Below are 57,069 nucleotides of genomic sequence, written 5' to 3'. Positions count from 1 at the left end.
GGCGATGAGCTGCTCGGCCCAGTCGCCGAAGCCCGGCAGCGCGTCGCCCACGCCGGCAATGACCAGCTTGTCGCGCCCGGCGGTGGCCATGGCCGCGCCCAGATGCAGGGCCAGGTTGTCCTCGTCGTCGGTTGCCAGCACGTCGTGCAGCAGGCCGGCTTCCTCGATCAGCGCCTCGATGTCGGCGCCGGCCAGGCCCGAAGGCACCAGGCCGAAGGCAGTCAGCGCGGAGTAGCGCCCGCCCACGTTCGGGTCGGCGTTGAAGACCGCGCGCACACCCTCGGGGTTGTCCATCGGGGAACCCGGGTCGGTGACCAGCACCAGGCGGGTTGCCGGGTCGATGCCGGCGGCCTGGAAGGCGGCGGTGAAGGCGCGGCGCTGCGAGTCTGTCTCCACGGTGGAGCCGGACTTCGAGGCCACGACCACCACGGTGCGCTCCAGGTCAGCTGCGAGGATCGGGCGCAGCATGGCCGGGTCGGTGGTGTCGCAGATGACCAGGTCCACCTCGTCGTGCGCGGCGATGACCTCGGGGGCCAGCGAGGAGCCGCCCATGCCGCACAGCACGATGCGGGTCAGGCCCTCGGACTGCAGCTGCTCGCGCAGCTGGAGGATGGCCGGGAGCAGCTGCTCGGCGGCCTCGAAGGGGTTGACCCAGCCCAGGCGGATGGCGGATTCGGCTTCCGCGGCCGGGCCCCAGATGGTGGGGTCCTGCGCCGCGATGCGGCTGCCGATGCGGGCCTCGATCAGCTGCGGAAGCAGCTCGTCGACTGACTTCAGGGCGTCGCCGGAGGTGACCAGACCCAGTTCCATCTACTTTGCTCCCTTCAGGGCCACCGACATGTCCTCGAGCAGCTCGTTCCAGGCGTCCTCGAACTTCTTCACGCCCTCGACCTCCAGCAGGTCCACGATCTCGTTGTAGTCGATGCCCAGGGCCGCGAGCTTGTCCAGCACGCGGTTGGCGGCGTCGTAGGTGCCGGCGATCGCGTTGCCGCGCACCTCGGCCTCGGCCGCGGTGGCGTCCAGGGTCTTCTCCGGCATGGTGTTCACGGTCTGCGGCGCCACCAGCTCGGTGACGTACAGGGTGGATGGGTAGGCGGGGTCCTTCACGCCGGTGGAGGCCCACAGCGGGCGCTGCACGTTGGCGCCGGCGTTGGCCAGCACCTCGTAGCGGGCCGAGGTGAAGGATTCCTCGAAGACCTGGTAGGCCAGGCGGGCATTGGCCACGCCGGCCTGGCCGCGGACCGCCGCGGCGGCCTCGGTGCCCAGGGCGTCCAGGCGCTTGTCGATCTCGGTGTCCACGCGGGAGACGAAGAAGGAGGCGACCGAGTGGATCTTGGACAGATCCAGGCCCTTGGCGTGGGCCTTCTCCAGGCCGATCAGGTAGGCGTTGATGACCTCGCGGTAGCGTTCCAGCGAGAAGATCAGGGTGACGTTCACGCTGATGCCCTCGGCGATGGTCTCGCTGATGGCTTCCAGACCCTGAACGGTGGCGGGGATCTTGATCAGCACGTTCTCGCGGTCCACGCGCTCGTACAGGGCCTTGGCCTGCGCGATGGTCGGTGCGGTCTCGTGGGCCAGGCGCGGGTCCACCTCGATGGACACGCGGCCGTCGAAGCCCTTGCTCGACTCGTAGACGCCTTTGAACAGGTCGCAGGCGGCGGCGACGTCGTCGCTGGTGATTTCGGTGATCGCGTCTTCCACCGAGTGGTGGCGCTGCGCGGCGATGGCATCGCCGTAGACCTCGGCGTTGGACAGCGCGGCGGCGAAGATCGCGGGGTTGGTGGTCACGCCGACGACGTTCTTCTCTTCGATCAGCGCAGCCAGCGATCCGCTGGTGAGTCGTTCGCGGGACAGGTCATCGAGCCAGATGGATACTCCGGCGTCGGACAGTGCCTGGGTGTTGGGGTTGCTCATGATGTGTGCTTGAGTTCCTTAGTTGGAGGCGTTCTGGACGGAGGTTTCGGCGGCGGCCACCACGGCTGCGGTGGTGATGCCGAACTCCGAGTAGAGCTTCTTGTAGTCGGCGGAGGCGCCGAAGTGGTCCAGCGAGACGATTTCGCCATGGGCGCCGACCAGCTCGCGCCAGCCCTGGGCCACGCCGGCCTCAACCGAGACGCGGGCGGCGACGGCTGCGGGCAGCACCGATTCGCGGTAGGCGGCATCCTGCTTGGCGAACCATTCGTGGCTCGGCAGCGAGACGACGCGAGCGGCAATGTTCTTGGCTGCCAGCTCCCCGCGGGCCTCCACTGCCAGCTCGACCTCGGAGCCGGTGGCGATCAGAATGACGTCGGGGGTGACCTCGGCGCCGTCGCGCACCGCTTCGGCCAGCACGTAGCCGCCCTTCAGGGTGCCTTCGGCGGAGCGGAAGCCGGCTGCCGAACGGTCGTAGATCGGCAGGTTCTGGCGGGAAAGTACGATGCCGGACGGGGTGCCGGTCAGCTCCAGCATGCCGCGCCAGGCGTAGGCGACCTCGTTGGCGTCCGCCGGGCGGATCACGTCGAAGTTCGGGATGGCGCGCAGGCTGGCCAGCTGCTCCACCGGCTGGTGGGTTGGGCCGTCTTCGCCGAGGCCGATCGAGTCGTGGGTCCATACGAAGATCGACGGGACGCCCATCAGCGCGGCCAGGCGGATGGCCGGGCGCTGGTAGTCCGAGAAGATCAGGAAGGTGCCGGAGAACGCGCGGGTGGGGCTGGAGAGCACGATGCCGTTGACGATCGAGGCTGCGGCGTGCTCGCGGATGCCGAAGTGCAGCACGCGGCCGTACGGGCTGGCCGACCAGGAGTCGGTCGAGCGGCGTTCGGGCGCGAAGGACTTGGCGGTGTCGATGGTGGTGTTGTTCGAGCCGGCCAGGTCGGCCGAGCCGCCCCACAGCTCGGGCAGCTCATCGGCGATCGCGTTGATGACCTTGCCGGAGGCGGCGCGGGTGGCCATGGTGGAGCCGGGTTCGAAGACCGGCAGCTTCTCGGTCCACCCCTCGGGCAGCTGGCCGGATTCCAGGCGGGCCAGCAGCGCGGCGCTTTCCGGGTTGGCTGCCTTCCATGCGTCGAAGTCCTTGTTCCAGGCTTCGTGGGCGGCGGCGCCGCGGACGACGGTCTGGCGTGCGTGGGCCAGCACCTCGTCTTCGATGGCGAAGGTCTTCCCGGTGTCGAAGCCCAGGGCCTTCTTCAGGCCCGCGACTTCTTCGCCACCGAGCTTGGATCCGTGGATTCCGCCGGTGTTCTGCTTGGTCGGCGATGGCCAGCCGATGATGGTGCGCAGCGAGATGATCGACGGGCGGCCGGTCTCTGCCTTGGCGGCGCGGATGGCTGCATCCAGGGCGGCGACGTCTTCGACGTATTCGCCGGTTTCGGTCCAGTCCACGCGCTGGGTGTGCCAGCCGTAGGCGGCGTAGCGGCCCAGGACGTCTTCGGTGAAGGCGATGTCGGTGTCGTCTTCGATGGAGATCTTGTTGTCGTCGTAGATGACGACGAGGTTGCCCAGTTCCTGGTGGCCTGCCAGCGAGGAGGCTTCGGAGGTGACGCCTTCCTGGAGGTCGCCGTCCGAGGCAATGACGTAGATGGTGTGGTCGAACGGGCTGGTGCCGGCCGGTGCGTCGGGATCCAGCAGGCCGCGCATGCGGCGCTGGGAGTAGGCGAAGCCCACGGCGGAGGCAAGGCCCTGGCCCAGCGGGCCGGTGGTGATCTCGACGCCGGCGGTGTGGCCGAACTCCGGGTGGCCGGGGGTCTTGGCGCCCCAGGTGCGCAGGGCGGCGATGTCTTCCATTTCCAGGCCGTAGCCGGAGAGGAACAGCTGCAGGTACAGGGTCAGCGAGGTATGGCCTGGGGAAAGGATGAAGCGGTCGCGGCCGATCCAGTTCGGGTCCTTCGGATCGTGGCGCAGGTGCTTCTGGAAGATCAGATAGGCAGCAGGGGCCAAGCTGATGGCGGTGCCGGGGTGGCCGTTGCCTACTTTTTCAACAGCATCTGCCGCCAGGACACGGGTGGTGTCAATGGCTTTACGGTCCAACTCGGTGAGGGAGAACTCTTCTACTAAGGATTCAGTCGCCACTGCGGCGTTCCTTCCATTCAGGCTTGGACGGGAGAAATACTCCCGCTGACACGCAATACGCCGTCGGTCCTATGTACCCGGTGTTCGAGCTTAGAGGGGTCATTGGTCGCGACGGCGCAATCAGGTTCAACTCTATCGCGAAACGCCCATTTGATGCGCGGGTTAAGCAAGATGACACCCAAAGATTTGTAACCGCGAGCAACTCGTTGCGTTTGCCGGCGCGTTTTGTGCCCGTTGCCGGCAGTTCAGAAGCGGCTCTTCGGGCTGATCGGACTGGACGAATCGTGTCCGGGAAGACGTGGCGAGCGGTTTGGTCAGCGTACGGCAGCGGCGTGCCGCATCGTCTTCATACCAAGGAACGGGAACCTTTGAACAAGATCTATAATTTGTGCGTGAACAGCCCACTATGTTTGGATTTTGTTGGTTAATGGCCAATGCGATCGGGTTCCAATGATTTTGCGGCCCATCGGGTGGCTGGGTGCGGGCGGGATGATGTCGACGGGCGGATTTCATGACCTGCTTTGGCGTCGCGCGGCGGCGGATCCGTTGCGCGGGGCGAATCCATTTGTTGAAGCGCTTGGGTTCGCCAGCAATGTTGCGGCATGGACTTTGCGTTCAGCGATGGTCTGTTGATCGTGTGCCAGTGGGCGCGCGCTCGGCCTGCATGAGACGCCATGTTGACTCAAATCACCTTGTTTTGGCCGAATCCCTGATTGGGGAGAGTTTCTTTCAATTTCTATAACACGTAGAATGGTTGTGTCTGTCCTTGTACCCTGCGAAGAACTGAGTGCGTTTAATTGAAGACTCAAAGTGTCGCCGACTTGTCAGTGCCACGCGCATCGCGCCAGCCTGATGAATCCACCGGCGACTTTCTGAAGCGCAAGGCCAGTGCCTACCTCGCACTGACCAAGCCTCGCGTGATCGAGTTGCTGTTGGTGAGCACGCTTCCAACCATGATCTTTGCCCAGCGCGGATTCCCTCCGGTCTGGCTCATGGTTTCCACCATTGTTGGCGGTGCCATGGCCGCTGGCGCTTCGGGCGCATTCAACTGCTACATCGATCGCGACATGGACAAGCTCATGAAGCGAACCAAGGGCCGTCCGCTGGTTACCGGCGACCTGACGCCCAAGGAAGCGCTGATCTTCTCGTGGACCCTGGCTATCGCTTCGCTGGTGGTGCTCTGGGTGGGAACCAACCCGCTGACCACCGCGCTGGGGCTTGCGGCGATCCTGCTGTACGTCGTTCTGTACACCATGATTCTCAAGCGCCGCACCGCGCAGAACATCGTCTGGGGCGGTATTGCCGGGTGCATGCCTGTGCTCATCGCTTGGGCGGCCGTCAAGGAAACCATCGAATGGCCTGCGATCATCCTGTTCCTGGTGATCTTCCTGTGGACCCCGCCGCACTACTGGCCGCTGTCCATGAAGTACGCGGACGACTACAACGCGGCATCGGTTCCAATGCTGGGTGCCATCGCCAATGCGCGCCGCGTTTCCGTTCAGGTTGTGCTCTACGCATGGGCCACCGTGGTGTGCTCGCTGCTGCTCGTGCCGCTGGGTGACGCGGGAATCGTCTACACGGCGATCGCTGGCGGCGCCGGCGCGTGGTTCGTCTACGAATCCCATGTGCTCTACCGCGAGGCGCAACGCGACCACAAGCCAGCCGAGGTCAACCGCAAGGCCATGAAGGTCTTCCACATCTCGATCACCTACCTTTCGATCGTGTTCCTGGCCTTGGCCATCGACCCGTTCGTGGGAAGCCCGCTTTTCGGCTAGGACTTCTCCCGCGCTTCAAGCATCCGGTGCTGAATCATTTGATTCAGTGCCGGATGCTTGTTTTAACGCCGATTCGCAACAGAAACGAACCTTGCCCTACTATGCAAGTCTTGTTATGCAAGGTAAGGTTCCAAGCATGGAAGAACAGGGCGAGAAGATTGCGACGAATATCCGCAAGGGCGTCTTGGAATACTGCGTGCTGGCTTTGCTGGCGCAAGGAGACAAGTACGGCCTTGAGCTCGCCGATGAGCTGGTAGAGCGCAATCTGACGGCCAGCGAGGGAAGCCTCTATCCCTTGCTGGCGCGGATGAAAACTGCGGACCTGGTGACCACTCGGTGGGAGGAAAGCGATACCGGCCGGCGGAGGAAGTATTACGCGATGACCGATCGGGGAGCATCGCACCTGCGTCAATTCGATGCGGTATGGAACGAAATATCTGGGCAAGTAGGCGAACTACTCGGGAGACGACATGAACATGACTGAGAACCATGGTGCTGTAGGCAAGTATCTGGAAGCGCTCGACCACGAGTTGCGGAAGGTTCCTCCAGCGCGGCGCGAAGCAGTCGTCGCCGACCTCGCGGAGCATATCGACGAAGCCAGGGAACGCGGCCGCAGCGATGACCAGATCATCGCCGGCCTCGGGCCGGTTCAGGCCATCGCCGCCGAGGTCCAGGCGGACTTCGCCGATGGAGCCGTGGAAATGGAGCAACGCGCGAAGCGCAAGGTTCTGGGCTTCATTGCACTTGCGGCGGGAGTGCTGGCCGCAGTGGTCGACACGTGGATCTACCCGTCCTTGAATGTTGATGAATTCTGGCCGGATTGGTTGCATTCGAGCGCGATTAACTACGATGCGAGCACCCGATTCGGAGCGGGTTTGATGCTGCTCTTCCTGCTTCCAGGCCTCATGGTTGCGGCGGGATCCATGATGAAATCCCCAGCTGCGCGCATCTGCAGGACGGTCGCTGCGGTGATCGTGACGGCATTGCCCTTCGTGATCGGCTTCAACCTCGGAGTCTTCTACCTGCCGCTGATCGTGGCCGCGTGGATGATCGTTGGAGTATCCTACCCTCGGCAACAGCGGACTCAGGGCCGCAGGCACCTGCCCTTGCGGATGACTGCCGGGCTAGCAGCGGGAGTCCCTGCCGCGGCGCTGCTGGCCGGCCTGGCCACCGGAACCGTGGAGACCGGGGTGCTGGGGATTGCAGTGCTGGCGGTTTTGGTCCTGGCCGCCGTGGGAGCGATTCTGGGCCTGCGCGCAGCCTACTGGGTCTTGGCGGCGTGCGGTGCGCTGTTGCTGGTCGCGTCGGTCTTCGACATGGGTATGCTGGTGCTCGGCTTCTGGATCGCGGGGACGATCTATTTCTTTGCTGGGCTGGCAGGGTTGCTGCGGCTCCAACCCGCGCAAAAGGCCTAGGAAAAGTTGCGCATAAACAACGGGCGGCTCCCAACAATACGTTGGGAGCCGCCCGTCGTCGCAGGGGAAGGGAACTAGTCCTGGTCGATGCGCGCGGACTTCGGCATCAGGCTCGAACGATCCCAGACGTTGGTCGCTGCGACCATGAGCATGCTGGCTCCGAGCATGTGCAGCAGCACCAGGACGACCGGCAGGCCGTTGAAGTGCTGGATGTAGCCGATGGCTCCCTGGACCAGGATGACAACAACCATCCACCAGCCGGCCGCACGAAGCTTCGGATTGTTGGACGTGCGGTAGGCGAGCACCATGAAGGCGATGGTCGCGAGGATCAGCAGGTACACCGGACCGGTATGCAGCGGGGTGACGATGCGCGGATCAAACAGGTGGCGCGGTGCATCGGCGTCCCCCGCGTGCGGGCCGGTGCCGGTGACGATGGTGCCCATGATGATGGCGATGCTCGCCAGAAGCAGCACCAGGGTGCCGACCTGCGCGATGGCCTTGGTCGTGGCCGGCGCTTCGTCACGCTTGAGTTCGCGGCGGGTGCGGTTGACCAGAATGGTGGCCAAAGCGACCAGCGATGCCGAGAGCAGGAAGTGCAGCGAGACAACCCACGGGTTTAGGCCGGTCAGCACGGTGATGCCGCCGATGACACCCTGGCCAGGAATGCCGATCAGCAGCACCAGTCCCAGCTTGTACAAGGTGGAGTGGGTCTTGCGCATATTCCAGATCGAAACCAGGAAAGCGATGGCAATGACCAGAAGGACAAAGGTCAGCAGTCGGTTGCCGAACTCGATCAGGCCGTGGATACCCATCTCTGGGACCGGGGTCATGGAACCGGGCACGCAGTTCGGCCACTGCGAGCAGCCCAAGCCTGACTTGGTCAGGCGTACTGCGCCACCGGTGACGATGATGCCAATCTGGGAGATCAGTGATGCGATCGCCAGACCGTGAACGAGGCGGGTTACCTTCGTCGGCAGCTTATCGGCCCAGCTCTTTGCGGCTAGGTCTGAAGACATGAGAATCATCCCTTTTGGCTTGGTGTGGTGGTTAGTTCCATTTGAACTTCTTGATAGCAGCGAATGAGCCGGCAGCGGCCCACAGCACCAGGAAGATCAGTCCGGGAGAATTGAAGTGCCCGTCGATCAGTGCATCGCGCATGGCATCGCCCAGGGCTGCCGACGGCAGTGCGCTCAAGGTGGGCTGCAGCCATTCCGGGGCCATGCTCAGCGGATAGAGGACGCCGCCGGCGCCTGCGAGCAGGATCCAGGCCAGGTTGGTGATGGCCAGCGTCGCTTCCGGGCGGACGGTTCCGGCGATCAGCAAACCCAGGGAGGTGAAGGCCGCGGCGCCCAGGAGCAGGAAGAGGATCCCGGGAATAATGCCCCAGGGATTCGGCTGCCAGCCCAGCAGCAGCGCCACGGCGCTGATCAGGACCGCCTGGATCACCAGCACGGTCAGCACGGCGATGACCTTGCCGAAAATGAGTCCTGTTTTGCCCAGCGGGGTGGTGGAGAACATTCTCAGCACCCCGTAGCGGCGGTCGAACCCGGTGCCGATGCCCTGGCCGGTGAATGCGGTGGAAATGACGCACAACGCCAGGACTCCGGGCACCGCTGCATCAATGGTGCGCTCGGCGATATCCGAAATCAGATCCGTGAACGTCAGGACAAAGAGGGCGATCATCGGCATGACCACGGCCAGGATCAGCTGCTCGCCGTTGCTGAGCATCTGGAGCGCTTCGTACTTGCCCTGGATCAGGATGCGCTTGAGCGGTGAAACCGCGTTGGACTCGGTGCTGACCTGGGTCATGCCTGTTCCTCCTTCTGCGCAAACTCGAGGAAAACATCTTCCAAGCTGCGTGACTGCAAGTTCAATTGGGTCGGCAGGATCGATTCCCTGGCCCACCAGCTGGTCAGCCAGTTCAGGTGTTCGGGGGTCGTCACGCCGTCCAAGCGGTACTGTCCGGCCGAGGTCTCCGCAAGGTACAGGCCAAGCGGTGGTTGGGGGAGTGCGAGCCCTGCAGTGGCGCTGAATGAGACCGGACGTGCATCGTGGCCCTCTTCCGCCCTGGCGATGAGCTCCGAGACGGTGCCCTGCGCAACGGTGCAGCCCTTGTCGATGATGTACACGTAATCGCTCAGGCGCTGCGCGTCATCCATGAGGTGCGTGGTCAGCACGATCGCCTTGCCGGCGTCGCGCAGCTCCGAGATCAGGTCGAAAACGACTTGCCGGGACTGCGGATCGAGTCCGGCGCTCGGTTCGTCGAGGAACAGCACTTCCGGATCTCCGGCCAGGGCCAGAGCCAATGCCACCCGCTGCTTCTGGCCGCCCGAGAGGCGGCGAATATTACGCGATCCGAAGGATTCCAGATCCAGGCGTTGGATCAACGCGTCGATGTCCACCGGGTTCCGGTAGAGCGAAGCGACATGGCGCAGCAGCGGCACCGGCCGCATCGACGGGGGGAGCCCGCCGTCCTGCAGCATGACGCCGACGCGTGCCCGAAGTTCCGGGTTGTCGCCGTAGGGGTCCTGGCCCAGCAGTTCGATGGAACCGCCATCCGGACGCATCAGTCCCTGGGCGCAGGCCAGGGTCGTGGACTTGCCGGCGCCGTTGGAGCCCAGCAGCGTGGTGATTTGCCCCGGGTAGGCCTTGAGCGAGACCGATTCCAGGACTCGCAGCATGCGATTATCCAGGGCCGGAACTGGACCTAAATCTTTGGCCAGCTCATTAATGACGAGGCTGGGGGTTACAGAAGACACCACAGCATTCTACGTCATGTCGAACTCTCCAGCCTGAGTGGTTGGTCACCATCACTCGAGTTGTCGGCGCCAACGCGAGAGAATTGAATATGTTAGAAGCAGTTCGAAAACCGCGTATCTTCTAGGCGGGAAAGCCCGTCCTTAGTAAGTCCTTCCTTACTAGACTGATCGCGAAAATATACGCATGATTGTGTTGTGTATTCATCTAATTCAAACTCAGTGAGTAGCTCGACCAGCGTCGTCGCCGGCGCTGCGGGTGATACAGAGGAACGCACGCGCGACCGGGTCCTGAACGCTGTTCTCGAAGATGGGCCGGTCAGTGCAGCCGAGCTTGGCAGCAAGCTTGGCTTCACACCCGCGGCGGTCCGCCGTCATCTTGACGCCCTGTCCAAGGCAGGGCTCGTCGAGGTAAAGCTCGTGGCCAACCAGAAGACGGGTGCTGGCCGCCCGTCCCGCAGATACGTGCTCTCGCACCGAGGGCAGGCCAAGCTTGGCAACGATTACTTGGAAATCGCCACCGATGCACTGAAGGTGCTCGGTGAGGCAGCCGGCGAGGATGCGATCCGCAAGTTTGCCCGCGATCGGTTTGCGGCGATGGAAGACCGCTACGCCAAGGCCCTGGCCGGCGTGGAAGGCCTGGAAGCCCGGGCTGACGTTTTGAGCGAACTGCTCAGCACGGACGGCTTTGTCGGGTACACCCGCAAGGTCGACACCAAGGTGGCTACGGCCCTGATGCATAGCGTCCAGCTTTGCCAGGGGCACTGCCCAATACAAGACTTGGCACGGGAGTTTCCGGTGTTTTGCGACATGGAAACCGAAATGTTCGCCCGCTTGATCGGGGTTGATGTGCGTAGGCTCTCAACCTTGGCCGGAGGCGGACACGTGTGCACGACCCACATCCCTGTGGGGCGTGAAAAGGCGCCAATGCGCGCCGAGAAGAGAACTCGAATTCAGTTCACGAAGCAGGAGAGGCCGCGATGACGGATCAGATTGCACAGGAGTCTGCAGACCCAGGTGTAATTTCCGAGATTCTGGAAAAGAACCCTGAACTCCAGGGAATCGGTAATTACGAATTCGGCTGGGCCGATAAGAACGACGCCGGAGCCAACGCGCGCCGCGGTGTCGACAAGGATGTAGTAGCTAACATCTCCGCTCTGAAGAACGAGCCGGAATGGATGCTGAACCTCCGCCAGAAGGCACTGAAGTACTTCGACCGCAAGCCGATGCCGACCTGGGGTCCAGACCTCTCGGGCATCGACTTCGACAACATCAAGTACTTCGTGCGTTCCACCGAGAAGCAGGCCACCAGCTGGGACGACCTGCCCGAGGACATCAAGAACACCTACGACAAGCTGGGTATCCCGGAGGCTGAGAAGCAGCGTCTGGTTTCCGGTGTTGCCGCGCAGTACGAGTCCGAGGTCGTCTACCACCAGCTGCGTGAGGACCTTGAGGCCCAGGGTGTTATCTTCCTTGACACCGACACCGGCCTGAAGGAACACGAAGATATCTTCAAGGAGTACTTCGGTTCGGTTATTCCGGCTGGCGACAACAAGTTCGCTTCGCTGAACACCGCGACCTGGTCGGGCGGTTCCTTCGTGTACGTCCCGAAGGGCGTCCACGTGGAGATCCCGCTGCAGGCCTACTTCCGCATCAACACGGAAAACATGGGTCAGTTCGAGCGCACCCTGATCATCGCCGACGAGGGCTCCTACGTCCACTACATCGAGGGTTGCACCGCCCCGATCTACCAGTCCGACTCGCTGCACTCCGCAGTGGTCGAGATCGTCGTGAAGAAGAACGCCCGCGTTCGCTACACCACGATCCAGAACTGGTCGAACAACGTGTACAACCTGGTGACCAAGCGCGCCGTCTGCGAAGAGGGCGCCACCATGGAATGGGTCGATGGCAACATCGGTTCCAAGGTCACCATGAAGTACCCGGCCGTCTACCTGGTCGGCGAGCACGCCAAGGGCGAGACCCTGTCCATCGCCTTCGCCGGCGAGGGCCAGCACCAGGACACCGGTTCGAAGATGGTCCACATCGCCCCGAACACCTCCAGCGCCATCGTGGCCAAGTCGGTAGCCCGCAACGGCGGCCGCTCGGCGTACCGCGGCCTGGTCCAGGTGCAGGAAGGCGCCAAGGGCACCAAGAACTCGGTCGTCTGCGACGCGCTGCTGGTTGACCAGATTTCGCGTTCGGATACCTACCCGTACATCGACGTCCGCGAGGACGACGTGACCATGGGCCATGAGGCAACCGTTTCCCGCGTTTCCGAGGAACAGCTGTTCTACCTGCAGTCCCGCGGCCTGGCCGAGGACGAGGCCATGGCAATGATCGTGCGCGGCTTCGTCGAGCCGATCGCGCGCGAACTGCCAATGGAATACGCGCTGGAACTGAACCGCCTTATTGAACTTCAGATGGAAGGATCGGTCGGCTAAGAATGTCGGAGACCACCACCCATATCCCGGAAGAGAAGTCGCGCATCGGCGCACCATCGATTCCCGGTTTCACCGAAGAGGGCGAAAACCTTTCGCCGATCAACGACTCCAACGGCTCCCCGCTGGGCGGCGCTTCATCGAAGGCGCACAGCCACGGCGGCGGCGTAGGCGTTCCGGACTCCTCGCGTGCAGGCCGTCTGACCAGCTACAACGTCGAGGACTTCGCCAAGCTGACCGGCCGCGAAGAGGACTGGCGCTTCACCCCGCTCAAGCGCCTGAAGGGCCTGCACACCGACGAGCTGACCGGTGTCGCCCCGAAGGTCGAGCTGACCGGCAGCGATGCAGTCGTGCTGACCGAGGTCGCCGCCGATGACGTGCTCAACGGCATCGCCCACACCCCGGATGACCGCGTCTCGGCCAACGCCTGGAAGTACGCTTCCAGCTCGCAGGTCGTCACCGTTCCGAAGGGCGCCGAAGGCGTGCAGGCCACCCTGCGCATCACCGGCGAGTCGCTGGATGCCGCCGCCCAGCACATCATCGTGGTTGCCGAGGAGAACACCGAAGCAACCATCATCCTGGACCACGTCGGCTCCGCCGTGCTGGCGCAGAACATCGAATTCGATGTCCGTGCCGACGCCCGCCTGACCGTGATCTCGCTGCAGGCCTGGGAGAACGACGCCGTCCATGCTTCCTCGCAGCAGGCGCTGGTTGCCGCCGGTGCATCGTTCAAGCACATCGCCGTCACCTTCGGTGGCGACCTGGTGCGCGTGAACCCGTCGGCACGCTTCACCGGCGAACGCGCCGAGATCGAGCTGTACGGCCTGTACTTCGCCGATGCCGGCCAGCACCAGGAGCACCGCCTGTTCGTTGACCACGCCGTGGCCAACTGCAAGTCCAACGTGCTCTACAAGGGTGCGCTGCAGGGCAAGGACGCGCACACCGTATGGGTCGGCGACGTGCTGATCCAGAAGGCCGCTGTGGGCACCGACTCCTACGAAGCGAACCGCAACCTGGTGCTGACCGACGGCGCACGCGCCGACTCGGTGCCGAACCTGGAAATCGAAACCGGCTTGATCGACGGTGCGGGACATGCATCGACCACCGGCCGTTTCGACGATGAGCACCTGTTCTACCTGATGGCCCGCGGCATCGACGAGAAGACCGCACGCCGCCTGGTGGTTCGCGGCTTCCTGAACGAAATCGTTCAGCAGATCGGCGACGAAGCTCTGCAGGAGCGTCTGACCGAGACCATCGAATCCGAACTGGCTGCAACTGACAACTAGTCAGTGCCTGTCTTCATCAGCTTTTAGAAAGAAACGGAACGACGTATGTCTACTCTGGAAATCAAGGACCTGCACGTCTCGATCGACACCGAGCAGGGCTCCAAGGAAATCCTCAAGGGTGTAACCCTGACCATCAACACCAATGAGACCCACGCAATCATGGGCCCCAACGGTTCGGGCAAGTCGACCCTGGCGTCGACCATCGCCGGTCACCCGCGCTACAACGTCACCAGTGGTTCGATCACCCTGGACGGCGAAGACGTGCTGGAGATGAGCGTTGACGAGCGCGCCAAGGCAGGCCTGTTCCTGGCCATGCAGTACCCGGTCGAGGTTCCGGGCGTGACCATGACCAACTTCCTGCGCACCGCCAAGACCGCTATCGACGGCGAAGCCCCGAAGCTGCGTACCTGGACCAAGGACGTCAAGGAAGCCATGGGCAAGCTGAAGATCGATGCCGACTTCGCACAGCGCAACGTGAACGAGGGCTTCTCGGGCGGCGAGAAGAAGCGCGTCGAGATCCTGCAGCTGGAACTGTTCAAGCCGAAGTTCGCCGTGCTGGACGAGACCGACTCCGGCCTGGACGTCGACGCACTGAAGATCGTCTCCGAGGGCGTCAACCGCGCCCAGGAGGAGAACCAGATGGGCACCCTGCTGATCACCCACTACACCCGCATCCTGCGCTACATCAAGCCGGACTTCGTGCACGTGTTCGTGGATGGCAAGATCGCTGAACAGGGCGGCCCGGAGCTTGCCGACCGCCTGGAAGAAGAAGGCTACGACCGTTACCTGAACGTCAACGCCTAGTTAGGAAAGTTCCCATGAGCGAAGCTACGGAACAGAGCAAGGGCTCCACGACTACTCCGCTGGAGGACGTCGAAGAAGCACTGAAGGACGTCATTGACCCGGAACTCGGAGTCAACATTGTCGACCTGGGGCTGCTCTACGGATTGAAGTACGCCGAAGACGGCGCGCTGGTCCTGGACCTCACCCTGACCACCGCCGCCTGCCCGCTGACCGACATCATCGAGGAGCAGGTAGCCTCCGCGTTGGAGAGCGTCGTCGACGATCACCGGTTGAACTGGGTCTGGATGCCGCCTTGGGGTCCTGAACGGATCACCGATGACGGACGCGACCAGATGCGAGCCCTCGGGTTCAACATCTAGTCACAGCTGAGCCACAAAGGCGCCGCACGAATTTCGTTTCGTGCGGCGCCTTTTGCCATCTGCTGTCGGCTCGCGGTACGGCTGCAGGGGCAAAATCTCTGCCCATTTCGACTCAGTGGGACTGGCGGTGGCAGGCGGCGCGAAGCCGTGCGTATAGTTCCCTGTATTCCAGTGAGGGCTAGCTCACATAGAGTGCGACAGGGGAGAGAATCGTGACAGAAACGACGCACGCAACCGCCAAGCTGGTTGCCAAGCCCATTGAGGACATTGAAGAAGCGTTGCGGGATGTCATTGACCCGGAACTCGGTGTGAACATCGTTGACCTGGGCCTCGTGTACGGGTTGCGCTTCGCCGAGGACGGCGCTCTGGACATCGACATCACGCTGACCAGCGCGGCTTGCCCGCTGACCCCGGTCATCGAGGACCAGGTGGAAAACGCCTTGCAGAGCCTCGTCGAGGCCTACCGCCTGAACTGGGTCTGGATGCCGCCATGGAGCCCCGAACACATCACCGAAGACGGCCGCGACCAGATGCGCGCGCTGGGCTTCAACCTCTAATCCTGCTTACTGGGCATCGATTCGAAGGCGACTGCGCTTCCGGTGCCTCCTGCGGCGGCCATCAACGCGACGGCACGCTGGCCCGGGGTGGGGGCCTGCTGGGCCTGCCAGAATAAACGGGTGACCAGGACCGCTCCGCTGGCCCCGTAGGGATGCCCGAGGGCCAAGGCTCCGCCTTGGCGGTTCACCCGGTGTTCGCCAATGCCCAATTCGTCCAGGCAGGCCAGCGCCTGCACCGCGAACGCCTCATTGAATTCAATCAGCGCGTCGCTGCGCGTGGGATCCTCGCCGAGCAGGCGGACCAGATTCCGGTAGGCGGGCGTCGCCGCCATGCCGAGGATTTCCGGATCGCTCGCTCCGGAGGCCGCGCCGAGGTAGCGCAGGGCAAAGTCAGGTTCCAGCTGTTCGAGCATCCGCTCGCTGGTCAGCACGACCGCGGCCGCGCCGTCGTTGATCGGGCAGGCGTTGCCCGCTGTGACGCTGCCTCCAGGCACGAAGGCGGGCTTGAGCGCTGCGAGCTTGCGCGGGGTGAGCCCCGGGCGCGGGCAGGTGTCGGCCTCGACCAGCCCGCCTGAAGTCGGGATGCCCACAAGCTCGGCGCTGAATGCCCCGGATTCCATGGCCTGCAGCGCCTTGCGGTGGCTGTCCAACGCGAACTTGTCCTGCCGCTGCCGGCTGATGCCGTAGCGCTGCGCGATATTCTCCGCCGCGACTCCCATGTCCGGGTCCGGATCGGGAACTGGCGTGAAGCGCGCCCGCGAATAGAGCCGCGGCTGCATCATGGGATCGGTCTGCTTCTCCACGCGCCACGGCGCGGTGCTCGCGGATTCAACACCTCCGGCAATCACCAGGTCCGCTTCGCCGCAGCGGATCATGCGCGCCGCCGCCGCGATGGATTCCAGTCCGCTGGCGCACTGCGCATCCACGCTGGTGGCCGGAACCGTCTGCGGCAGCGCCGAGGCGAGAGCCGCAACCCGGGCAATGTTCCCGCCCGGTCCGGCGGCGTTGCCGGCATAAACATGGTCCACGGCCTGGGGTGCAATGCCCGTGCGTTGCAGCAGCGCATCGACCACGGTCCCGAGCAACCTGTCCGCGGTGATCCGGGTGAACTCCTTGCCTGCGCGGACAATCGGAGTGCGCGCGGCGCCGATAATGTAGGCGTGATTCATCTCAGGGCCACCTTCGCTAGGTCGGGAATACCCGAATCGGGAAGTTCGGCGTCGGCGATCTTTCCGCTGGAAGTCATCGGCCAGCGTTCAAGAAATACCAGTTCGCGGGGGATCTTGTAGCTCGGCAGCAGCTCGCGCAGCCGGCCGGCAAGCTCCGGGCCCGGCTGCGGTTCCGTGCAGGTGTAGGCCAGCAGCGTTTTGCTGCCGCCGCGCAAGGACATGCGGATCCGCACGTCCGCCAGGCCAAGCCGTGCGAAGGCCTGCGCGATTTCACCCGGATGCACGTTATTGCCGTTGAGGTTGAGCATCGCTCCGCCGCGTCCGTGAAGTTCCAATCGGCCATCGTCGAGCAGCCGCCCGAGGTCGCCGACGCTGGTGGAGGCTCCGCACCGATTGATGCACACGGCGCCGGAAGAATCGTAGCCTTCGGCGTTGAACGGGCTGTCTACGAAGATCGCGCCCCCGGGCGAAGCGCCCTCCTCACGGTGGATGTGCACCTTCACCCCGTGGAACGGAATGCCAATGAAGTTTCCGGCGGGCTCTTCGCCTGGTTCGCGGTGGCGGTAGGCAATCAGGCTGTGCTCCGAGCTGCCGTAGTATTCGGTGCAGGCCGTCGCAGGGGTATCGGTGAAAATCGTCTCCACCGTGGGGGCGGGCAGCGGTTCACCGCCGCTGACCACCGTGGTAAGCGAGTCCAGTGCGCCGTCGGGGGACGCATCGAGCAGCCGCTGGATGATCGTTGGGACCGAGACGATGCGGGTACAGGCGTACCTTCCAAGCAGGGTGCGGGCAGTATCGGTGTTCCAGCGTCCGCTGGCCAGCAGGGTTCCACCGGTATGCAGCGATTCGACCAGCGCGTACAGTCCGAGCCCATGGGATATCGGCCCGGGGCATAGGGTGAGCGCGGCGGGAACTGCGCCGAGGATCGCGGCGCCCGAGGACAGCGACTGCTGCCATGAGCCCTGGCTGCGCACGATCGCCTTGGGCTCGCCGCTGGATCCGGAGGTGCAGATGACCAGCAGTTCGCGCTCTGCAGAGGCCGGCCGGACCGGGTGCAGGGGACCTGCGCCGTCAACTGGAACCGAATGGGTGGAGAAACCAAGGTTTTGGAGCACAGCTGCGTGCTCCGGGGCGGTGACCACCAAGGCGGCTCCCAGCCGTCGGGCGGTTGCTGCTAGCTGTTCCTGCGGCCAGGCTGGATCGAGGACAACCAGCGACTTTCCGGCCAGAACCGCCGCATGGAACCCGACCGCCATGGCCACCGGGTCCTGGGTATGGATGCCCACGCGCAGGCCCGGGTGCCGGCGAAGGCGCGTGGATAGACCTTGGGCCCGAAGCATCAGCTGGCCGAAGGTCAGTTCCTCCTTGGCGGAGGCCACTGCGATCCGGTCCGGCGTGCTTCGAGCCCAATGCTCCACGGCAAGCGAGAGATCCACGAGGTTACTTCAGCAGTCCGCGGTAGCTGCGGTGGACGGTCAGGGCGACGAGCGTGGCCACCACTGCCTTGAGCAGGTCACCGGGCAGGAATGCGAGGGAGCCGACCAGCGAGGTCTTCAGGTCGAGACCGGTGACAACCGCGGTCCACGGGACGCCGAACAGGTAGATCACCACGATGCCGCCGAGGATGGTGGCAACCAGGCCGGACACCAGCTGCAGGAGCTTGGACTGCATGCGGATCACCCAGTACTTGAACAGCGCACCGATGACCAGCGAGCCGAAGAACCATCCGACCAGGTAGCCGCCGGTTGGGCCCAACAGCACACCCAACCCGCCGCGGCCTCCGGCCAGCAGCGGCAGTCCTGCCACGGAGAGCACGATCACGACCAGCGACGCCAAGGAACCGCGCCAAGGGCCCAGCATGGCGCCGGCGAGCATGACGCCCAGGGTCTGCAGGGTGATCGGCACCGGGATGACGCCCAGGGTGATGGGCGGAACCAGTCCCATTGCGGCGATCATCGCCGCGAAGACTGCGACGTACACGGTATTGCGTGTTTGGGAGGGGGCGGTGGTGGTGGACATGGGTACTCCTAGAGACGGGTGAAGGCGATGAAGGGTGGTGGGGCGGCTAGAGCCGGTGGTGCCGTGCCGGTGCGGAATCATAGCCGCGGGCGTCGAGCGCTTCGGCGGTCTCGTCCGCGATTTTCAGGGATCGAATGACCAGCGGGACGCTTACCGCGAGCGGGTTGTTGCCCAGACCGCGGGCGTGCTGCGCCTCGCGGACCTCAAGATAAACGCGTTTGAGCTCCGGGATGAACCGGATGGCCATGGACAGGGCCAACGCGATCTGCGCCGGATTGGCGCCGAGAACGCGCAGGGGAGAAGCGACCTTCTGGAACAGCTCCAGCATGGCGTCGAAACTCGTGGTCAGGCTGACCGAATAGGCGAATATGCACATGGTGAGCAAGCGCAGCACCGCGATGGTTGCGTTGAGCCAGCCTGTTTGGATTCCCAGCAGGATCAGCACCACGGCAAGGATGGCGGCCAGCGTTACCAGCGGCATGCGCAGCTGCTTGAAGTCCACCCGGGCCGATACCAGGGTGGCGATGCTCACGAGCAGCAAGGCCAGCAGCACCTGCCAGGAGGAGATCAGATACAGGCTGATGCTGATCGCCAGCAGGGTTCCGAACTTCCATCCCGCGGGGGTTCTGGACAGCCACGACGTATTTTTCGCCGCGATCATGCGTGGCTCCACTGACGGTAGTGGGCGATGGCCTGGTCCGGAGCCCCGTCGAATCCGATGCCGCCGTCGGTGACCACCACGACCCGGTCGAAGTCCTCGAGGATCTCCAAGTCATGGGTGACCACGATGGCCCGCTGGTCCAGCCGGGCGATTTCTCGTTGGAATGCCAGCCGGTTCTTCAAGTCCAGCATGGTGGTCGGTTCGTCGAAGACAATCGTTCGCGGCTGCATCGCGATGACAGCGGCCAGCGCGACCATCTGTTGCTCTCCACCGGAGAGGGTGTGGCTTTCACGCTCCGCGAGATGCGTGATGTTCAGCTGCGCCAGGGTGTCGGCGACGCGGAACTGGCGTTCCTGCTTTCCGAGTCCGAGATTTTTCAATCCGAAGGCGATGTCTTCGGCCACCAGCGGCATGATGATCTGGTTTGCAGGGTTCTGGAAAACGAACCCCACATCGCGCCGGATCTGCTTTGCATGCTTGGCCGTGGTGAGCTCGCCGACGCGGACGGTGCCCGTGGTAGGCAGGACCAATCCGTTCAGCAGACGGGACAGGGTGCTCTTTCCCGCACCATTGGCACCGATGATTCCGATGCGCTGTTCGTTGAGTGCGAGCGTGAGATTGGTCAGCACGTCACGGTCGTCGTAGCTGACCGTCACGTTCTCCAGTTGAATCTGAGGTAAGTTCACAATGCTCCAGCAGGTCACTCATGCAAGGCCGATGAGATCTGCTGGGTGCAGTTCGATCAGTCATGCTCTTAGTTCATGGCTTGGGTGGCCACAATTAAGAGGATACTTGATCACCGTTCAATTTTCTTGATCACTGTTCAAGAAAGTAGCTATACGACGAAAAACTGCTCGTAAATCAAACCCAGAGCGAGGCCGATCATGATGATTCCGGAGCTGAAGGTCACCATGCGGGCGGCCACGGGCCTGGAGCGAAGCAGGACCCGGGCGGCCTTGGCCACGGAGAAGTACACGGCGATCGATACCACGAAGTGCCCGAGGCCGAGAATGGCCGTTTGCACTGTCATCGGCATGGGCTGCGCGCTATCGAGGAACTGGGGGATCAGTGCAACATAAAGAAGCAAGGCCTTGGGGTTGGTGCCGCTGGTGAGCAGACCCTTGAAGAACGGGGCGCGCCATGCGCCGGCGGACTTCACCTCGGTCGGGGCCTTTTGCAGCAGGGCAACCGAAGCCGACGCCTGCGGGGCGTCCGGTGTAGGGTCGGTGGCGACTTCCTGGAGTCCCGGGCCGGCGGAACCGTCATAGAACTTGGCTTTCTTCCAGCTGCGCAACGTCGAGATGCCAAGCCAGAGCAGGTAGAGCGAACCGGCCATGGTCAGGCCCATCAAGAGATTGGGGGAGCTTGCCACCAGGGCGGCCATGCCGCAGACCAGAAGTGCGGTGTGGAACAGGTATCCGGAGAGCAGGCCCCAGACTGCCGGGCGGTAGCTGGTCTTTCCCAGCGCGGAGGAGATGATGTAGGCCCAGTCGGCGCCAGGGGTGCAGGCAAGGGTAATTGAAACCAGCAAAAAACCCGTCAGCTGACTGATTTCCATTGTTCCTCCAGTGTGTATCTGATGACCTGGGAACAACGTTAGGAGAAAAAACGGGAAATGTGCTTGCCGAATCTTTGCCTTGACGGACCAAATGAGCAATATAAATCATTCTTACTCAGAACTTAAGCAAAATATTTGTGCAGTACTATCAAGCTATGGATAAATTGGATCGCGCCATCATCGCTGAACTGCAGCAGGACGGGCGAATGAGCGCCACTGCTGTTGCCGCCCGCGTCGGACTATCGGTTGCGCCATGTCACCGACGGATGCGCGAGCTGGAACGGTCCGGTGTGATCACCGGATACCAAGCCGTGGTCGATCCGAGGCAACTGGGGCTCGGATTCGAGGCGCTGGTGTTCGTCACGCTCAGGGACCGTTCGCATTTGAAGGAATTCGAGGCAGCCGTCGAATCGGAGGAGCTCATCGTGGAGGCGCAGCGCCTGTTCGGCGAACCCGACTTCCTGCTGCGGGTATTCGCCAAGGATCTGCCGCACTACCAGCGGGTCTATGACGAGGTGCTGGTGAACTTGCCGGCGGTTGAAAAGTTGACCAGCACCATTGTCATGCGAAACATCAAGGGCAGGGCGGTCCTGCCGGTCTAGCCGACACTCGTAATCTTTGCCGGCACGCGGGTTACGCGTGGTGTCAGCAGCAAGGACATCAACATGACCCCGAAAGCGATCCACAGGGCTTCCGGCAGGCCGGTATGATCGACGGCGAATCCGATCAGTGGTGGGCCGGAAAGCATCGCGCCGTATCCGAAGGCGCTGATGATGCTTACAGCGTTGGGGCCAAGTCTGCTGCCCTGCGAGGCGGCGATGGTCATGCCCACCGGGAAGCCCAATGAACTTCCCAGGCCCCACATGACCGCTGCGATTCCAAGGACGATAGGGCCGTGGCCGATCAGGAATATGCAGATGCCGGCCAACCCTATCGAGCCCATGAGCAGCAGGGTGCGCCGTGGTCCGACGCTGTCCACGATCTTGCCACCAGCAAACCGTCCGGCCGTCATGGCTGCCACGAAAAGGGTGAACATGAGCGCGCCGGTGTGATGGGGCAAGCCATGGCCATTGACGGTTGCCAGAGCAATCCAGTCATTGGCCGCGCCTTCGGCGAAGCTTAGGCCGGCCACCATGAGCCCGAGCAAGAGCAGCAGGCCCAACTTTTGGTTCGACGCGGTATTGCTCCTGTTCGACGGTTTGGATCGAGTTCCGTAGTTTTCTTGTTCCCAGCCAACTAGCCCCACCTGTGCCAGAACGGCGATAGCCACCAGCATGGCGGCGACAATCGAGAAATGCCAGATGGTCAGCATCCGGAGGCTAATTGTTGCCGTCGCGATCCCCGCGCCGAGTAGCGTTCCGAGACTGAAGAATCCATGGAATATCGGCATGAGGCTGCGCCCTTGATGCCGTTCAACACGAGCGCCGCTGACATTCATCATGATATCCAGGCATCCGAAAAATATCCCATTAATAAAAAGGAAGATAAACGCAGTTATTGGTGTGCGCGTAATTGAAATTGAAATACCAAGGGCGACAAGGCACGCAGCGAGTAGAATTGGGAAGTAGAAAAGTAGTTTTCGAGTATTTATTTTTCTACTAATTATCGGAATTATCGAAATGCCCAATAGGGTTCCCGCGGTCATGCACAGCAGGAATGAACCGAACGTCAGGCCCGAAAAATTGAAGACCTCATCAATGACGGTCAGGCGACCGGCCCACGATGCGAAAGAGATGCCAGCAGCTAGAAAAATGAGATTAATGCTAGTCCGCTCGGTGAGAACTCTCCGAGAAGCTGTGCTGGTGGCCTGTGTCATTTACCCTTTCGCCCTTCAACGTGAAACTGCTTAAAAGTTTATCTCATTCCGCGTTAGTTTCCTTGCGTGATGCCCTCGTTAGAGCGATTTTCAGTGTCGGTGTTGCGCTTGCTCGTATGCCATTCACAGAATCGGATAATGCGCCCGCCTCAGCCTGATTGGTCCAGTCGAGATTAGATCCTCGGGCTCTGTAATTATTGCCCAAGTCAAACAAATGCAAGGCTGGTGTGATTTGCCGATGCCACGTAGGCTCTGAGCATTATCTGAAGCTCTTCCAACGAAGCGGGGATATGGTAGTGGGAGCCAAGGCACTGAAAACTGATGTGGTGATCATCGGATCCGGGTTGTCTGGACTGGTTGCGGCGGCCGAGGTCATAGACGCCGGGCTGCACGTAACAGTCCTGGACCAGGAAAACTCGAACAATCTCGGCGGGCAGGCATATTGGTCATTTGGCGGGCTGTTTATCGTTGACTCGCCCGAGCAACGGCACCTCCGTGTCAAGGACTCCTTCGAGCTTGCTTGGAGCGACTGGCGGGACAGCGCACAGTTTGATCGGCTGGAAGATCAAGACGCCTGGGCTGTGAAGTGGGCCAAGGCCTATGTTGAATTCGCCGCTGAGGAAAAACGCTCGTGGATTCGCGAACAGGGCATCAAGCTGACTCCGGTTGTCGGCTGGGCCGAGCGGGGTAGCGGCGCCGCGGGAAGCCACGGGAACTCCGTTCCACGCTTCCACATTTCATGGGGAACGGGTACTGGCGTTAGCGGCCCCTTCGCAGAGAAAGTTCTTCAAGCGCACCGGGACGGCAAAGCAGATCTCCGCTTCAGGCATCGGGTGACCGAACTCGTCGTGACTGATGGGACCGTCACCGGGGTGCGCGGCAGCGTCCTGGAGCCGGATGCCAGTGCCCGTGGCGTCAGATCCTCTCGGGTCGTCGAAAGCGAGTTCGAGATCCATTCGCAGGCAGTGGTCGTGGCCACCGGCGGGATCGGGGGCAACCATGATTTGGTCAGGAAATACTGGCCGGACCGCCTTGGCAACGCGCCAGCCCACATGATTTCGGGGGTGCCTGCGTACGTTGATGGTAGCGGACTGGAACTTGGCGAAGCTGCGGGGGCAAACGTCGTGAACCGCGATCGTATGTGGCATTACACCGAAGGAATCAGAAACTGGGACCCGATTTGGCCACTGCATGGCATCCGGATACTCCCGGGTCCCACATCAATGTGGTTCGATGCAAACGGCAACCGCCTGCCTGCGCCCGGTCTGCCGGGGCACGACACCATCGGTACCCTCCGTCATCTGAGAACCGATCCGAGCTCTTCCGCGTTTGACCATTCGTGGTTCGTCTTGAACCAGCGGATCATCGAGAAAGAATTCGCGCTCTCCGGCTCCGAGCAGAATCCGGACCTCACCAACCATGATCGCAAGGCAGTGGTCAAAGACCGGCTTTTCGGCAAAGGCGCCCCGGCTCCCGTCGCGGCGTTCCTGGAGCATGGGGCGGATTTCGTGTCATCCGATACTCTCGAAGGCCTGGTCGCGAAAATGAACGCGATTGCGCCAGAGGCACAGTTGGACACGGAACTCCTGCGCCGGCAAATAGAATCACGAGATCTCCAAGTGGAGAACGCCTTCAGCAAGGACTCGCAGATGCAAAGCATCCGGAATGCGCGCAGGTATCTGGGCGACAGGCTCATGCGCGTCGTCGCGCCGCATCGGATCCTCGACCCTGCCGCCGGGCCGCTGATCGCCGTGAAGTTGCATGTGCTGACCCGCAAGTCGCTTGGCGGATTGCAAACCGACCTCTCGGGGCGTGTGCTGTCTCCGGAAGGCAGGCTTCTGAATGGACTCTACGCCGTGGGGGAAGCCTCAGGCTTCGGCGGCGGGGGTATGCACGGATACAACGCTCTTGAGGGAACTTTTCTGGGCGGTTGTCTCTTCACCGGTCGCCAAGCAGGTCGAGCCATTTGCTCGCAGGTCATCTAACGGTGGAGAAAGCGCGGTCCGCAGCACGCCCTCGCGCTGGCTCACAATGCCAGTCGCGATCGATCAGCCCGGTTCAGGGACCGCCTGCAGTGACAAGAGCCTTGTCAATGTTGGCATCCGGGGATTGCGGCGGACTGGACTAGAGGTTTCTGACCGAAGAAAAGAACCGCCGTGCACCTGTTTGACCAAGTGAACGGCGGTTCCTGTTTTGCGCCCCCGGCGGGATTCGAACCCACGACCTAGAGATTAGAAGGCTCTTGCTCTATCCAGCTGAGCTACGGAGGCAGAACCCAAAATAGTTTAGCCTATGGTTCGCATGGAACGCGATTCGAAACGGATAGGGTGGGATTGGCAGTGGTTTTACAGTTGCTGATTAGGCGAGGTTAACGTGCAGCGATGGAAAATCGGGAGAGTTCAAGGAACTGTGCTGTTCTGTCTCTTGAGCATGATTCTTGCGTGGATCGTCGCCATGCCGCTATGGCTTGGCGGGGGACTTGCCCATCCATCATTCAGGTGGATCGCGCTGGCGATGATGATCACTCCGAGCATTGCGGCTGTTATCGTAGCGTCCCTCGAAGGGAAGCTCGGTAAATTTTTTGAGCACGTCGGCATGTGGCCAGTGCGCCGTCCTTGGCGGTTCATCACCGCCATGCTGCTCGGAATACTGATTCCGGTGTTCTTGATCCTTCAGGCGGTCTTCGTCGGGTCCTGGCTCGGCGTCTTTCCCGGGGATCTGCAGAACTTCACGATCTTGAAAATCGTTTCAGGCGAGGATGGTATCGGCCACTACCTCGCAGATCAGGGTGGTTTGATCCTTGTTGCGGGACTGATGAACCTGCTTCCTGCTCTGGGTGAAGAAGTCGGTTGGCGTGGCTGGTTGTGGCCCCGCCTGCAGCCGATGGGCCAACTTCCCGCCATTCTGATTTCCGGAATCGTGTGGGGAATTTGGCATGCACCACTAATCCTTCTCGGCTACAACTACCCGTTGGCCGACGGAGCATGGGGCGTAGTGTCCATGTGTGGAATGTGCGTTGTGGTGGGCGCATTCTTCGCCTGGTTGCGGACCTTCTCCCAGTCGGTCTGGCCTGCCGCCCTCGCCCACGCGATCTTCAACGCCAGTGCGGGACTCGTATCGCTATTCATGGTGATGGGCGTAATCCTTGATACGCAAAAGGCCTCGATCCTCGGATGGTCCGGGTGGATCCTTCCTGCAATTCTGATTGCTGTCATGCTGTCCGTCCGCGCCTTCGGCGAACCGGCAACACCGCGATTATCCACAGATCGTCCGATTCGGTCCTGAATAAAAGGAGCATGGCTGAACATGGAGTGGAAGCCGGCATTCGCTGGTTCCACGTTCAAAGGAGAACAGGCCATGACCGATTTGATGACCATCCGGGGGATTGTCGGTACGGAACCGCAATTGAGCATTACCCCGAAGGGACTCGCGGTACTCAAGTTCCGTGTTGCGACTCATGAACGCAAACGCGACGGCGAAACCGGGCAGTGGGTCGATGGCGCAACCAGCTGGTTTTCCATCTCGGCATTTCGCGCCCTGGCAGAAAACGCGATGGAGTCGATTGCCCAAGGAGACCATTTGGTGATCTTCGGAAAACTGCAGATTCGACAGTTTGACCGGCCCGACGGCACCCGGGGGATGAGCGCCGACCTCGAGGCATATTCGCTGGGCCATGATCTCAGGTTCGGCACGTCGCTATTCACCAAGGTTCGCAGTGACGGCGGCGAAGCCGAACGCGTGACGCACACCTCGGCCGCGGGGAATTCTCGATCTTCGGACGAAGTGCGGGGAGAGAACATGTGGGCCAGCGAGGACACCGACGCGGCCTGAAACCCGCAAAACCTTCGGTGCCCGGGCGGACTTTGTGAATCCGGGCACCGTGAGAGGAAGATTCTGCCCCATGGATTGGGTTTTGGAGCCTGCGACAGACTAGCCTTAAGGGTATGGCGGAATTCATTTATACGATGACCAAGGCTCGCAAGGCCGTTGGTGACAAAGTCATTCTTGACGATGTCAGCATGTCGTTCTATCCGGGCGCCAAAATTGGTGTCGTGGGCCCTAACGGTGCTGGTAAGTCAACAATCCTGAAGATCATGGCGGGGATTGATACCCCGTCGAACGGTGAGGCTCGACTCTCACCAGGCTACTCGGTCGGCATCCTCCTGCAGGAACCGCCGCTGAACGAAGAAAAGACTGTCCTGGGCAACGTCCAGGAAGGCGTTGGCGAGATCTACGAAAAGATCCAGCGCTTCAACGAAATCTCCGAAGAAATGGCCCAAGACGGCGCCGACTTCGATGCCCTGCTGGAAGAGATGGGCAAGCTGCAGGAAGCGATTGACGCTGCCGACGCTTGGGACATCGACAACCAGCTTGAACAGGCCATGGATGCCCTGCGCTGCCCGCCGGGCGACGAAATGGTCACCCACCTCTCCGGTGGTGAGCGCCGTCGTGTAGCACTGTGCAAGCTGCTTCTGCAGAAGCCGGACCTGCTGCTGCTCGATGAGCCCACCAACCACTTGGACGCCGAGTCGGTCCTGTGGCTGGAGCAGCACCTGTCGGCCTACCCGGGCGCCGTACTGGCCGTGACCCACGACCGTTACTTCCTCGATCACGTCGCCGAATGGATCTGTGAAGTCGACCGCGGTCGTCTGCACCCATACGAGGGCAACTACTCCACCTACCTGGAGAAGAAGCGCGAACGCATGGAGGTCCAGGGCAAGAAGGACCAGAAGCTGGCAAAGCGCCTGGCCGAGGAACTCGAATGGGTTCGCTCCAACGCCAAGGGACGCCAGACCAAGTCCAAGGCCCGTCTGGCACGTTACGAGGAAATGGCAGCCGAAGCCGAGCGCACCCGCAAGCTTGACTTCGAAGAGATTCAGATCCCGCCAGGCCCGCGCCTGGGCCAGGTCGTTATCGAGGCCACGGACCTGAAGAAGGGCTTCGGCGACCGCGTCCTCATCGACGGCCTATCGTTCTCGCTGCCGCGCAACGGCATCGTTGGCGTTATCGGTCCGAACGGCGTCGGTAAGTCGACCTTGTTCAAGACCATCGTGGGCATGGAGCAGCTGGACGGCGGCAACCTGAAGGTCGGCGAAACCGTCAAGATCTCCTACGTTGACCAGAACCGCGAAAACATCGATCCGAACAAGAGCCTGTGGGAAGTTGTTTCGGACGGACTGGACTACATCCAGGTCGGCCAGGTCGAAATGCCTTCGCGCGCCTATGTTTCGGCGTTCGGCTTCAAGGGCCCGGACCAGCAGAAGAAGGCAGGTGTGCTCTCCGGTGGTGAGCGCAACCGCCTGAACCTGGCACTGACCCTCAAGCAGGGCGGCAACCTGTTGCTGCTCGATGAGCCTACCAACGACCTCGACGTTGAAACGCTGTCCTCGCTGGAAAACGCGCTTCTGGAGTTCCCGGGCTGTGCAGTGGTCGTCTCCCACGACCGTTGGTTCCTGGACCGCGTGGCCACCCACATCCTGGCCTACGAGGGCACCGAAGAGAACCCGTCGAACTGGTACTGGTTCGAGGGCAACTTCGAGTCCTACGAGGCCAACAAGATTGAGCGCCTGGGCCCGGATGCAGCGAAGCCGCACCGCGTCACCCACCGCCGCTTGACCCGCGACTAAAGATTCCGGGTAAGGGAAAAGCCGCCACGAAAGTGGCGGCTTTTTTCGTACCCCGGCGCGGGCTCCTGTGAGCGCCTAGGTGTTTGGCGAGGCGGCCATGAGCCCGGACAGCCGGAGGTACTGGCGGTCTTGGTGGAGCAGGTGCTGCTGGTGGGTGCCGTGCAGGATCTCGTGGACCTCGGCGGCGATCAGCCGGGAACCGCCGATGCTGATCGAGGAGTGGAGGCTCGCGCGAAGCGCCACCGGAGCATGCGGGAAATACGGTTCACCGGTGGGCAGGAACTGGAATCCCTGTTCCTCGGTGAAGCGGGGAGCTCCCGGCTTGGCAAAGTTCGTTGCCAGTTCGTGATGGTCTTCGCCCAGCAGGTGGATCATGAAGCTCGATGCGGACAAGACCGCTCCTGCGGCTCCGGACTCCTTGGTCAGGGAAAAGGACACAGCGACGGGTTCAATGGACAGCGAGGCCAGCGATGACACCGTCAGGCCGTAGGGAATGCCGTCGACCGCAGCGGTGATGAGCGCGACGCCGGCGGGGTGATGACGGAATGCGGTACGGAAATCATCAGACAAAGTCGACATATTCACTGATCCTTCTGCTGGGCTGTATGGGGCAGTCCAGTGTTGGTCAGGGCCGATGCCGGCCCTGAATCTAAACCATCTATACGCCCCACACTAAGACTTCAAGTAAACTTGAGGTCAAGCGGAGGTGTGGTGATCATGGACACAATGAGCGGCAAAGAGCTGCCTCGCGAGATGCCCGGGCAGGAACTGCTGAGCATCGGCTCGGTGAGCGAGCGAACCGGGGTCGCCCGTTCGGCCCTGCACTATTACGAAGACGTGGGACTCATTGCGTCGCTTCGGTCGGCGGGCAACCAGCGCCGGTATCCGCGGCACATGTTGCGGCGTATCTCGCTGATCACCGTTGGCAGCAAGCTGGGTATTCCGTTGAGTGACATCAAGCGAGCGCTTGAACCGGTGCCGATGAACACCATGCCCTCCGAAGCCGACTGGCTACGGGCGACAGCCGAATGGAAACGGGTCCTGGAAGCACGCCGAAGGGCCATCGAGGAACTCGAAGACCGCTTGATGGGCTGCATCGGCTGCGGCTGCCTCTCAATGCAGGCCTGCACGTTGCTGAACCCGGACGACGCGCTGGCCCAGGAAGGCTCGGGCGCGCGCCGCCTGGAAGCCGCCGACGACGAGGACTTGCGCCCAACCTGACCCGGCCCGCCGCTGGGCTCGCTACAGCGAGTCCTCCGGCAGCCTGACCATTCCTTCCTGAGCCACCGTCGCCACGAGCGTTCCCTCTCGGTTGAAGAACTGCCCGGTCCCCAGCCCGCGGGCCGATGAGGCCGACGGCGAATGCAAGACGTACAGCAGCCATTCATCGGCGCGGAAATCCCGGTGCCACCACATTGCATGGTCCAGGCTTGCGACGCTCAAGCCCGGGTGGACCCAGGTCTTGCCGTGGGCGCGGAGCACCGGTTCCAGCAGCATGTAGTCGCTGGCGTAGGCCAGGGCGGCGCGATGCAGCGCCGGGTCGTCGGGCAGCTTGGCGGTGGTGCGCAGCCAGACGACGGCCTCGGGGGACTTCTCGAACTTGTGCGGAAGGTAGATGGCGTCGGTGACATGCCGGACGTCGAACGGCCTCTGGTAGGCCCACTCGCGGGCCACCGGGTGGTCGATGTGCCCGATCAGCTCGGCCGTGGTCGGCAGCGTCTCGGGGTCCGGGGCCGAGATCGGCAGCGGATCGTGGTGCTCGATGCCCTGGGCCGGTTCCTGGAACGAGGTGATCATCGACAGGATCGGCTCGCCGTTCTGGTAGGCGTGCACACGCCGTGCCGAGAACGAGCGTCCGTCGCGCAGGCGCTGGACGCCGAAGGTGATGTTCTGGGTGGGGTCCCCGGGGCGCAGGAAATAGCCGTGAAGCGAATGCACAGCGCGGCTGGGTTCGACCGTGCGCGTTGCCGCGACGACGGACTGCGCCAGCACCTGGCCGCCGAAGACGCGCCCCAAGGTGTGCGACGGCGTATGTCCGACGAAGATGTCCTCGTCGGTTCGCGCATGGTCATCGCCATCCAGATTGAGCAGATCCAGCAGCATTTGTGTTGTGCCTAGTTCTTCGGACACGATCTCGACTCCTTCAGGTACATAATGCGGAGGAAGGGCAACGCCGTGTACCGCAAAGTAACATGACGTCTTCCATCCACAGTCTCATCGTCCAACTATACGTTTCATGGCAGTTCATGACGCCATTAGCGGAAGCTGGGATTTGCCGAACGTGAGTCGTGAGACCATGAATGCATGGCAAGCAGCGCATTAGTTTTTGACGACAATACCTCCGTGGCGGATCTGGCGAACTTCATCAGCCGCGCCAAAACTGTGGAAGACGATGCGGCGCTGCTCATGGCCCGGGGTGCCGCGCTGGCAGTCTACGTCCCGGTACTGGTTCCCGCAGACCTGGGCCAGGGCGAATACACGATCCTCGCCATGCGGGTGCACCGGTTGGCCCAGCCGGCGGAGCTGACGCGCAGCTACTCCCTGGCTTCGATGCAGGACCGCCTGGCCCGCATGACGGACGGCTCCGTCGAGTTCTCGCTTCCTCCGGTGCAGGAGAACCCCCGCTGGGCCGGGATCTCGGTACCGGTTTCGGGATGGATCGATAGCGGCGCCATCGCCGACGACGTGCTGCGCAGCGCGGCCCAAACGGGTATCGATGCCGTGGCCAAGGCCCTTCCCGAGAATCCCGGAAAGCCAGTGGTCGCCCAGATCCGCCAGCGGATCTGGTCATCGCCGATTGCCGGTGCCGAGCACGAGCTTCCCATGGGGGCAGCCTTCGCGATGCAGGCCCTGGGATTCCTGGCACCGGGAAGCGAAAGCCGGGTCTTCCGCAACGGGAGCTGGGTGCGGATCAGCAACGGCCGCGGGCACGTGGTGCTGCGCAGGTCCTCGCTGCTGGGCTAGGCGGCAGCGCGGGGCGTTAAGCGAACCATGGGCTGGAACTCCTTCGGGGGAGTTCCAGCCCATTCGCTCTCTGCGGCAGGCTACATGGTGTCCGGGGTGTTCTGCAGCGAGTGCGCGGCGCGCTCGAAGTAGTCGCGCAGCGTCTCGGCCTGGAGCATCGGAAGCTCGAGCTGGTCGATGGCCTTGTTCATGTGCCCCAGCCAGACGTCGCGGTAGTGCGAGTTGATCGGGTAGTTGTGGTGGCGCATGCGCAGGCGCGGGTGGCCTCGATGCTCGGAGAAGGTCGTGGGGCCGCCCCAGTACTGCTCCAGGAACAACTGCAGGCGCACCTGGGCCGGGTGCAGGTCTTGCTCGGGGTACATCCGGCGGAAGTCCTCGTCCTCGGCCACGGAGGCGTAGAAGTTCTTGGTCAGCTGGGCGAAAACCGGTCGGCCGCCGACTTCCTCGTAGAAGGTTCCTGCGTACTGCGAGATATCCACCGGCTCCTGCGCCAGGTCGAGGAATTCCTGCGAGGATTTCCCCATCACCAATGGGTTGCTCATGGGGTCGCGTCGGGCGACCTGCGGAAGGAACTGTGGTTCGCTCATTGGCTAAGTCCTCGGGTATCTGTCGGTTGGAAGGTGACTGGCTCGTGCAGGACCGGGAAATTCACGGACCGCGCGATAAAACAAACCTTGTTGGCCTCGTGGTGCAGCGAGTCGGCCAGTTCCCGCTGGGACTCGTCGGCGAGTTCCACGCGGGGATGCAGCACCACCTGGGTGAATTCTCCGCTGTTGTCGCGGTTCAGGCGTAGGGTGCCGGTTGACTGGTCGCTGTAGCCGGTGACCACGACGCCGTGGGTCACCGCCACATGCAGGTAGGAGAGCATGTGGCATTGGGTCAGCGCCGCCAGCAGCAGCTGCTCGGGATTCCACCGGTCCTTGTCGCCATGGAAAGTGGGGTCGGCGGTCCCGGGAAGATCGGGCAGGCCCGGCGCCCGGACGATGTGGTCCCGGCCGTAGCTGTGGTATCCCTCGGTGCCGGACCCGCGGTTGCCGGTCCAGTCGATGCTCACCTGGTATCGGTGCTGCGAGAGGTCCATGACCCCATTCTCCCACCCTTTAAACGAAACGTGGTGTGCCTTCACGCACACGGCGCGTGGCACACCACGGGATCGTTATGGGCTAGGCCTGCGCGTCAGCGGCGCGGGCGGCCAAGGCGCGCTCCACGTCTGCCTTGGACTCCACCAGCAGTCGGCGCATGGCCGGGTGCTTCTGGCCGAGCGAGGCCAGGAAGCTGTCGGTCTGCGCCAGCGTCTGCTCGGAGACGTTCGAGCCGGGGTAGAAGCCCAGCACGATCTGCTTGGCCATTTCATGGGAGAAAGACTCCCACGTGGTGACCAGCAGGTCGAAGTACTGCTGCGCATATCCGGAAATCAGCTCGGAGTCGTGGGTGGTGTTGAAGCCTGCGATGACCGCGCTCTGCTGGTCGTTGGACAAATCCCCGCTGGTTGCGGCCGCGAACGCGGCGGCCTTGGCTTCCGCAGTGGGGCGCGCGGCGCGGGCGGTGTGCCAGGAGGCCTTGCCCTTGGCGGTGTCGTCGGCGGCGAGCACCGCGTCCAGCCCCGCGTCGTCCATGCGGCCGCCGGCGGACAGCGCGATGGCCAGCGCCCAGCGCAGATCGGTATCGACGGCTAGCCCGTCGAGCGCGGTGGAGCCGTCGAACAGCGCCTGCACCGTATCCAGCTGCGCGGCGGTGCGCGAGCGGTGGGCGAAGGCCTTGGCGAACTGCAGCTGCGCGTCGGATCCGGCTTCGGCCTCGGTGGCCAGCTCCCACAGCCGGTCGGCGGCGTGGATGCCGAGCTCCTGGCTGTGCTCTGCGGCCACGAAGGAATCCAGCGAGGTGTTCAGCTGGCGCAGCAGCACCATGATCACCGTCGAATCGACCTCGTGGCCGATGTTGTTCAGCAGCAGCTGGACGTAGGTGCGGGCCGGGGACTCCGCTTCGCGGACCGCATCCCAGGCGGCGGACCAGACCAGCGTGCGCGGCAGCGACTGCGCGAAGTCCTTCAGGTGCTCGGTCGCGGTGGCCAGCGAACGCTCGTCCAGGCGGATCTTGGTGTAGGTCAGGTCGTCGTCGTTCAGCAGCACCAGATCCGGGCGCGCCAGGCCGACCAGCGCCGGCACCTCGGTGAGCTCGCCGTCGATGTCCAGCTCCTCGCGGTGCACACGCTGCAACTTGCCCCCGGCGTCCAGCGAGTAGAAGCCCACGGCCAGGCGGTGCTGGCGCAGGGTCGGGTAGTCCGCGGCGGCGCTCTGGTGGATGGCGAAGTCGGTGATCACGCCGTTCTCATCCTCGGAGATCTGGGCGGTCAAGGTGTTCACGCCGGCGGTCTCCAGCCAGGATCCGCCCCAGTGGCTCAGGTCGCGGCCGCTGGCCGCTTCCAGCTCGCGCAGCAGGTCGGGCAGCTCGGTATTGCCCCAGGCATGCTTCGCAAAGTACTCGCGCACGCCGGCCATGAACTCCTCCTGGCCCACGAAGGCCACCAGCTGGCGGAGCACCGAGGCGCCCTTGGCGTAGGTGATGCCGTCGAAGTTGACCTCGACGTCTTCCAGGTCGTTGATCGGGGCCACGATCGGGTGGGTGGAGGGCAGCTGGTCCTGGCGGTAGGCCCAGTTCTTCTCCAGTGTGTTGAAGGTGGTCCAGGCGCTGGTGAACTCGGTGTTCTGCGCGGCGGCCAGCGTGGACATGAACTCGGCGAAGGATTCATTGAGCCACAGGTCGTTCCACCATTTCATGGTGACCAGGTCGCCGAACCACATGTGGGCCAGCTCGTGCAAGATGGTGATGGCGCGGCGTTCAACCATGGCGCCGGTGGGCCGGGAGCGGAAGACGTACTCTTCCAGGAAGGTCACCGCGCCCGCGTTCTCCATCGCTCCGGCGTTGAACTCAGGCACGAACAGCTGGTCGTACTTTTCGAACGGGTACGGGGTACCGAAGTTCTTCTCGTAGAATTCGAAGCCCTGGCGGGTGATGGTCACGATGTTCTCGACATCCAGGTACTCCATCAGCGAAGCGCGGGCGAACACGCCGAGTTCCACGGTGCGGCCGCTGGAGGAGACCAGCGAGTCGCGGGTCACCTGGTAGGGGCCGGCGATCAGCGCGGTGATGTAGCAGGAGATGCGCTGGGTCGGCGCGAAGTCCCAGGTTGCGGCCTCGCCCTTCTCGACCGGTTGCGGGGTCGGGGCGTTGGAGACGACGTTCCAGTACTTCGGCGCGGTCACCGAGAACTGGAAGGTGGCCTTCAAATCCGGCTGCTCGAAAACGGCGAACATGCGGCGGCAGTCGGCGACCTCGAACTGGGTGTAGAGGTAGACCTCCTGATCCACCGGGTCCACGAAGCGGTGCAGGCCTTCGCCGGTGTTCATGTACAACGCATCCGCGTCGATCACCAGGACGTTCTCAGCGGCCAGATTCGGCAACTGGATGCGGATGCCGTCGGCCACCTCGGCCGGGTCCAGCTCGACGCCGTTCAGGTTCACCGAACGCACGGTGTCGGTCACGGCGTCGATGAAGCTCGCGGCTCCCGGGGTCGCGGTGAATCGCACGGTGGTCTGCGAGGTGAACACGCGCTCGCCGCGGGTCAGGTCGAGATTCACCTCGTAGGACTCGACGTTGATCACGCTGGCGCGTTCGGCGGCCTCGGCGCGCGTGAGGTTCATTCCTGGCATGGGGGCTCCAATTTCTCGTGAGGCATCACCTCACCCGAAGTTCTGAAATGGATATTGAATATCTATGCCTATTGTGTCACCCGCCACCCGCCCCTCCGCAACCCCCGGGCCGGGGGAATCCGTATATTTCGCGTGTTTTTTCGGCGTCACCATTCTTAGTTCCCCGAATCGGGCGGTGACTTCACACAATTACCCGGAGCGCGACGCAATGCCTGCGGCGCGCGTGTTGGTCGCTAAGCTAGAAAAGACAGCAACAACCGTCCACAATGAATGAGGCTCCACACGATGCGCGTGCATATCGCCACCGACCATGCCGGTCTTGAACTCAGCGACTACTTGGTCAAGCACCTGACCGCTAAGGGCTACGAGATGGTCAACCATGGACCGAAGGCCTATGACGCGGAAGACGACTACCCGGCCTTCTGCATCAACGCGGCCAAGGCAGTGGTCGCCGACCAGCGTGCCGGCGTCGAAGCGCTGGGCATCGTGCTGGGCGGTTCGGGCAACGGCGAGCAGATCGCCGCCAACAAGGTCGAGGGCATCCGCGCCGCACTGGCCTGGAACCTGGACACCGCCAAGCTGGCCCGCGAGCACAACGACGCCAACGTGATCGCCGTGGGCGGCCGCCAGCACACTGTGGAGGAAGCCGCCGAACTGATCGAGGCATTCCTGGCCGAGCCGTTCAGCGAAGCCGAGCGCCACGTTCGCCGCATCGGCAAGATCGCGACCTATGAAACCACCGGCGAGGTCATCGACTAGCCGTGCCCGAAGGACACTCCCTTCACCGTCTGGCCCGCCAATTCGACGACGTATTCGGCGGCCAGACGGTCCACGTTTCTTCCCCGCAGGGCCGCTTCGCCGTCGACGCGCAGCGCATCGACGGGTGCGAACTTGAATACGCGTTCGCCAAGGGCAAGCAGCTGTTCTGCCATTTCTCCAACGACCTGTACCTGCGGGTGCACCTGGGTCTCTACGGAGCCTTCAGCTTCGGCGGAGACAGCTACTTCACCGGCGCGTCATCCATCGGCGCCCCGCGGAAGATCGGTGAACGCGAAACCGCTTCGCCGCAGGACGCGGGGGAGTACTCCGGTCCGCCGGCTCCCGTGGGCGCCGTGCGCGCACGCATCGTGTCCGAGCACGGCTGGGCGGACTTGCGCGGCCCAACAGCCTGCGAGGTGCTGGACCACGAACAGGTGCAGGCCCAGTTGGCCAAATTGGGGCCGGACCCGTTGGTCGGTGCCGCCGTCAGGTTCCGGGCGGCCAAGGGCCAGGCGGATGCCGCCGAGGCGGACGCACGGCTGGATGAGTCCTACACGCTGTTCCGCGCGAACCTGTTGCGCACCAAGTCGCCGATCGGCATCGTGCTGATGAACCAAAACCTCATCAGCGGCGTCGGAAATATCTACCGCGCGGAAACGCTGTTCCGCAACCGGATTTCTCCCGATCTTCCGGCCAACGAGCTTTCGACCCGGGCCGCCAAGAAACTGTGGAACGACATCGTGGCGACGATGGAGGACGGCGTGCGCGACGGGAAGATCATCACGACCCGCCCCGAAGACCGTGATTCCGAAGGACTTCTCTGGCCGGATAATGCCTACTACGTTTACCAGCGCCAAGGGATGGGATGCAGGAAATGCACCGCGACGATCTCCCTCGCTGAGGTCGCCGCCAGGAAACTGTACTGGTGCCCCAAATGCCAGCGCCTGCCGCGCAAGCGCGCCGGTAAATAAGCATGCGCTGCGCCGGGAATTCGGATTTATTCTTTTAGATTCAAATTCCCGGCGTGTACTGTCTTTTCTGGGTGGCGCTCCGTGCTAGGCGAATGCACCCAAGTCGGAGACTGGTTTCCCGATTTGCAATGCCCAAGTTTTATGGTCTAGACTAGAACTTGTTCGAAGCGAAGTAGCTTCGAAATGGGGATGTAGCTTAATGGTAAAGCCTTAGTCTTCCAAACTAATGACGCGAGTTCGATTCTCGTCATCCCCTCCAGAGAAACCCCGCTCCGGCGGGGTTTTCGTTTATCCGGTAAGTGTCGCCCGTTGCTGGCCCTCGCTGGAATCCGAATCGCTGGCCATCTGCCTTCCCAGGACTTTCGCGGTAGGGCATCGGATTTCTGCGCTGGAACCCACGCGCATTGATTCGGCCTGACCGGCAAGGGGACTTCGATCTTGCCTGGCATCGAGAAAACCTGCGTCGCCCGCAAAATCTGGCCGAGGGCGATGATGATGCCAGGGTCGCGTGCCCAGAAATCCGATTCCGCGAGCAGCACGATGTCATGCCACGAGAAGTACGGCACTGCAAGATGCATGCTGCCTGGTCCGCTGGCAGTGAACTGCACCGGAACGCGGACCCAGTGGCCGCAGGGCGTCATGGGAGAGTCCGCGGCGGTGGCTGGCGCTTGGGCTGCCGCCTGTTGGGTTCAAGGCTGCCGCCTGTTGGGTTCAAGGCTGCCGCCTGTTGGGTTCAAGGGGGAAGGCTTGCCTGAATGCGGGAAGACCCGATGTTCGCGGAGCCGCTGGCGCCGGGAACGGCCCCAGCCGCTGAGGTGTGCCGGTCAACTTTCCTGCGCTGGTTCCCGTTGTTTCCAGCCCCTACGCCCCGACGGGAAGTTTTAGCGTCGAGAATTCCGCGTCTTTTCGCCCGTTGATGCGTCGATGGCTACGGCTTATGGTGTCGCCCTCCCGGGGCTCGCGAATAATAAATCTCCTGTTACTCAACTCACGTCGGGGTGGAATATGCGTCAAAATCGAAGGTAATTCTCGGAAATTCCCCGGAAACACGCGGTTTCCCGGCGGTGCTGGGAGAGGGATCCTGATTTTGCATTTACCCCGAACCCGTGTATCTTTATTTCTTGTGGTCAGGCGCGGATAAACAAATCCAAACCTGAATTCACAAAGAGTTGGTTCAAGTGAGAAGCGATTTTCACAAGAATTCAACGGGGTGTAGCTCAGCTTGGCTAGAGCGCGCGCTTTGGGAGCGTGAGGTCGCAGGTTCGAATCCTGTCACCCCGACTCATGAACTAAGGATTCCGGTCTGGATGTACATGAAACTTGAGAGCTAAATATTATTTAGATCTTGTGATCTTCGGATGCTAGTGAAATAGACCCGAACTGCATCACAAACGATTAGTGGATACAGGAAAACGTCGGTTAGACTGATCACTGCTAATCGGGGTGTAGCTCAGCTTGGCTAGAGCGCGCGCTTTGGGAGCGTGAGGTCGCAGGTTCGAATCCTGTCACCCCGACTCTGTCGAACAACCCCGCAACGCCACCATGTTGCGGGGTTTTTTGCAGATTAGACCTAATTATTACAACTCAGGAGTACAACGCTGTGAAGAGCGCCGTCGAAAACGTCAACCCGACCCGGGTTAAGCTGACCGTTGAAGTTCCTTACGCAGAGCTGAAGCCCCGCGTCGATGAGGCGTACAAGACTATCGCTCAGCAGATCCAGATCCCAGGCTTCCGCAAGGGCAAGGTTCCTTCCCGCCTGATCGATCAGCGCGTTGGCCGGGGCTACGTCATCGAGACCGCGGTGAACGAGGGTCTGAACGAGTACTACCAGGCCGCCATGGTCGAGAACGAGCTCACCCCGCTGTCGCGCCCAGAGGTCGACATCACCGAGCTGCCTTCGATCGAGAAGGAAGGCGAAGGCCAGCTGGTCTTCACCCTGGAAGTTGACATCCGCCCGACTGTCGAGCTGCCTGACTACAAGGGCATCGAGGTTTCCGTTGAGGCCAAGGAAGTTTCCGACGAGGACATCGAGAAGGCTCTTGACGACCTGCGCGGCCGCTTCGGCACCCTGAAGGACGTCGAGGCTCCAGCAGCTGCCGATTCCTTCGTCACCATCGACCTGACCGCTTCGGTCGAGGGCGAAGAGGTCGACTCGGCTCAGGGCCTGTCCTACCAGATCGGCTCGGGCAACATGCTCGAGGGCATGGACGAGGCCATCACCGGCCTGTCCGCTGGCGAAGACGCAACCTTCGAGACCGAGCTGGCTGGCGGCGAGTACGCCGGCAAGCCTGCCACCGTCAAGGTTGTCGTGACCGCTGTGAAGCAGCGCGAACTGCCAGAAGCCAACGATGATTTCGCACAGCTGGCTTCCGAGTTCGACACCATCGCCGAGTTGCGCGAGGACCTGAGCAAGTCCGCCGCCGAAGGCAAGATCGTCGAGCAGGGCGTTGAGGCCCGCGAGCTGGTCCTGGACAAGCTGCTGGAACTGGTTGAGGTTCCGGTGCCTGAGTCGGTTATCAACGAGCAGATCGAGCAGCACTTCGACCAGCCGAACGCCGAGGACGACCACGACACCGAAGAGCACCGTGCGGAAGTTCGCGAGAACACCGAGCGTGCCTTCAAGAACGAAATCATCCTGGACGCAGTTGCCAACGCCGAAGAGGTTGGCGTGGAGCAGTCCGAGCTGATCGACTACATCGTGCAGACCGCAGGCCAGTACGGCATGGAGCCGAACCAGTTCGCTCAGATGCTGGACGGCGCAGGCCAGGTTCCAATGCTGCTGGGCGAGGTTCGCCGCCGCAAGGCACTGGCAAAGGTCCTGGAGTACGCAACGGTCACCGACTCGAACGGTGCAGCTGTGGATCTGAGCTCCTTCGTGAAACCAGCTGGCGAGGACGAAGCAGCAGAGGCTGAGGCCGAGTCCGAGGCAACCGAAGCCAAGTAGTCTTCACCCAAATCATTGATGGCCGTCGGCCAGCATGTGCAAACACGCTGGTTGACGGCCATTTTTGTTCGCTTCAGGCGTGCAGCATGCGCCGTGAGCGAAACAGGGGCATGAATCGCCCCATCGAGGACTTGAAGTAAGTAATCTGCAAGTAAACCAGTTGCAGCTTTGGGATTCGGACTTTGGATCCCAGAATCTGATCTACACGTTTGGAAGAGGTAGAGAACATGTCAAATGATTCGCGCACTCCCACCATGGCTACCGTTGACCCGGCAGGCCGTGAGGATTACATTTACAACCGCCTCCTCAAGGAGCGCATCATCTGGCTGGGCTCCGAGGTCCGCGACGACAATGCGAACGCCATCTGCTCGCAGCTGCTGCTGCTCTCGGCGGAGGACCCTGAGAAGGACATCTACCTGTACATCAACTCGCCAGGCGGCTCCATCACCGCGGGCATGGCGATCTACGACACCATGCAGTACATCCCGAACGACGTGGTGACCGTGGCCACCGGCCTGGCGGCCTCCATGGGCCAGTTCCTGCTGTCCTCCGGCACCCCGGGCAAGCGCTTCGCCACCCCGAACGCCCGCATCCTGATGCACCAGCCATCGGGCGGCATCGGCGGCACTGCCTCGGACATCAAGATCCAGGCTGAGCTGATCATGCACATGAAGAAGGTCATGAGCGAGCTGACCGCCGAGCAGACCGGCCAGACCGTGGAGCAGATCCTCATCGACAACCAGCGCGACAAGTGGTTCACCGCCGAGGACGGGCTGGCCTACGGCTTCTTCGACAAGATCGCCAAGCACGCCGGTTCCGTCACCGGTGGCGGCGGAGTCGAATCCTAAGCGCCGCACCCACTTGCTTGAATCACACAGACTTGTCCTAGGAGAACACCATGCACTTCAATCCTGAAGCCACCAGCGGCCAGATGCCTTCGGCCCGCTACATCCTGCCGCAGTTCGAAGAGCGTACCCCATACGGCTTCAAGCGCCAGGACCCGTACGCCAAGCTGTTCGAAGACCGCATCATCTTCCTCGGCGCCCAGGTCGACGACGCCTCCGCGGATGACGTGATGGCCCAGCTGCTCGTCCTGGAATCGATGGACCCGGAGCGCGATGTCACCCTGTACATCAACTCCCCGGGCGGTTCGTTCACCGCGATGACCGCGATCTACGACACCATCCAGTTCATCCGCCCAGAGGTGCAGACCGTCTGCCTCGGCCAGGCCGCCTCGGCCGCGGCCGTGCTGCTGGCCGCCGGCACCCCGGGCAAGCGCCTGGCCCTGCCGAACGCCCGCGTGCTGATCCACCAGCCTGCCATGGGCGGCGGGGAGCGCGGCACCGCGACCGACCTGCAGATCCAGGCCGAAGAAGTCATGCGCATGCGCTCCTGGCTGGAGACCACCATCGCATCGCACTCGGGCCAGACCGTGGAGAAGGTCCGCGACGATGTGGAGCGCGACCTGTTCATGACGGCAGAAGAAGCGAAGGCCTACGGCATCGTGGACGAGGTCCTGACCCCGCGCAAGATCAACCGCGCGATGCTGGGGCACTAGTCCGAGCCGGGAATAATTGTTGAATACTGGCGGTTTACCTGAAATGTGGCTTTCACTCGAAAATGACTCATGACAGGTAAGCCGCCTTGTTCAGCTATTTCGGGGACTACCTAGCCTAGAATTAAGTAAGTCCAAAGCTACTGAAGGCAAATGGGAGAATGGTGCGATGGGACGTATGAGCGAGGGCTCGGACCTGTTGAAGTGCTCTTTCTGCGGAAAGAGTCAAAAGCAGGTTAAGAAGCTGATTGCCGGGCACGGCGTCTACATCTGCACCGAGTGCATTGAGTTGTGCAATGAGATCATTGCCGAAGAATTTGCCGAAGAGCAAGTCAATGAGGAATTCTCCCTGCCCAAGCCGCGTGAGATCTTCGATTCGCTGCAGGAATACGTGATCGGCCAGGAGAATGCCAAGCGCGCCCTCTCCGTCGCCGTATACAACCACTACAAGCGGATCCATGGCAACCAGGAGCCTGCTCCGGTAGCCGCCCTGACCAACGACGACCCGCTGGGCGACGTCGAGGTCTCGAAATCCAACATCATGCTCATCGGCCCTACCGGTTGCGGCAAGACCTACCTCGCCCAGTCGCTGGCCAAGAAGCTTAACGTGCCGTTCGCCGTCGCCGACGCCACCAGCCTGACCGAGGCCGGATATGTGGGCGAAGACGTCGAGAACATCCTGCTCAAGCTCATCCAGGCCGCGGACTACGACGTCAAGAAGGCCGAAACCGGCATCATCTACATCGACGAAATCGACAAGATCTCCCGCAAGAGCGAGAACCCGTCGATTACCCGCGACGTCTCGGGCGAGGGCGTGCAGCAGGCCCTGCTGAAGATCCTCGAAGGCACGGTCGCAGCGGTACCGCCGCAGGGCGGGCGCAAGCATCCGCACCAGGATTTCCTGCAGCTGGACACCACCAACATCCTGTTCATCGTTGCCGGCGCCTTCGCGGGCCTGGAAGAGATCATCTCCTCGCGAGCAGGTCGCAAGGGCATCGGCTTCGGCGCCCCGTTGACCGCGCTGAAGTCCGAGGTGGCCTCGTACTCCGACGTGCGGCCGGAAGACCTGCTGAAATTCGGCCTGATTCCGGAGTTTATCGGCCGCCTGCCGGTCATCACCACCGTCGAGCACCTCGACCGCGATGCGCTGGTGCGCGTGCTGACCGAGCCGAAGAACGCACTGGTCAAGCAGTACCAGAAGATGTTCCAGATGGACGGGGTGCAGCTGAGCTTCGAACAGCCGGCACTCGACGCCATCGCGGAACTGGCCATCGAACGCGAGACCGGAGCGCGCGGCCTGCGCGCCATCCTGGAAGAAACCCTGGCCGGGATCATGTTCGACCTGCCGAGCCGCGAGGACGTCGCCGAGGTCGTTGTGACCCGCGAAACCGTCATGGACGGCGCCGAACCAACCCTGCTGTCGCACGCAGTGGTGGCCAAGCGCAACAAGAAGTCCGCATAGTTCAGCCCATCATCAGCCTGCCGGGTTCCGGCAGTTCACCCTAGGAAAGTTGGTAGTTCATGGCTTCGCGTCAGCATGTCGATTTCTGGTTTGACCCAATCTGCCCGTTCGCCTGGGCGACGAGCCGCTGGATCAAGGAAGTCGAAAAGGTCCGCGACATCGAGGTTTTCTGGAATGTCATGAGTCTCTCGGTGCTGAACGAAGGACGCGACCTGCCTGCCGACTACCGCGCGAAGATGGACGACTCGTGGGGCCCGGTCCGGGTCATCATGAAGGCCGCGCAGGAGCACGGCGACCAGGTCAAGGACCAGCTCTACACCGCCATGGGCGAGCTCTTCCACTACGAGAACCTGACCGACCGCGACGAAGTCATTGCGAAGGCACTGCAGCAGACTGGCCTGCCGGCCGAGCTCGCTGCAGCAGCCCACACCGATCAGAACGACGACGCGCTGCGCGCCAGCCATGAAGTCGGCATCAGCAAGGTCGGCCAGGACGTTGGAACCCCGATCGTCGCCGTCGACGGGGTTGCCTTCTTCGGACCTGTCATCACCCGGGTTCCGAAGGGCGAAGAAGCCGGCAAGATGTTCGACGCGGCCGCCCAGTTGGCCGCCTTCCCGTACTTCTTCGAACTCAAGCGCTCGCGCACCGAAAGCCCGGTGTTCGACTAATTTATGCAGCTGCTTCAGGGACGTTCTGCTACGGAACGTCCCTGAAGCATTTAACCCGTCCGATCCATACCGATCACACAGGCAATGCCCGACGCGAAAACACAGAGGATTGCTAAGGTGGTGTAGTCAGGGCCGATTTTGGCCGGCTCCAGGAAGGACAAACCGTGCCTGAAACAATTTTCCGCTGGCGATCCGTCGCCGCGGGCGTAGTCTTGATCATCGGCCTGGTGCTCGCGCCGATCTCAATCGCCGGCTTGTGGGCGACCAAGTACGTGACCAACACCGACGGTTTCACCCAGACTCTGGCGCCGCTGGGCAAGAATCCGCAGCTGCAGGAGAATGTCTCCGGACAGATCTCCCAAGCGATTTCCAACCAGCTGCAGCTTGAAGAACGCATTGATTCGCTGACCGGCGACGGGTTCATCTCGAAGCTGGTGCCCAGCGGCCAGATCGCCGAAAAGGTGGACGGCATCGTCGGCGGCGCCGTGCACAACCTGGTGCAATCCAATCAGTTCGCCTCGTTGTGGGAATCCACCCTGCGCGCAAGCCATGCGAAAACCGTGGCGTTCCTCTCCGGCAACAGCGCCTCCGTGGCCCTTGACGACGCGGGCGCCCTGACCTTCCAGCTCAGCGACGTGCTCGGCGAAGTAGTGTCCTCGCTGACGAACCTGGGCATCCCGGGGCTCGGCGCGGTGACGAATCTCGAGTGGGATGTGCAGATCATCCAAAGCGACGCGCTGCCGGCCGTGCAGCGGGCCTACACGCTCATCGAAACCTACGGGCCCTGGCTGGTCTACGTTTCCGCGGGCTTGCTTATCGCCGCGGTCATCCTCAATCCGCGCTACGTGACCCGCGCGCTGATCGGCCTGGGGCTGGTGACCGGAGTCAGCGCCCTGGCCATGGCGACCCTGATTGCCGACTACACGGGGGAGCACCTGTTCTCGAATCTCGACCCCGCGGTCGCCGACCTGATCTACCACCAGGCCACCGGGTCGCTGACCGGCGCCCTGACCACAGTTGCAGTGGTTGCGGGAATCCTGGGCGCGGCCTCCTGGCCGATCTCCACGATCCTGCGCCGGCGGCAGGGGACGCAGCGGGAGCAAGTCAGCCGGACCCTGGCCGGACAGTAGCAGCAGGCAAAACAAACGGCGGGCCGCCAGGGAAAAATTCCTGGCGGCCCGCCGTTTATTCTTACGGAGCCTAGGCTTCTTCGACCGGCGCCAACTCGACGTTGGCGACGGTCAGTTCACCGTCGGCCTCCACGAGGGTCAGCTCGCGGGCGTTGGCCGCGGACTTCAGGTCCTCGAAGCCTGCGCGCAGCTGAGCGATCTGTGCAGCCGGAGCATGCACCTCGCCGGAGAGCACCTCGGTGCGCTGCTTGACCTTCGCGTCCGACTTGGCCTTGCGGATGCCTGACAGGGCGGTGCCCACCAGCGGCAGCACCTCTGCGTCCGCATCGGCAATCGCCGCGGCCAGGTGGCCGGTGGTCGGCCACTGGGCCTGGTGCACCGAACCGGCACGCCACCAGCCCCAGACCTCTTCGGTCGCGAACGGCAGGAACGGGGCGAACAAACGCAGCACCGAATCCAAGGTGGTGGCCAAGGTGGCCAGCACGCTGGCCTGCTGCGCTTCGCCGTGTCCGCCGTAGGCGCGGTCCTTGACCAGTTCCACGTAGTCGTCGGTGAACGACCAGAAGAAGGACTCGGTGATGTCCAGGGCACGGGCGTAGTCGTAGTTCTCGAACGCACGCTGGGCGTCGCCGATCACCGTCGACAGGCGGGTCAGCAGCGAGTGGTCCAGGCCGTTGATGACCACGGAGGCGTCATCGGTCAGCACGTTGGCCTCGGTGGCGCCCAGGTTCAGCACGAACTTCGACGCGTTCAGGATCTTGATGGCCAGGCGGCGGCCGATCTTCATCTGGTTGATCTCATACGCGGTGTCCGCGCCGAGCTTCGCGCTGGCGGCCCAGTAGCGGACGGCGTCCGCGCCGAACTTGTCCAGCACGTCGTTCGGGACCACCACATTGCCCTTGGACTTGGACATCTTCTTGCGGTCCGGATCCAGGATCCAGCCGGAGATCGCGGCGTGCTTCCACGGGATGTCGCCGTGCAGCGCATCGGCGCGGACCGCGGTGGAGAACAGCCAGGTGCGGATGATGTCGTGGCCCTGCGGGCGCAGGTCGAACGGGTAGACCTTCGAGAAGAACTCGTCGTCGCGGCCCCAGCGGCCGACAATCTGCGGGGTCAGCGAGCTGGTGGCCCAGGTGTCCAGCACGTCGGCGTCGCCGATGAAGCCATTGGCCTGACCGCGCTGCGCCTCGGTGTAGCCTGCCGGGGCGTCGGCGGCCGGGTCGACCGGCAGCTGCGAGACCTCGGGCAGGATCGGGGCGTCGTAGTTCGGCTCGCCGTGCTCGTCGACCGGGTACCAGACCGGCACCGGCACGCCGAAGAAGCGCTGGCGGGAGACCAGCCAGTCGCCGTTCAGGCCGGAAACCCAGTTCTCGTAGCGCGAGCGCATGAAGGACGGGTGGAAGTCGATCTGCTGGCCGCGCTCGATCATGCGGGCGCGGCGGTCCTCGTCGCGGCCGCCGTTGCGGATGTACCACTGGCGCGAGGTGACGATTTCCAGGGGCTTGTCGCCCTTTTCGAAGAAGTTCACCGGGCGGGAGATCTTCTTCGGCTCGCCGTCCAGCAGGCCCGCCTCGGTCAGCAGCTCGACCATGGCCTCCTTGGCGGAGAACGAGGTCTTGCCTGCGATCTTGGCGTAGGTTTCCTTGCCTGCCTCGGAGGTGATCCATTCCGGGGTGTCGGCCAGGATGCGGCCGTCGCGGCCGATGATCGGACGGGTCGGCAGCTGCAGCTCGCGCCACCAGGTCACGTCGGTCAAGTCGCCGAAGGTGCAGACCATCGCGATGCCCGAACCCTTGTCGGCCTGGGCCAGCGGGTGCGGGTAGACGGTGACCGGAACGCCGAACAGCGGAGAGGTGACGGTCTTGCCGAACAGGTGCTGGTAGCGCTCGTCATCAGGGTGCGCGACCAGGCCGGCGCAGGCCGCCAGCAGCTCGGGGCGGGTGGTCTCGATGAAGACCTGCTCGCCGGACTCGGTGGTGAACCCGTAGCGGTAGTAGGCGCCGGGCATCTCGCGGTCCTCGAGCTCGGCCTGGGCCACTGCGGTGCGGAAGGTGACGTCCCACAGGGTCGGGGCCTCGGCCATGTAGGCGTCGCCCTTGGCCAGGTTCTCCAGGAAGCCGCGCTGCGACACCGCACGCGAGTTGTCATCGATGGTGCGGTAGGTCATGCGCCAGTCAACGGACAGGCCCAGGGTGGTGAACAGCTGCTCGAAGACCTTCTCGTCCTCGACGGCCAGCTCTTCGCAGATCTCGATGAAGTTCTTGCGGCCGATGACATCCCAGTCGCGCTGGTTCTTCGCCGGCTTCTCCGGCGGGCGGTAGCCCTCGATGTACGGCTTGGTCGGGTCGCAGCGGACGCCGAAGTAGTTCTGCACGCGGCGCTCGGTCGGCAAGCCGTTATCGTCCCAACCCATCGGGTAGAACACGTTCTTGCCGTTCATGCGCTGGTAGCGGGCCAGCACGTCGGTCTGCGTGTAGGAGAACATGTGTCCTACGTGCAGCGAACCGGACGCGGTCGGCGGGGGAGTGTCGATGGAGTAGACGGCCTCGCGGGTCGTGTCCTCGTTGAAGTGATAGGTGCCCTCGGTGCGCCACCGGGACGAGAGACGTTCTTCCAAGCCTTCCAAAGCCGGCTTGTCAGGAACGGAAACCGTTGCGGGCGTGTCTGTGCCCAAGTTTTCTTCTGCCATGGCTTCATTCTTTCACGTTTTATCCGGGCCGCGCTCATCCGTGTCCATGGTTTGCCCCACGTCGGACGGGCGAGGGGCGGGAACCGACAAGCTTGCCTGCATGCCCATAGGCAGCGCCGCGCGCACGGCGTACCATCGGTTCCATGAGCGAGCATCGCGCCCCCGTGATTCCGCCGCCGGTCGTTGTTGCCGCCGCCCTCGCGGCCCAGCGCCGGTTGGCCGGTCGACGCCGTGGCGGCCCGGTGTCCACCACGGCCGCCGGGGTGCTGCTGGCCGCCAGCGCTGGCATTTCGGTGTGGGCGGATCTCGGGTTCGGCGCCGCCAAGACCTCCATCAACCCCCTGCATCCCGAGAAGAGCAGCACGCTGGTCGTCTCCGGCGCGAATTCCATCAGCCGCAACCCGATGTATCTGGGTATGGTGGGCGCGGTGACAGCCCATGCGCTGTGGCGTGGTTCGGCGCGTGCACTGCTACCGGCGCTGGGCCTGGCACTCTGGCTGGACCGCTTGCAGATCCCCGCCGAGGAGGAAGCGCTGCAGGCCACCTTCGGCCAGGCCTATGCGGACTACACGAACCGCGTCCCGCGCTGGATCCAGCTGCCTTCCACCCTCATCTGGCTGGCCAGCCGCGACCGGTTGCGCACCGCCGGCTGAATCCCGTACCGGCCGCAAGCCGCGTGATTCGGGTGTCCGCGGATCATATGATGTGGGTATGGCACCTTTCACCGGCCTGTCTGGGCACGAACTGTTCATCTTCGGCTACGGATCGCTTGTCTCATCCGCTTCGGTTTCACGCACGCTCCGGCGCGAGATCCAGCAGCAGCACATGCCGCTGGCACTGCTGCACGGCTTCGCGCGCGACTGGGAAATCAGGGTGCCCATCGTCTTCGACGACGGCCACGCCTGCAACGGCCAATTCCTGGACATCAGCCCGCAGCCCGATGCGACAGTCAACGGCGTGCTGATCCCGGTCACCGAAGGGGAACTGGAGATGCTCAGCCGCCGCGAGGCGCAATACGACGCCGTCGAGGTCGGCGCCCGGATCCAGCCGGCCCTGGCACCCGGTGCCAAGGTCCTCGCCTTCCAGGGCCGCCACGAATTCCGCCGGGACACCCCGCAGGTGGCCAGCTACCGTCCCTACAGCTACCGATCCCTGGTCGAAACAGCCGTGCTCAGCCGCGGGGAGGACTTCCTGGCCCAGTTCCATGCCATGACGAAACCCGCAACGGTCAACGAGTACCAGGGCGGCTACCGTTTCGCCGATCCTGCCCAGGAACTCGCCGCCCGGCCGCTGGCCGGCTGAGGAAAGAAAAATTCACGGCTTACCTCGGGTTCGGCGCGAAGTTCTAAACTAAACCCATGACTATTTGGGAAAACACCTCGTCCAACCGTTCGGCCGTCGTCACCGGGGCATCCTCCGGCATCGGGCAGGCCACCGTCCGCGCACTGCGTGCGCAGGGATGGACAGTCTTCGCCGTGGCCCGCCGCGCGGAACGCCTGGAAGCGCTCGCCCAGGAAACCGGCGCCATCGCCATTCCCGCAGACGTCAGCAACCAGACCGACGTCGACTCGCTGGCTCTGGCCGTGGCCGAGCACGGGGGAGCTGACACCCTAATCAACGTGGCCGGCGGCGCCCGCGGCACCGACTACTGGGCCGACGCGGTGGACGAGGACTGGGAGTTCATGCTGCAGTCAAATGTCATGGGAACCATGCGGCTGACCCGCGCCCTGCTGCCCTCGCTGCGCAAGGTGCACGGCACCGTCCTGAACCTGACCTCCACCGCAGCCTTGGCCAGCTATGAAGGCGGCAGCGGCTACAACGCGGCCAAGGCCGCGCAGAGCGCCATGACCCAGGCCCTGCGCCTGGAGGAGGTGGAGCACGGCATCCGCGTCATCGAGGTGCTTCCCGGCCTGGTGCAGACCGAGGAATTCTCGCTGCGCCGGCTGGGCAACCAGCAGGCGGCGGACAACGTCTATGCAGGGGTCGAACAGCCGCTCACCGCCGACGACGTGGCCGAGGTGATCCGCTACGCGGTCAGCGCCCCGGCCCACGTGAACCTGGACCAGATCGTCATCCGTCCGCAGGCCCAGGCCGCCAACCACAAGCTGATCCGCACGGGCAACTAGCAGCCCGCCGTTTCTGGCAAGGAGCCACCATGAGCAGCACTCCCGAGGTCATCCACGTGGTGGCCGCCTCCCACGGAACCGACAACCCCGACGGCCAGCGGCTGATCAACCACCTGCGCGGCCAGCTCGAAGTGCTGGCCGCCGGCTGGCTGCCCGAGCTGCGCTGGCACGAGGCCTATGTGGACGTGCAGCGCCCTTCCCTGCCCGAGGTCCTCGACGGCCTGCCCGCCGGCGAGCCTGCCGTGGTGCTGCCGCTGCTGGTGGCCGACGGCGTGCACACCACGCAGGATGTCGCCCAGGCCGTCGCCTCCCGGGAGCACACCGTCGCCGCTAAGCCGCTGGGCCCGCTGCCGCAGCTCGCCAGGGCGCTCGCGCAGCGCGCCCAGGGTCACCTGGATGACAACCCGCAGGTGATCCTGGCCGCGGCCGGGACGCGGCTGGAAGTCGGCCAGCGGCAGGTCGTCGAGCTCGCCGGGCAGCTCGGGAACCTGCTGGAGCGCGAAGTCCAGGTGGCCTACTGCGCCGGGGCGCAGCCGAACGTCCTGCAGGCTGTCGCCGAGGCGGGCACCCGCCCGGTGCTGCTGCTCAGCGTCCTGCTGGCCGACGGCTACTTCCAGGACAAGCTGGCTAGCACGGGAGCCGCGGTGGTGACAAGGCCGCTGTTGCCGGACGTAACGATCGCAGAATGTTTCCTCGTGCGACTGAAATCTGCGCTTGAAACCGCCGGTTTCATGACGCCGCATGACGAAGTTCGACCTCTCTAGGCCTCGCGTGTTCATGTGACATCCGGCGGTTGCCAGCGCCCGGGGGCGGTTTTCTACGCTGGATCACATGACGCAGACAACCACACCGGCCCGGCCCCAGCGGGCGGCCAAGCCCAATGGCCAATGGAAGATCGACGGCACCACCCCGCTGAACGCGAACGAGGAAATGAAGGCCGCGGACAACGGCCTGAACGTCCGGGCGCGGATCGAAGAGATCTACGCCGTGCAGGGCTTCGATTCAATCGATCCCGAGGACCTGCACGGCCGCTTCCGCTGGTGGGGCCTGTACACCCAGCGCGCCCAGGGCATCCCGGGCGGAAAGACCGCCACGCTGAGCCCCGAAGAGCTCGAAGACCGCTACTTCATGCTGCGGGTGCGCATCGACGGCGGCGCGCTGACCACGCAGCAGCTGCGGGTGATCGGGGGCATCTCCACCGACTTCGCCCGCGACACCGCAGACTTCACCGACCGCCAGAACATCCAGCTGCACTGGGTTGACGTGGTGGACGTGCCGGAAATCTGGCGCCGGCTGGAATCCGTCGGACTGCACACCACCGAGGCCTGCGGCGACGTGCCGCGCGTCATCCTCGGTTCCCCGGTCGCGGGCATCGCCGCCGAGGAGATCATCGACCCGAGCCCGGTCATCGCCGAGATCTCCCGCCGCTACATCGGCAACCCGGAGTTCGCGAATCTGCCGCGCAAGTTCAAGACCGCCATCTCCGGGCACCCCAGCCAGGACGTCGTGCACGAAATCAACGACATCGCGCTGATCGGCATCGAGCACCCGCAGCTGGGCCCGGGCTACGACCTCTGGGTGGGCGGCGGACTGTCCTCCAACCCGCGGCTGGGCGAACGCCTGGGCGCCTTTGTCACCCAGGAGCAGGCCCCGGACGTCTGGGAGGGCGTGACCTCCATCTTCCGCGACTACGGCTACCGCCGGCTGCGCAACCGGGCCCGGCTGAAGTTCCTGCTGGCCGACTGGGGAACCGAGAAGTTCCGCCAGGTCCTTGAGGAGGAATACCTGGGCTACGCGCTGCCGGACATCGGACCCGGCCCGCAGCCTGCCACCGCCGGGGACCACTCGGGGGTGCACCCGCAGAAGGACGGCAAGTTCTTCATCGGGCTCACCGCGGAAGCCGGACGCTCCTCCGGCACCACGCTGACCGCCCTGGCCGACCTGCTCGAAGCCCACGGCTCCACCCGGCTGCGCACCACCCCGCACCAGAAGGTCATCGCCCTGGACATCGCCGAGGAGCAGGTCAAGGACTTCGTGGGCGGCGCCCGCACGCTGGGCCTGGAAGCCTATCCGGGGCTGCTTCGCCGCTCGGCCATCGCCTGCACCGGCATCGAATACTGCAAGCTGGCCATCGTGGACACCAAGAACACCACCATCGACGCGGTGCGCGAGATCGAATCCCGGCTCGCCGACCACAACGGCAAGCTGCCCAAGGCGTTGTCCCTGCACGTGAACGGCTGCCCGAACTCCTGCGCCCGGGTGCAGACCGCCGACCTGGGTTTCAAGGGCCAGCTGATCACCAACGACGCCGGGGAACAGGTTTCCGGGTTCCAGGTGCACCTGGGCGGCACGCTGGCCGGGTTCGAGAACGGCGAAGCCACCCTGGGCCGCACCGTGCGCGGCCTGAAGGTCGCCGCCCACGAGCTGCCCGACTACGTCGAACGCGTGGTGAAGAACTACTCCGCCCTGGCCGAAGACGGCGAATCCTTCGCCGCCTGGGCGCACCGGGCCGCCGAGGAGGACCTGTCATGAGCACCCGAACCCTGAAGACCGAGGACGAGCTGCGCGCCATCGCCGCGCTCGGAGCCACGGAGCTGGGCTGGGACGCCGGCGCCGCGCAGGTGGTCGAGTTCGCCGCCCGCCACCTGGAGGTGTCCGAGATCGCGGTGGCCTGCTCCATGGCCGACGCGGTGCTGCCGCACCTGGTCGCCCGGCAGCTGCCCGGGGTGGACGTGCTCTTCCTGGACACCGGCTACCACTTCACCGAAACACGCATCACCCGCGACGAGGTCGCCGAAAGGCTTCCGGTCAGAGTGGTGGACGTGCTGCCCGAACTCACCGTGGCGCAACAGGACGAAGAATACGGCAAGGACCTGTTCGCCCGCGACGCGGCCGCCTGCTGCAAGCTGCGCAAGATGGACCCGCTGAAGCGTGCCCTGTCCGGCTACGGCGCCTGGTTCACCGGAGTCCGCCGCGACGAGGCCCCCACCCGCAGCAACACCCCGCTGGTGTCCTTCGACGAAACCCATGGGCTGCTCAAGTTCAACCCGGTGGCGACCTGGAGCTTCGATCAGCTGATCGGCTACGCCACCGAACACCAGGTCCCGGTGAACCTGCTGCTGGCCCACGGCTACCCGTCCATCGGCTGCGAGCCCTGCACCCGGCCCGTCGCCGAGGGAGAGGACCCGCGCGCCGGACGCTGGGCCGGCCTGTCCAAAACCGAATGCGGCATCCACATCTAACTTTTGAAGGACCTCCCCATGAGCCTCACCGCTACCGCCCCGACCGGCACCCAGCGCAGCGTCCTGGACGCCCTGGAAGCCGAATCCATCCATATCATCCGCGAGGTGCTCGCCGAATTCGAGAAGCCCGGACTGCTCTTCTCCGGAGGCAAGGACTCCGTGGTGGTGCTTCACCTGCTGGCCAAGGCCGTCTACCCGGGCCGCGTGCCGATCCCCGTGGTGCACATCGACACCGGCCACAACTTCGGCGAGGTGCTGAACTTCCGCGATGCCGTGGTCGAGAAATACGGCCTGAACCTGGTGGTCGGCTCCGTGCAGGAGTACATCGACCGCGGCGAGCTGGCCGAACTGCCCGACGGCACCCGCAACCGGCTGCAGACCCGGGTGCTGCTTGACACCATCGAATCCAACGGCTTCGACGTGGTCTTCGGCGGGGCCCGCCGCGACGAGGACAAGGCCCGCGCCAAGGAGCGCATCCTGTCCCTGCGCGACGAGTTCGGCGTCTGGGATCCGCGCAACCAGCGCCCGGAAATCTGGAACCTGTACAACGGCCGCCACGAGCCTGGCTGGCACGTGCGCGCCTTCCCGATCTCCAACTGGACCGAACGGGACATCTGGGCCTACATCCAGCGCGAGAACATCGCGCTTCCCTCCATCTACTTCGCCCACCAGCGCCAGGTCTTCGAACGCGACGGCATGTGGCGGGCGGTCACCGCGGTCAGCCAGCCCGAACCGGCCGAACAGGTCGTTGTCCGCCAGGTGCGCTACCGCACCGTGGGGGATGCCAGCTGCACCGGCGCGGTGCTTTCCGCCGCTGACACCGTGGAGAAGGTGCTGGACGAGCTGGCCGTGGCCACGCTGACCGAACGCGGCGCCACCCGCGCCGACGACAGAATTTCCGCCGCGGGCATGGAAGACCGCAAGACCGAAGGGTACTTCTAAGATGACCACCACACTTTTGCGCATCGCCACCGCTGGATCCGTGGACGACGGCAAGTCCACGCTCGTGGGACGGCTGCTGCACGACGCCAAGGCCATCCTCGCCGACTCGCTGGACGACCTGGCCCGCACCAGCGCCGAACGCGGCTTCGGCGGACAGGCCGGCGCACTGGACCTGGCGCTGGTCACCGACGGGCTGCGCGCCGAACGCGAACAGGGCATCACCATCGACGTGGCCTACCGCTACTTCTCCACCGCCCGCCGATCCTTCATCCTGGCCGACTGCCCGGGCCACGTGCAATACACCCGCAACACCGTCACCGGCGCCTCCACCGCCGATGCCGCCATCGTGCTGGTGGACGCCCGCCACGGGGTGCTTGAGCAGACCCGCCGCCACCTGGGGGTGCTCGCCCTGCTGCGGGTGCCGCAGCTGGTGCTCGCGGTCAACAAGATGGACCTGGTCGACTGGGACGAGCAGCGTTTCAGCGCCATCGAAACCGAGGTGCTGGACCTGGCCGGGCAACTGGGCCTGCAGGCCGCCACCGTCATCCCGGTCAGCGCGCTGCACGGGGACAACGTGGTGGATCCCTCCGCCCACAGCCACTGGTACGCCGGGCCCACCCTGCTCGGGCTGCTCGAAGAGCTGGCTCCGGGGCGCCCCGCCGGGACCGCCCGGCTGGACGTGCAGTACGTGATCCGCCCGCAGGGAGCGCTGGCTCCAGGCCTGGACCCGGAAGCGTACCGCGACTTCCGCGGCTATGCAGGCACCCTGGCCGACGGCAGCCTTTCGGTGGGAGAGACGGTGGGCATCCTGTCCAACGGCTACCCGGCCACCAGCCGGGTCAAGGCCATCGGCACCCCGTCCGGGCCGGTGGGCACCGCGCAGCCGGGGGAGGCGATCGTGCTTGAACTGGAGGACGAGGTGGACATCGCCCGCGGGGACACCGTGGTGGCAGGTCAGCTGCCGCAGGCGGTGCGCGAATTCGACGCCGAGGTGTGCATCCTGGCCCCGGCCACGCTGGCCGAGGGGCAGCGGGTGCTGCTCAAGCACGGCACCAAGGTCGCCGCCGCGAAGATCGGGCCGATCAGCCACGTGCTCGACGTCGCCGACTACTCGCACCGGCAGGCCGACACCCTGGGGCTCAACGACCTGGGACGGCTCACGGTGCGCAGCTCCGCGGCCCTGAGCCCTGCCGACTACAGCGATTCGCGCACCGGCGGCAGCTTCTTGCTCATCGAACCGGCCACCGGGCGCACCCTGGCCGCCGGGATCATCGGAGCCGGGCATGCAGCCGCCTGAGCAGCCGGCCGCCGGACGCACCCGGCTGACCGCGCACGCCCCGCGCGCCAACCGGCGCGGTAGGGCCTTCGGGGCAGCCGCGGCGGGGCTGCTGGCGGTGGCCGCGGTGCTCACCGCCTTCGTCCCGGCCCCGGCCAAGAATGCCGGCACGGCCGCCGACCAGGGACCGGCCGCCACCTTGCGCCTGGGCTACTTCGCGAACGCCACCCACGCCCCGGCGCTGGTGGCCGAAGCCAAGGGCATCCTGGACAAGGCAGTGGGCGCGGACGGCACCACGGTGGAAACCCAAATCTTCAACGCGGGCCCCGCGGCCATCGAGGCGCTGAACTCCGGGGCCATCGACGCGGCCTACCTGGGTCCCAGCCCTGCGCTGAACAGCTACCTGTCCAGCGGGGGGACCTCGCTGCGCGTCATCGCCGGGGCCGCCTCCGGCGGGGCCAGCCTGGTTGTCTCCAAGGACATCACCGAGGTGTCCCAGCTGGCCGGCACCGAACTTGCCACCCCGCAGTACGGCGGCACCCAGGACGTGGCGTTGCGCAGCTTCCTGAAGGAGCGGGGCCTGGATGAGTCGGTCACCGTCACCCCGAGCACCAACGGCACCGTGCCGCAGCTGTTCGCCCGCGGCTCCATCGACGGGGCCTGGCTGCCCGAACCGCACGCCTCGCTGCTGGTCAAGCAGTACGGGGCGCACCGCCTGGTCAACGAGGCGCAGTTGTGGCCGGAAGGCAAGTTCCCGACCACGGTGCTGGTGGCTTCGCAGGAGTTCATCACCAAGCACCCGGACACCGTGCGGGAGCTGGTGCAGGCCAACGCGCAGGCCATCAACTGGCTGAACACCACCGGAGAGCAGCAGAAGCTTCACACCGTGCAGCAGGCCCTGGCCGCGCACGGCGGCGGCACCCTGTCCGATGAGGTGATCTCCGCGGCGCTGGACCAGATCAGCTTCGATGAAACGCCGCTGAGCGGAACCTTCGACACCCTGGTGGCCCATGCGGCCGCGGTGGGCATCGGGGAACCGGGCAGCACGCAGGGCCTGGTGGATGACTCCTTCGCCGCCGGGGAGGGGAAGTAATGGGAGTGCAGCTGAACGAGGTGTCCCTGAGCTACCCGGGCACCGGGCTGGTCATCGACAGGCTCAGCGCCCGCATCGAGGACGGCGAATTCATCGCCGTGCTCGGCGCCTCGGGCTGCGGCAAGTCCTCGCTGCTGAACCTGATCGCCGGGCTGCTGGCCCCCACCGAGGGCTGGCTGGACGTCCCGGACGACGGGGCGGCGTTCATGTTCCAGGATTCGAACCTGCTGCCCTGGCTGAGCGCGGGCCGCAACGTGGAGCTGGCGCTGAAGCTGGCCGGGCATCCGAAGGACACCCGGCAGGCACGGGTGGACCAGCTGCTGGAGCTGGTCCAGCTGGGGCACGCGGTGCACAAGAAGCCGCACGAGCTCTCCGGCGGCATGCGCCAGCGTGTGGCGCTGGCCCGGGCGCTGGCCCAGGACCGGCAGGTGCTGCTGATGGACGAGCCCTTCGCGGCCCTGGACGCCATCACCCGCGACCTGCTGCACGAGGAACTGCGCTCGCTGTGGGAGCAGACGGGCAAAACCATCATCTTCGTGACGCACAACGTGCGCGAGGCCATCCGCCTCTCCGGGCGCATTCTGGTCCTCTCCTCCCATCCCGGACGCATCCTGGAAACCCGGAGAATCACCGAGGACCTGCGCCGCAACCCGGCGCAGTCGGCCGCCCTGGCCGACGAACTGACCACCATTCTGCGAAAGGAGCAGCGCAAGCATGAGCGCACTGACGCAAACTAGGGCCGCCGCCGCGGTCCGCCCGGCCGCCGTGCTGCGCCGCCGCGGGCGCGCCGATGCGCTTATCGCCCCGCTGATCACCCTGGTGGTGCTGGTCAGCCTGTGGCAGATCGCCGCCTGGGCTTCGCCGCTGCGCGAGGACCTGTTCCCCGGCCCGGCGGCCGTGGCCGCCAAGCTGCCCGAGCTGCTGGCCGACGGGACCCTGCTTTCCGCGGTGGGCACCTCGCTGTTCCGGGCGCTGTCGGGCTTCGCGATCGCGGTGCTGGTCGCCACCCCGGCGGCCCTGCTGCTGGCCCACCTGCCGCTGCTGCGCAAGGGCCTGGGCCCGCTGGTCTCGGCCATGCAGGTGCTGCCCTCCATCGCCTGGGTGCCGGCGGCGATCATCCTCTTCGGGCTGAGCGACGCGACCATCTACACCGTGCTGCTGCTCGGGGCGATTCCCTCGATCATCAACGGACTGCTCTCGGGCATCGACATGATCCCCGCCCAGTACTCGGCCCTCTCCCGGGTGCTCGGT

Annotated in this window: 54 protein-coding genes and 4 tRNA genes (2 of these 58 only partly in view); 38 read left to right on the top strand and 20 right to left on the bottom strand. The window is 63.9% G+C overall.

Going from position 1 to position 57,069, the window contains the following annotated elements; genetic code table 11:
* The 3 genes in view from RF641_RS08530 to tkt are tightly spaced (at most 18 nt apart) and all read right to left on the bottom strand, a layout consistent with a single transcriptional unit that may run on beyond the window.
* A protein-coding gene (locus RF641_RS08530) for a glucose-6-phosphate isomerase (protein WP_424572969.1) crosses the window boundary here: on the bottom strand, positions 1–810 show its 5' portion. It extends 765 nt beyond the left edge of the window; only the first 810 of its 1,575 coding nucleotides appear in the window; its start codon is at positions 808–810; its stop codon lies off the left edge, out of view.
* Positions 811–1,914, bottom strand: coding sequence for a transaldolase (tal, locus tag RF641_RS08525; RefSeq protein WP_047119336.1), 1,104 nt, complete (start codon positions 1,912–1,914; stop codon positions 811–813). It abuts the gene before it with no gap.
* Positions 1,915–1,932: 18 nt separating this feature from the next.
* Complete coding sequence (gene tkt, locus RF641_RS08520) at positions 1,933–4,047, bottom strand: transketolase (RefSeq protein ID WP_424572968.1); 2,115 nt, start codon at positions 4,045–4,047, stop codon at positions 1,933–1,935.
* Positions 4,048–4,868: 821 nt separating this feature from the next.
* Between tkt and RF641_RS08515 the strand changes: the two genes are divergently transcribed.
* The 3 genes from RF641_RS08515 to RF641_RS08505 all read left to right on the top strand — a co-directional run bounded on the left by RF641_RS08515 (position 4,869) and on the right by RF641_RS08505 (position 7,237).
* On the top strand, positions 4,869–5,822 hold the full coding sequence (locus RF641_RS08515; protein ID WP_047119334.1) for a heme o synthase: 954 nt from the start codon (positions 4,869–4,871) through the stop codon (positions 5,820–5,822).
* A gap of 136 nt (positions 5,823–5,958) precedes the next feature.
* Entirely contained in the window at positions 5,959–6,306 is a 348-nt protein-coding gene (locus RF641_RS08510; RefSeq protein ID WP_047120766.1) for a PadR family transcriptional regulator, read from the top strand.
* Positions 6,299–7,237, top strand: coding sequence for a DUF1700 domain-containing protein (locus tag RF641_RS08505; protein WP_424572967.1), 939 nt, complete (start codon positions 6,299–6,301; stop codon positions 7,235–7,237). The genes RF641_RS08510 and RF641_RS08505 overlap by 8 nt, the downstream gene beginning before the upstream one ends.
* 74 nt (positions 7,238–7,311) lie before the next feature.
* On the opposite strand, the gene RF641_RS08500 is transcribed toward RF641_RS08505, so the two are convergent.
* Genes RF641_RS08500 through RF641_RS08490 form a run of 3 tightly spaced genes read right to left on the bottom strand, consistent with a single transcriptional unit; the run spans position 7,312 to position 9,996 of the window.
* A complete protein-coding gene (locus tag RF641_RS08500; protein WP_113606553.1) occupies positions 7,312–8,253 on the bottom strand; it encodes a COX15/CtaA family protein in 942 nt (313 codons plus the stop codon).
* 31 nt (positions 8,254–8,284) lie between these two features.
* Positions 8,285–9,046 (bottom strand): ABC transporter permease, encoded by a 762-nt coding sequence (locus RF641_RS08495; protein WP_113606380.1) that lies wholly within the window; start codon positions 9,044–9,046, stop codon positions 8,285–8,287.
* Positions 9,043–9,996: an ABC transporter ATP-binding protein gene (locus tag RF641_RS08490; RefSeq protein WP_424572966.1), complete on the bottom strand. Its 954-nt coding sequence runs from the start codon at positions 9,994–9,996 to the stop codon at positions 9,043–9,045. The genes RF641_RS08495 and RF641_RS08490 overlap by 4 nt, the downstream gene beginning before the upstream one ends.
* Before the next feature lie 219 nt (positions 9,997–10,215).
* On the opposite strand from RF641_RS08490, the gene RF641_RS08485 reads away from it, so the two are divergent.
* The 6 genes from RF641_RS08485 to RF641_RS08460 all read left to right on the top strand — a co-directional run bounded on the left by RF641_RS08485 (position 10,216) and on the right by RF641_RS08460 (position 15,437).
* A complete protein-coding gene (locus RF641_RS08485) occupies positions 10,216–10,977 on the top strand; it encodes a helix-turn-helix transcriptional regulator (RefSeq protein ID WP_244910782.1) in 762 nt (253 codons plus the stop codon).
* On the top strand, positions 10,974–12,434 hold the full coding sequence (sufB, locus tag RF641_RS08480; RefSeq protein ID WP_047119328.1) for a Fe-S cluster assembly protein SufB: 1,461 nt from the start codon (positions 10,974–10,976) through the stop codon (positions 12,432–12,434). The genes RF641_RS08485 and sufB overlap by 4 nt, the downstream gene beginning before the upstream one ends.
* Before the next feature lie 2 nt (positions 12,435–12,436).
* Positions 12,437–13,717, top strand: a complete 1,281-nt coding sequence (gene sufD, locus RF641_RS08475) for a Fe-S cluster assembly protein SufD (RefSeq protein WP_113606378.1) — start codon at positions 12,437–12,439, stop codon at positions 13,715–13,717.
* Positions 13,718–13,762: 45 nt separating this feature from the next.
* Positions 13,763–14,521, top strand: coding sequence for a Fe-S cluster assembly ATPase SufC (gene sufC, locus RF641_RS08470; protein ID WP_047119326.1), 759 nt, complete (start codon positions 13,763–13,765; stop codon positions 14,519–14,521).
* Between the two features lie 14 nt (positions 14,522–14,535).
* On the top strand, positions 14,536–14,880 hold the full coding sequence (locus RF641_RS08465) for a metal-sulfur cluster assembly factor (RefSeq protein WP_047119325.1): 345 nt from the start codon (positions 14,536–14,538) through the stop codon (positions 14,878–14,880).
* Between the two features lie 212 nt (positions 14,881–15,092).
* Entirely contained in the window at positions 15,093–15,437 is a 345-nt protein-coding gene (locus RF641_RS08460; protein ID WP_047119324.1) for a metal-sulfur cluster assembly factor, read from the top strand.
* Here RF641_RS08460 and RF641_RS08455 read toward each other — a convergent pair.
* The 6 genes from RF641_RS08455 to RF641_RS08430 form a co-directional block, all read right to left on the bottom strand.
* Complete coding sequence (locus tag RF641_RS08455; protein WP_113606377.1) at positions 15,434–16,606, bottom strand: thiolase family protein; 1,173 nt, start codon at positions 16,604–16,606, stop codon at positions 15,434–15,436. The two genes, RF641_RS08460 and RF641_RS08455, sit on opposite strands and share 4 nt — an antisense overlap.
* On the bottom strand, positions 16,603–18,042 hold the full coding sequence (locus RF641_RS08450) for a class I adenylate-forming enzyme family protein (protein ID WP_113606376.1): 1,440 nt from the start codon (positions 18,040–18,042) through the stop codon (positions 16,603–16,605). The genes RF641_RS08455 and RF641_RS08450 overlap by 4 nt, the downstream gene beginning before the upstream one ends.
* Before the next feature lie 4 nt (positions 18,043–18,046).
* On the bottom strand, positions 18,047–18,625 hold the full coding sequence (locus tag RF641_RS08445; protein ID WP_047119321.1) for a biotin transporter BioY: 579 nt from the start codon (positions 18,623–18,625) through the stop codon (positions 18,047–18,049).
* 46 nt (positions 18,626–18,671) lie between these two features.
* Positions 18,672–19,286, bottom strand: coding sequence for an energy-coupling factor transporter transmembrane component T family protein (locus RF641_RS08440; protein WP_113606375.1), 615 nt, complete (start codon positions 19,284–19,286; stop codon positions 18,672–18,674).
* The gene (locus RF641_RS08435; RefSeq protein WP_082344783.1) at positions 19,283–19,972 is read right to left on the bottom strand and encodes an energy-coupling factor ABC transporter ATP-binding protein; all 690 of its coding nucleotides are present in this window, start codon (positions 19,970–19,972) and stop codon (positions 19,283–19,285) included. Before RF641_RS08435 ends, RF641_RS08440 begins: the two co-directional genes overlap by 4 nt.
* Positions 19,973–20,121: 149 nt before the next feature.
* Positions 20,122–20,844, bottom strand: a complete 723-nt coding sequence (locus RF641_RS08430; protein ID WP_047119319.1) for a LysE family translocator — start codon at positions 20,842–20,844, stop codon at positions 20,122–20,124.
* Positions 20,845–20,999: 155 nt separating this feature from the next.
* Between RF641_RS08430 and RF641_RS08425 the strand changes: the two genes are divergently transcribed.
* Positions 21,000–21,446 (top strand): Lrp/AsnC family transcriptional regulator, encoded by a 447-nt coding sequence (locus tag RF641_RS08425; RefSeq protein WP_047119318.1) that lies wholly within the window; start codon positions 21,000–21,002, stop codon positions 21,444–21,446.
* Here the strand turns inward: RF641_RS08425 and RF641_RS08420 are convergent.
* Positions 21,443–22,660, bottom strand: coding sequence for an MFS transporter (locus tag RF641_RS08420; protein ID WP_113606374.1), 1,218 nt, complete (start codon positions 22,658–22,660; stop codon positions 21,443–21,445). The two genes, RF641_RS08425 and RF641_RS08420, sit on opposite strands and share 4 nt — an antisense overlap.
* Before the next feature lie 296 nt (positions 22,661–22,956).
* Here RF641_RS08420 and RF641_RS08415 point away from each other — a divergent pair, with 296 nt between their 5' ends.
* Complete coding sequence (locus tag RF641_RS08415; protein ID WP_424572965.1) at positions 22,957–24,645, top strand: FAD-binding dehydrogenase; 1,689 nt, start codon at positions 22,957–22,959, stop codon at positions 24,643–24,645.
* A gap of 211 nt (positions 24,646–24,856) precedes the next feature.
* On the opposite strand, the gene RF641_RS08410 is transcribed toward RF641_RS08415, so the two are convergent.
* A tRNA-Arg gene (locus RF641_RS08410) sits at positions 24,857–24,930 on the bottom strand.
* Positions 24,931–25,090: 160 nt separating this feature from the next.
* Between RF641_RS08410 and RF641_RS08405 the strand changes: the two genes are divergently transcribed.
* From RF641_RS08405 to ettA, 3 genes are all read left to right on the top strand, one after another.
* Positions 25,091–25,945 carry a CPBP family intramembrane glutamic endopeptidase gene (locus RF641_RS08405; protein WP_424572964.1) on the top strand — a complete coding sequence of 285 codons (855 nt, stop codon included), beginning with the start codon at positions 25,091–25,093 and terminating at the stop codon, positions 25,943–25,945.
* Between the two features lie 72 nt (positions 25,946–26,017).
* Entirely contained in the window at positions 26,018–26,491 is a 474-nt protein-coding gene (locus RF641_RS08400; protein ID WP_160309084.1) for a single-stranded DNA-binding protein, read from the top strand.
* 113 nt (positions 26,492–26,604) lie between these two features.
* Positions 26,605–28,287, top strand: coding sequence for an energy-dependent translational throttle protein EttA (ettA, locus tag RF641_RS08395; protein ID WP_053798281.1), 1,683 nt, complete (start codon positions 26,605–26,607; stop codon positions 28,285–28,287).
* 75 nt (positions 28,288–28,362) lie between these two features.
* Here the strand turns inward: ettA and RF641_RS08390 are convergent, their stop codons facing one another.
* Positions 28,363–28,866 carry a flavin reductase family protein gene (locus RF641_RS08390; RefSeq protein WP_424572963.1) on the bottom strand — a complete coding sequence of 168 codons (504 nt, stop codon included), beginning with the start codon at positions 28,864–28,866 and terminating at the stop codon, positions 28,363–28,365.
* Between the two features lie 147 nt (positions 28,867–29,013).
* Here RF641_RS08390 and soxR point away from each other — a divergent pair, with 147 nt between their 5' ends.
* The gene (gene soxR, locus RF641_RS08385) at positions 29,014–29,508 is read left to right on the top strand and encodes a redox-sensitive transcriptional activator SoxR (RefSeq protein ID WP_424572962.1); all 495 of its coding nucleotides are present in this window, start codon (positions 29,014–29,016) and stop codon (positions 29,506–29,508) included.
* A gap of 21 nt (positions 29,509–29,529) precedes the next feature.
* Here the strand turns inward: soxR and RF641_RS08380 are convergent, their stop codons facing one another.
* Complete coding sequence (locus RF641_RS08380) at positions 29,530–30,417, bottom strand: acyl-CoA thioesterase (RefSeq protein ID WP_424572961.1); 888 nt, start codon at positions 30,415–30,417, stop codon at positions 29,530–29,532.
* Between the two features lie 174 nt (positions 30,418–30,591).
* Here RF641_RS08380 and RF641_RS08375 point away from each other — a divergent pair, with 174 nt between their 5' ends.
* Complete coding sequence (locus RF641_RS08375; RefSeq protein ID WP_113606371.1) at positions 30,592–31,251, top strand: hypothetical protein; 660 nt, start codon at positions 30,592–30,594, stop codon at positions 31,249–31,251.
* 80 nt (positions 31,252–31,331) lie between these two features.
* On the opposite strand, the gene RF641_RS08370 is transcribed toward RF641_RS08375, so the two are convergent.
* From RF641_RS08370 to pepN, 3 genes are all read right to left on the bottom strand, one after another.
* Positions 31,332–31,838, bottom strand: a complete 507-nt coding sequence (locus RF641_RS08370) for a globin (protein WP_082123915.1) — start codon at positions 31,836–31,838, stop codon at positions 31,332–31,334.
* Positions 31,835–32,332 carry an OsmC family protein gene (locus RF641_RS08365; protein ID WP_424572960.1) on the bottom strand — a complete coding sequence of 166 codons (498 nt, stop codon included), beginning with the start codon at positions 32,330–32,332 and terminating at the stop codon, positions 31,835–31,837. The genes RF641_RS08370 and RF641_RS08365 overlap by 4 nt, the downstream gene beginning before the upstream one ends.
* Before the next feature lie 82 nt (positions 32,333–32,414).
* Positions 32,415–34,961, bottom strand: coding sequence for an aminopeptidase N (gene pepN, locus RF641_RS08360; protein ID WP_424572959.1), 2,547 nt, complete (start codon positions 34,959–34,961; stop codon positions 32,415–32,417).
* Between the two features lie 285 nt (positions 34,962–35,246).
* Between pepN and RF641_RS08355 the strand changes: the two genes are divergently transcribed.
* The 11 genes from RF641_RS08355 to RF641_RS08305 all read left to right on the top strand — a co-directional run bounded on the left by RF641_RS08355 (position 35,247) and on the right by RF641_RS08305 (position 44,450).
* Positions 35,247–35,720: a ribose-5-phosphate isomerase gene (locus RF641_RS08355; RefSeq protein ID WP_047119309.1), complete on the top strand. Its 474-nt coding sequence runs from the start codon at positions 35,247–35,249 to the stop codon at positions 35,718–35,720.
* A gap of 2 nt (positions 35,721–35,722) precedes the next feature.
* Positions 35,723–36,691, top strand: a complete 969-nt coding sequence (locus tag RF641_RS08350; protein WP_047119308.1) for an Fpg/Nei family DNA glycosylase — start codon at positions 35,723–35,725, stop codon at positions 36,689–36,691.
* A gap of 185 nt (positions 36,692–36,876) precedes the next feature.
* A tRNA-Gly gene (locus RF641_RS08345) sits at positions 36,877–36,950 on the top strand.
* Positions 36,951–37,897: 947 nt separating this feature from the next.
* Positions 37,898–37,972, top strand: a tRNA-Pro gene (locus tag RF641_RS08340).
* A 158-nt stretch (positions 37,973–38,130) separates the two neighbouring features.
* Positions 38,131–38,205 (top strand) — tRNA-Pro (locus RF641_RS08335).
* A gap of 86 nt (positions 38,206–38,291) precedes the next feature.
* Positions 38,292–39,635: a trigger factor gene (gene tig, locus RF641_RS08330; RefSeq protein WP_047119307.1), complete on the top strand. Its 1,344-nt coding sequence runs from the start codon at positions 38,292–38,294 to the stop codon at positions 39,633–39,635.
* A 254-nt stretch (positions 39,636–39,889) separates the two neighbouring features.
* Positions 39,890–40,483 (top strand): ATP-dependent Clp protease proteolytic subunit, encoded by a 594-nt coding sequence (locus tag RF641_RS08325; RefSeq protein ID WP_047120760.1) that lies wholly within the window; start codon positions 39,890–39,892, stop codon positions 40,481–40,483.
* Positions 40,484–40,533: 50 nt separating this feature from the next.
* A complete protein-coding gene (locus tag RF641_RS08320; protein ID WP_047119306.1) occupies positions 40,534–41,193 on the top strand; it encodes an ATP-dependent Clp protease proteolytic subunit in 660 nt (219 codons plus the stop codon).
* A 166-nt stretch (positions 41,194–41,359) separates the two neighbouring features.
* Complete coding sequence (clpX, locus tag RF641_RS08315; protein WP_047119305.1) at positions 41,360–42,652, top strand: ATP-dependent Clp protease ATP-binding subunit ClpX; 1,293 nt, start codon at positions 41,360–41,362, stop codon at positions 42,650–42,652.
* 59 nt (positions 42,653–42,711) lie between these two features.
* Positions 42,712–43,320, top strand: coding sequence for a mycothiol-dependent nitroreductase Rv2466c family protein (locus RF641_RS08310; protein WP_120989315.1), 609 nt, complete (start codon positions 42,712–42,714; stop codon positions 43,318–43,320).
* Between the two features lie 164 nt (positions 43,321–43,484).
* Positions 43,485–44,450, top strand: a complete 966-nt coding sequence (locus RF641_RS08305; RefSeq protein ID WP_424572958.1) for a hypothetical protein — start codon at positions 43,485–43,487, stop codon at positions 44,448–44,450.
* Between the two features lie 70 nt (positions 44,451–44,520).
* Here the strand turns inward: RF641_RS08305 and valS are convergent, their stop codons facing one another.
* Positions 44,521–47,139 carry a valine--tRNA ligase gene (valS, locus tag RF641_RS08300; RefSeq protein WP_047119302.1) on the bottom strand — a complete coding sequence of 873 codons (2,619 nt, stop codon included), beginning with the start codon at positions 47,137–47,139 and terminating at the stop codon, positions 44,521–44,523.
* Between the two features lie 143 nt (positions 47,140–47,282).
* Between valS and RF641_RS08295 the strand changes: the two genes are divergently transcribed.
* From RF641_RS08295 to RF641_RS08245, 11 genes are all read left to right on the top strand, one after another.
* Positions 47,283–47,792 carry a methyltransferase family protein gene (locus RF641_RS08295; protein ID WP_113606366.1) on the top strand — a complete coding sequence of 170 codons (510 nt, stop codon included), beginning with the start codon at positions 47,283–47,285 and terminating at the stop codon, positions 47,790–47,792.
* A 58-nt stretch (positions 47,793–47,850) separates the two neighbouring features.
* The gene (locus RF641_RS08290; RefSeq protein ID WP_113606365.1) at positions 47,851–48,441 is read left to right on the top strand and encodes a gamma-glutamylcyclotransferase family protein; all 591 of its coding nucleotides are present in this window, start codon (positions 47,851–47,853) and stop codon (positions 48,439–48,441) included.
* A gap of 56 nt (positions 48,442–48,497) precedes the next feature.
* Positions 48,498–49,265: an SDR family oxidoreductase gene (locus RF641_RS08285; protein WP_047119299.1), complete on the top strand. Its 768-nt coding sequence runs from the start codon at positions 48,498–48,500 to the stop codon at positions 49,263–49,265.
* Between the two features lie 29 nt (positions 49,266–49,294).
* Complete coding sequence (locus tag RF641_RS08280; protein WP_424572957.1) at positions 49,295–50,029, top strand: sirohydrochlorin chelatase; 735 nt, start codon at positions 49,295–49,297, stop codon at positions 50,027–50,029.
* Positions 50,030–50,096: 67 nt separating this feature from the next.
* A complete protein-coding gene (locus RF641_RS08275) occupies positions 50,097–51,797 on the top strand; it encodes a nitrite/sulfite reductase (RefSeq protein ID WP_424572956.1) in 1,701 nt (566 codons plus the stop codon).
* Positions 51,794–52,507 carry a phosphoadenylyl-sulfate reductase gene (locus tag RF641_RS08270; protein WP_120989321.1) on the top strand — a complete coding sequence of 238 codons (714 nt, stop codon included), beginning with the start codon at positions 51,794–51,796 and terminating at the stop codon, positions 52,505–52,507. Before RF641_RS08275 ends, RF641_RS08270 begins: the two co-directional genes overlap by 4 nt.
* Positions 52,508–52,525: 18 nt before the next feature.
* Positions 52,526–53,449, top strand: coding sequence for a sulfate adenylyltransferase subunit CysD (gene cysD / locus RF641_RS08265; RefSeq protein ID WP_047119295.1), 924 nt, complete (start codon positions 52,526–52,528; stop codon positions 53,447–53,449).
* 1 nt (position 53,450) lies between these two features.
* Positions 53,451–54,746, top strand: coding sequence for a sulfate adenylyltransferase subunit 1 (locus tag RF641_RS08260; RefSeq protein WP_424572955.1), 1,296 nt, complete (start codon positions 53,451–53,453; stop codon positions 54,744–54,746).
* Positions 54,733–55,818: an ABC transporter substrate-binding protein gene (locus tag RF641_RS08255; RefSeq protein ID WP_424572954.1), complete on the top strand. Its 1,086-nt coding sequence runs from the start codon at positions 54,733–54,735 to the stop codon at positions 55,816–55,818. Before RF641_RS08260 ends, RF641_RS08255 begins: the two co-directional genes overlap by 14 nt.
* Positions 55,818–56,555 carry an ABC transporter ATP-binding protein gene (locus RF641_RS08250; RefSeq protein WP_047119293.1) on the top strand — a complete coding sequence of 246 codons (738 nt, stop codon included), beginning with the start codon at positions 55,818–55,820 and terminating at the stop codon, positions 56,553–56,555. The genes RF641_RS08255 and RF641_RS08250 overlap by 1 nt, the downstream gene beginning before the upstream one ends.
* Positions 56,533–57,069 carry the 5' portion of an ABC transporter permease gene (locus tag RF641_RS08245; protein WP_424572953.1) on the top strand. It continues 321 nt past the right edge of the window, so 537 of the gene's 858 nt are visible here — the first part of the coding sequence; its start codon is at positions 56,533–56,535; the stop codon falls past the right edge of the window. Before RF641_RS08250 ends, RF641_RS08245 begins: the two co-directional genes overlap by 23 nt.

It is taken from the genome of Arthrobacter sp. 'calajunan' (assembly GCF_046940185.1).
Classification (GTDB): domain Bacteria; phylum Actinomycetota; class Actinomycetes; order Actinomycetales; family Micrococcaceae; genus Glutamicibacter; species Glutamicibacter soli.
Note: the sequence above shows the minus strand (reverse complement) of the source record. Positions and strands in the feature narration are given on the sequence as shown.

Coding starts and splice junctions, on each gene's coding strand:
- RF641_RS08495 (WP_113606380.1), bottom strand. CDS start 9,046: ATGACCCAGGTCAGCACCGAGTCCAACGCGGTTTCACCGCTCAAGCGC.
- RF641_RS08365 (WP_424572960.1), bottom strand. CDS start 32,332: ATGGACCTCTCGCAGCACCGATACCAGGTGAGCATCGACTGGACCGGC.
- RF641_RS08260 (WP_424572955.1), top strand. CDS start 53,451: ATGACCACCACACTTTTGCGCATCGCCACCGCTGGATCCGTGGACGAC.
- RF641_RS08430 (WP_047119319.1), bottom strand. CDS start 20,844: ATGGAAATCAGTCAGCTGACGGGTTTTTTGCTGGTTTCAATTACCCTT.
- sufC (WP_047119326.1), top strand. CDS start 13,763: ATGTCTACTCTGGAAATCAAGGACCTGCACGTCTCGATCGACACCGAG.
- RF641_RS08310 (WP_120989315.1), top strand. CDS start 42,712: ATGGCTTCGCGTCAGCATGTCGATTTCTGGTTTGACCCAATCTGCCCG.
- RF641_RS08320 (WP_047119306.1), top strand. CDS start 40,534: ATGCACTTCAATCCTGAAGCCACCAGCGGCCAGATGCCTTCGGCCCGC.
- cysD (WP_047119295.1), top strand. CDS start 52,526: ATGAGCCTCACCGCTACCGCCCCGACCGGCACCCAGCGCAGCGTCCTG.
- RF641_RS08255 (WP_424572954.1), top strand. CDS start 54,733: ATGCAGCCGCCTGAGCAGCCGGCCGCCGGACGCACCCGGCTGACCGCG.
- RF641_RS08400 (WP_160309084.1), top strand. CDS start 26,018: ATGACCGATTTGATGACCATCCGGGGGATTGTCGGTACGGAACCGCAA.
- RF641_RS08505 (WP_424572967.1), top strand. CDS start 6,299: ATGACTGAGAACCATGGTGCTGTAGGCAAGTATCTGGAAGCGCTCGAC.
- RF641_RS08425 (WP_047119318.1), top strand. CDS start 21,000: ATGGATAAATTGGATCGCGCCATCATCGCTGAACTGCAGCAGGACGGG.
- RF641_RS08355 (WP_047119309.1), top strand. CDS start 35,247: ATGCGCGTGCATATCGCCACCGACCATGCCGGTCTTGAACTCAGCGAC.
- soxR (WP_424572962.1), top strand. CDS start 29,014: ATGAGCGGCAAAGAGCTGCCTCGCGAGATGCCCGGGCAGGAACTGCTG.
- RF641_RS08295 (WP_113606366.1), top strand. CDS start 47,283: ATGAGCGAGCATCGCGCCCCCGTGATTCCGCCGCCGGTCGTTGTTGCC.
- RF641_RS08405 (WP_424572964.1), top strand. CDS start 25,091: ATGATTCTTGCGTGGATCGTCGCCATGCCGCTATGGCTTGGCGGGGGA.
- RF641_RS08280 (WP_424572957.1), top strand. CDS start 49,295: ATGAGCAGCACTCCCGAGGTCATCCACGTGGTGGCCGCCTCCCACGGA.
- RF641_RS08285 (WP_047119299.1), top strand. CDS start 48,498: ATGACTATTTGGGAAAACACCTCGTCCAACCGTTCGGCCGTCGTCACC.
- sufB (WP_047119328.1), top strand. CDS start 10,974: ATGACGGATCAGATTGCACAGGAGTCTGCAGACCCAGGTGTAATTTCC.
- RF641_RS08375 (WP_113606371.1), top strand. CDS start 30,592: ATGGCAAGCAGCGCATTAGTTTTTGACGACAATACCTCCGTGGCGGAT.
- RF641_RS08270 (WP_120989321.1), top strand. CDS start 51,794: ATGAGCACCCGAACCCTGAAGACCGAGGACGAGCTGCGCGCCATCGCC.
- RF641_RS08500 (WP_113606553.1), bottom strand. CDS start 8,253: ATGTCTTCAGACCTAGCCGCAAAGAGCTGGGCCGATAAGCTGCCGACG.
- RF641_RS08275 (WP_424572956.1), top strand. CDS start 50,097: ATGACGCAGACAACCACACCGGCCCGGCCCCAGCGGGCGGCCAAGCCC.
- RF641_RS08510 (WP_047120766.1), top strand. CDS start 5,959: ATGGAAGAACAGGGCGAGAAGATTGCGACGAATATCCGCAAGGGCGTC.
- RF641_RS08390 (WP_424572963.1), bottom strand. CDS start 28,866: ATGTCGACTTTGTCTGATGATTTCCGTACCGCATTCCGTCATCACCCC.
- RF641_RS08325 (WP_047120760.1), top strand. CDS start 39,890: ATGGCTACCGTTGACCCGGCAGGCCGTGAGGATTACATTTACAACCGC.
- RF641_RS08420 (WP_113606374.1), bottom strand. CDS start 22,660: ATGACACAGGCCACCAGCACAGCTTCTCGGAGAGTTCTCACCGAGCGG.
- RF641_RS08250 (WP_047119293.1), top strand. CDS start 55,818: ATGGGAGTGCAGCTGAACGAGGTGTCCCTGAGCTACCCGGGCACCGGG.
- RF641_RS08370 (WP_082123915.1), bottom strand. CDS start 31,838: ATGAGCGAACCACAGTTCCTTCCGCAGGTCGCCCGACGCGACCCCATG.
- RF641_RS08290 (WP_113606365.1), top strand. CDS start 47,851: ATGGCACCTTTCACCGGCCTGTCTGGGCACGAACTGTTCATCTTCGGC.
- RF641_RS08440 (WP_113606375.1), bottom strand. CDS start 19,286: ATGATCGCGGCGAAAAATACGTCGTGGCTGTCCAGAACCCCCGCGGGA.
- valS (WP_047119302.1), bottom strand. CDS start 47,139: ATGGCAGAAGAAAACTTGGGCACAGACACGCCCGCAACGGTTTCCGTT.
- pepN (WP_424572959.1), bottom strand. CDS start 34,961: ATGCCAGGAATGAACCTCACGCGCGCCGAGGCCGCCGAACGCGCCAGC.
- RF641_RS08445 (WP_047119321.1), bottom strand. CDS start 18,625: ATGTCCACCACCACCGCCCCCTCCCAAACACGCAATACCGTGTACGTC.
- sufD (WP_113606378.1), top strand. CDS start 12,437: ATGTCGGAGACCACCACCCATATCCCGGAAGAGAAGTCGCGCATCGGC.
- RF641_RS08455 (WP_113606377.1), bottom strand. CDS start 16,606: ATGAATCACGCCTACATTATCGGCGCCGCGCGCACTCCGATTGTCCGC.
- RF641_RS08465 (WP_047119325.1), top strand. CDS start 14,536: ATGAGCGAAGCTACGGAACAGAGCAAGGGCTCCACGACTACTCCGCTG.
- clpX (WP_047119305.1), top strand. CDS start 41,360: ATGGGACGTATGAGCGAGGGCTCGGACCTGTTGAAGTGCTCTTTCTGC.
- tal (WP_047119336.1), bottom strand. CDS start 1,914: ATGAGCAACCCCAACACCCAGGCACTGTCCGACGCCGGAGTATCCATC.
- ettA (WP_053798281.1), top strand. CDS start 26,605: ATGGCGGAATTCATTTATACGATGACCAAGGCTCGCAAGGCCGTTGGT.